General features: G+C 48.1%; 50 protein-coding genes and 1 pseudogene (1 of these 51 running past the window's edge). 40 read left to right on the plus strand and 11 right to left on the minus strand.

The genetic code is table 11. From position 1 onward, the window contains the following. A pseudogene (locus tag PCH05_RS24335) lies at window positions 1-1,728 on the plus strand (hypothetical protein); the annotation flags it as partial. 110 nt (window positions 1,729-1,838) lie between these two features. On the opposite strand, the gene PCH05_RS24340 reads toward PCH05_RS24335, so the two are convergent. Further along, window positions 1,839-2,861 (minus strand): LacI family DNA-binding transcriptional regulator, encoded by a 1,023-nt coding sequence (locus PCH05_RS24340; RefSeq protein ID WP_127606823.1) that lies wholly within the window; start codon window positions 2,859-2,861, stop codon window positions 1,839-1,841. Window positions 2,862-3,232: 371 nt separating this feature from the next. On the opposite strand from PCH05_RS24340, the gene PCH05_RS24345 reads away from it, so the two are divergent. From PCH05_RS24345 to helD, 11 genes are all read left to right on the plus strand, one after another. After that, window positions 3,233-4,582: a DUF4832 domain-containing protein gene (locus PCH05_RS24345; RefSeq protein ID WP_127606825.1), complete on the plus strand. Its 1,350-nt coding sequence runs from the start codon at window positions 3,233-3,235 to the stop codon at window positions 4,580-4,582. Next, window positions 4,575-5,882: an acyltransferase domain-containing protein gene (locus PCH05_RS24350; protein WP_127606827.1), complete on the plus strand. Its 1,308-nt coding sequence runs from the start codon at window positions 4,575-4,577 to the stop codon at window positions 5,880-5,882. Before PCH05_RS24345 ends, PCH05_RS24350 begins: the two co-directional genes overlap by 8 nt. Beyond that, window positions 5,879-6,967 carry a DUF4832 domain-containing protein gene (locus tag PCH05_RS24355; protein WP_127606829.1) on the plus strand — a complete coding sequence of 363 codons (1,089 nt, stop codon included), beginning with the start codon at window positions 5,879-5,881 and terminating at the stop codon, window positions 6,965-6,967. The genes PCH05_RS24350 and PCH05_RS24355 overlap by 4 nt, the downstream gene beginning before the upstream one ends. Window positions 6,968-7,043: 76 nt before the next feature. After that, a complete protein-coding gene (locus PCH05_RS24360) occupies window positions 7,044-8,309 on the plus strand; it encodes a Gfo/Idh/MocA family protein (protein ID WP_246049931.1) in 1,266 nt (421 codons plus the stop codon). A gap of 92 nt (window positions 8,310-8,401) precedes the next feature. Next, complete coding sequence (locus tag PCH05_RS24365) at window positions 8,402-9,268, plus strand: ABC transporter permease (RefSeq protein WP_246049937.1); 867 nt, start codon at window positions 8,402-8,404, stop codon at window positions 9,266-9,268. After that, the gene (locus PCH05_RS24370; RefSeq protein WP_127606835.1) at window positions 9,268-10,164 is read left to right on the plus strand and encodes a carbohydrate ABC transporter permease; all 897 of its coding nucleotides are present in this window, start codon (window positions 9,268-9,270) and stop codon (window positions 10,162-10,164) included. The genes PCH05_RS24365 and PCH05_RS24370 overlap by 1 nt, the downstream gene beginning before the upstream one ends. Window positions 10,165-10,233: 69 nt before the next feature. Further along, on the plus strand, window positions 10,234-11,700 hold the full coding sequence (locus PCH05_RS24375; RefSeq protein WP_127606837.1) for an ABC transporter substrate-binding protein: 1,467 nt from the start codon (window positions 10,234-10,236) through the stop codon (window positions 11,698-11,700). Between the two features lie 188 nt (window positions 11,701-11,888). After that, window positions 11,889-12,497, plus strand: coding sequence for a DUF1349 domain-containing protein (locus tag PCH05_RS24380; protein ID WP_127606839.1), 609 nt, complete (start codon window positions 11,889-11,891; stop codon window positions 12,495-12,497). Between the two features lie 147 nt (window positions 12,498-12,644). Beyond that, complete coding sequence (locus PCH05_RS24385; protein ID WP_127606841.1) at window positions 12,645-13,823, plus strand: stalk domain-containing protein; 1,179 nt, start codon at window positions 12,645-12,647, stop codon at window positions 13,821-13,823. Between the two features lie 119 nt (window positions 13,824-13,942). Then, a complete protein-coding gene (locus PCH05_RS24390; protein ID WP_127606843.1) occupies window positions 13,943-14,422 on the plus strand; it encodes a DinB family protein in 480 nt (159 codons plus the stop codon). A gap of 466 nt (window positions 14,423-14,888) precedes the next feature. Further along, the gene (gene helD / locus PCH05_RS24395; protein WP_127606845.1) at window positions 14,889-17,306 is read left to right on the plus strand and encodes an RNA polymerase recycling motor HelD; all 2,418 of its coding nucleotides are present in this window, start codon (window positions 14,889-14,891) and stop codon (window positions 17,304-17,306) included. Window positions 17,307-17,479: 173 nt separating this feature from the next. Here the strand turns inward: helD and PCH05_RS24400 are convergent, their stop codons facing one another. Further along, a complete protein-coding gene (locus PCH05_RS24400; RefSeq protein ID WP_127606847.1) occupies window positions 17,480-18,655 on the minus strand; it encodes a serine hydrolase domain-containing protein in 1,176 nt (391 codons plus the stop codon). 202 nt (window positions 18,656-18,857) lie between these two features. On the opposite strand from PCH05_RS24400, the gene PCH05_RS24405 reads away from it, so the two are divergent. Then, window positions 18,858-19,697, plus strand: coding sequence for a GNAT family N-acetyltransferase (locus tag PCH05_RS24405; protein WP_127606849.1), 840 nt, complete (start codon window positions 18,858-18,860; stop codon window positions 19,695-19,697). 246 nt (window positions 19,698-19,943) lie between these two features. Further along, window positions 19,944-20,081 carry a hypothetical protein gene (locus tag PCH05_RS27430; RefSeq protein WP_164766784.1) on the plus strand — a complete coding sequence of 46 codons (138 nt, stop codon included), beginning with the start codon at window positions 19,944-19,946 and terminating at the stop codon, window positions 20,079-20,081. A 420-nt stretch (window positions 20,082-20,501) separates the two neighbouring features. Here the strand turns inward: PCH05_RS27430 and PCH05_RS24410 are convergent, their stop codons facing one another. Further along, window positions 20,502-21,683, minus strand: coding sequence for a YhgE/Pip domain-containing protein (locus tag PCH05_RS24410; protein ID WP_127606851.1), 1,182 nt, complete (start codon window positions 21,681-21,683; stop codon window positions 20,502-20,504). Window positions 21,684-21,855: 172 nt separating this feature from the next. Between PCH05_RS24410 and PCH05_RS24415 the strand changes: the two genes are divergently transcribed. Next, window positions 21,856-22,485, plus strand: a complete 630-nt coding sequence (locus tag PCH05_RS24415) for a TetR/AcrR family transcriptional regulator (RefSeq protein WP_127606853.1) — start codon at window positions 21,856-21,858, stop codon at window positions 22,483-22,485. Window positions 22,486-22,522: 37 nt separating this feature from the next. Continuing rightward, complete coding sequence (locus PCH05_RS24420) at window positions 22,523-23,104, plus strand: TetR/AcrR family transcriptional regulator (protein WP_127606855.1); 582 nt, start codon at window positions 22,523-22,525, stop codon at window positions 23,102-23,104. Between the two features lie 36 nt (window positions 23,105-23,140). On the opposite strand, the gene PCH05_RS24425 is transcribed toward PCH05_RS24420, so the two are convergent. After that, on the minus strand, window positions 23,141-23,863 hold the full coding sequence (locus PCH05_RS24425) for a helix-turn-helix domain-containing protein (protein ID WP_164766785.1): 723 nt from the start codon (window positions 23,861-23,863) through the stop codon (window positions 23,141-23,143). Window positions 23,864-23,995: 132 nt separating this feature from the next. On the opposite strand from PCH05_RS24425, the gene PCH05_RS24430 reads away from it, so the two are divergent. Beyond that, window positions 23,996-25,114 carry an NAD(P)-dependent alcohol dehydrogenase gene (locus PCH05_RS24430; RefSeq protein ID WP_127606859.1) on the plus strand — a complete coding sequence of 373 codons (1,119 nt, stop codon included), beginning with the start codon at window positions 23,996-23,998 and terminating at the stop codon, window positions 25,112-25,114. A gap of 173 nt (window positions 25,115-25,287) precedes the next feature. Here PCH05_RS24430 and PCH05_RS24435 read toward each other — a convergent pair whose 3' ends face one another. Next, window positions 25,288-26,229 carry an NADP-dependent oxidoreductase gene (locus PCH05_RS24435; RefSeq protein WP_127606861.1) on the minus strand — a complete coding sequence of 314 codons (942 nt, stop codon included), beginning with the start codon at window positions 26,227-26,229 and terminating at the stop codon, window positions 25,288-25,290. Window positions 26,230-26,359: 130 nt separating this feature from the next. Continuing rightward, a complete protein-coding gene (locus tag PCH05_RS24440; RefSeq protein ID WP_127606863.1) occupies window positions 26,360-26,974 on the minus strand; it encodes a TetR/AcrR family transcriptional regulator in 615 nt (204 codons plus the stop codon). 226 nt (window positions 26,975-27,200) lie between these two features. Here PCH05_RS24440 and PCH05_RS24445 point away from each other — a divergent pair, with 226 nt between their 5' ends. The 7 genes from PCH05_RS24445 (at window position 27,201) to PCH05_RS24475 (ending at window position 33,946) form a co-directional block, all read left to right on the plus strand. Beyond that, window positions 27,201-28,097 (plus strand): ABC transporter ATP-binding protein, encoded by an 897-nt coding sequence (locus PCH05_RS24445; RefSeq protein ID WP_281278800.1) that lies wholly within the window; start codon window positions 27,201-27,203, stop codon window positions 28,095-28,097. Then, window positions 28,078-28,959, plus strand: a complete 882-nt coding sequence (locus PCH05_RS24450; RefSeq protein ID WP_127606865.1) for an ABC transporter ATP-binding protein — start codon at window positions 28,078-28,080, stop codon at window positions 28,957-28,959. The genes PCH05_RS24445 and PCH05_RS24450 overlap by 20 nt, the downstream gene beginning before the upstream one ends. Window positions 28,960-28,971: 12 nt before the next feature. After that, entirely contained in the window at window positions 28,972-29,280 is a 309-nt protein-coding gene (locus PCH05_RS24455) for a hypothetical protein (RefSeq protein WP_174806301.1), read from the plus strand. Between the two features lie 11 nt (window positions 29,281-29,291). Next, window positions 29,292-29,693, plus strand: coding sequence for a carbohydrate ABC transporter permease (locus PCH05_RS24460; RefSeq protein WP_246049933.1), 402 nt, complete (start codon window positions 29,292-29,294; stop codon window positions 29,691-29,693). A gap of 3 nt (window positions 29,694-29,696) precedes the next feature. Beyond that, window positions 29,697-32,138, plus strand: coding sequence for a family 43 glycosylhydrolase (locus PCH05_RS24465; protein WP_127606867.1), 2,442 nt, complete (start codon window positions 29,697-29,699; stop codon window positions 32,136-32,138). Between the two features lie 67 nt (window positions 32,139-32,205). Then, window positions 32,206-33,174: a glycoside hydrolase family 43 protein gene (locus tag PCH05_RS24470; RefSeq protein ID WP_127606869.1), complete on the plus strand. Its 969-nt coding sequence runs from the start codon at window positions 32,206-32,208 to the stop codon at window positions 33,172-33,174. Window positions 33,175-33,325: 151 nt separating this feature from the next. Continuing rightward, window positions 33,326-33,946: a DUF8580 domain-containing lipoprotein gene (locus tag PCH05_RS24475; protein ID WP_127606871.1), complete on the plus strand. Its 621-nt coding sequence runs from the start codon at window positions 33,326-33,328 to the stop codon at window positions 33,944-33,946. Window positions 33,947-34,218: 272 nt separating this feature from the next. Here PCH05_RS24475 and PCH05_RS24480 read toward each other — a convergent pair whose 3' ends face one another. Next, window positions 34,219-35,112, minus strand: coding sequence for an AraC family transcriptional regulator (locus PCH05_RS24480; protein ID WP_127606873.1), 894 nt, complete (start codon window positions 35,110-35,112; stop codon window positions 34,219-34,221). Between the two features lie 262 nt (window positions 35,113-35,374). Here PCH05_RS24480 and PCH05_RS24485 point away from each other — a divergent pair, with 262 nt between their 5' ends. The 15 genes from PCH05_RS24485 (at window position 35,375) to PCH05_RS24550 (ending at window position 52,560) form a co-directional block, all read left to right on the plus strand. After that, window positions 35,375-36,124: a sugar phosphate isomerase/epimerase family protein gene (locus PCH05_RS24485; RefSeq protein WP_246049938.1), complete on the plus strand. Its 750-nt coding sequence runs from the start codon at window positions 35,375-35,377 to the stop codon at window positions 36,122-36,124. A 29-nt stretch (window positions 36,125-36,153) separates the two neighbouring features. Further along, on the plus strand, window positions 36,154-36,900 hold the full coding sequence (locus tag PCH05_RS24490; RefSeq protein ID WP_127606875.1) for a Gfo/Idh/MocA family protein: 747 nt from the start codon (window positions 36,154-36,156) through the stop codon (window positions 36,898-36,900). A 517-nt stretch (window positions 36,901-37,417) separates the two neighbouring features. Continuing rightward, window positions 37,418-37,855: a hypothetical protein gene (locus PCH05_RS24495; protein WP_127606878.1), complete on the plus strand. Its 438-nt coding sequence runs from the start codon at window positions 37,418-37,420 to the stop codon at window positions 37,853-37,855. 255 nt (window positions 37,856-38,110) lie between these two features. Beyond that, a complete protein-coding gene (locus tag PCH05_RS27435) occupies window positions 38,111-38,854 on the plus strand; it encodes a hypothetical protein (RefSeq protein WP_164766786.1) in 744 nt (247 codons plus the stop codon). A gap of 4 nt (window positions 38,855-38,858) precedes the next feature. Continuing rightward, window positions 38,859-41,243 carry a TraM recognition domain-containing protein gene (locus tag PCH05_RS24500; RefSeq protein WP_164766787.1) on the plus strand — a complete coding sequence of 795 codons (2,385 nt, stop codon included), beginning with the start codon at window positions 38,859-38,861 and terminating at the stop codon, window positions 41,241-41,243. After that, window positions 41,236-42,492: a conjugal transfer protein gene (locus PCH05_RS24505; protein WP_164766788.1), complete on the plus strand. Its 1,257-nt coding sequence runs from the start codon at window positions 41,236-41,238 to the stop codon at window positions 42,490-42,492. The genes PCH05_RS24500 and PCH05_RS24505 overlap by 8 nt, the downstream gene beginning before the upstream one ends. Before the next feature lie 12 nt (window positions 42,493-42,504). Beyond that, entirely contained in the window at window positions 42,505-42,726 is a 222-nt protein-coding gene (locus PCH05_RS24510; RefSeq protein WP_094050836.1) for a hypothetical protein, read from the plus strand. A gap of 13 nt (window positions 42,727-42,739) precedes the next feature. Continuing rightward, complete coding sequence (locus tag PCH05_RS24515; RefSeq protein ID WP_127606884.1) at window positions 42,740-43,204, plus strand: hypothetical protein; 465 nt, start codon at window positions 42,740-42,742, stop codon at window positions 43,202-43,204. A gap of 17 nt (window positions 43,205-43,221) precedes the next feature. After that, window positions 43,222-45,822 carry an ATP-binding protein gene (locus PCH05_RS24520; protein WP_127606886.1) on the plus strand — a complete coding sequence of 867 codons (2,601 nt, stop codon included), beginning with the start codon at window positions 43,222-43,224 and terminating at the stop codon, window positions 45,820-45,822. 5 nt (window positions 45,823-45,827) lie between these two features. Beyond that, on the plus strand, window positions 45,828-46,313 hold the full coding sequence (locus tag PCH05_RS24525; RefSeq protein ID WP_094050839.1) for a hypothetical protein: 486 nt from the start codon (window positions 45,828-45,830) through the stop codon (window positions 46,311-46,313). Then, on the plus strand, window positions 46,313-48,748 hold the full coding sequence (locus PCH05_RS24530) for a CD3337/EF1877 family mobilome membrane protein (protein WP_127606888.1): 2,436 nt from the start codon (window positions 46,313-46,315) through the stop codon (window positions 48,746-48,748). The genes PCH05_RS24525 and PCH05_RS24530 overlap by 1 nt, the downstream gene beginning before the upstream one ends. After that, on the plus strand, window positions 48,748-49,356 hold the full coding sequence (locus tag PCH05_RS24535; RefSeq protein ID WP_127606890.1) for a YqhG/Tai3 family protein: 609 nt from the start codon (window positions 48,748-48,750) through the stop codon (window positions 49,354-49,356). Before PCH05_RS24530 ends, PCH05_RS24535 begins: the two co-directional genes overlap by 1 nt. Further along, window positions 49,353-50,405, plus strand: a complete 1,053-nt coding sequence (locus PCH05_RS28055; RefSeq protein ID WP_127606892.1) for a peptidoglycan DD-metalloendopeptidase family protein — start codon at window positions 49,353-49,355, stop codon at window positions 50,403-50,405. Before PCH05_RS24535 ends, PCH05_RS28055 begins: the two co-directional genes overlap by 4 nt. 214 nt (window positions 50,406-50,619) lie before the next feature. Continuing rightward, window positions 50,620-51,186, plus strand: a complete 567-nt coding sequence (locus tag PCH05_RS24545; protein ID WP_371860583.1) for a cupin domain-containing protein — start codon at window positions 50,620-50,622, stop codon at window positions 51,184-51,186. 759 nt (window positions 51,187-51,945) lie between these two features. Beyond that, window positions 51,946-52,560 (plus strand): recombinase family protein, encoded by a 615-nt coding sequence (locus PCH05_RS24550; protein ID WP_127606894.1) that lies wholly within the window; start codon window positions 51,946-51,948, stop codon window positions 52,558-52,560. A 149-nt stretch (window positions 52,561-52,709) separates the two neighbouring features. Here PCH05_RS24550 and PCH05_RS24555 read toward each other — a convergent pair whose 3' ends face one another. From PCH05_RS24555 to PCH05_RS24565, 4 genes are read right to left on the minus strand one after another with little or no spacing between them, the layout of a single operon-like run. Beyond that, window positions 52,710-53,846, minus strand: a complete 1,137-nt coding sequence (locus PCH05_RS24555) for a Ger(x)C family spore germination protein (protein WP_127606896.1) — start codon at window positions 53,844-53,846, stop codon at window positions 52,710-52,712. Continuing rightward, a complete protein-coding gene (locus tag PCH05_RS24560; RefSeq protein WP_246049935.1) occupies window positions 53,843-55,030 on the minus strand; it encodes a spore germination protein in 1,188 nt (395 codons plus the stop codon). The genes PCH05_RS24555 and PCH05_RS24560 overlap by 4 nt, the downstream gene beginning before the upstream one ends. Beyond that, window positions 54,973-55,362, minus strand: coding sequence for a spore germination protein (locus tag PCH05_RS27440; protein WP_164766789.1), 390 nt, complete (start codon window positions 55,360-55,362; stop codon window positions 54,973-54,975). Before PCH05_RS27440 ends, PCH05_RS24560 begins: the two co-directional genes overlap by 58 nt. A 2-nt stretch (window positions 55,363-55,364) precedes the next feature. Continuing rightward, complete coding sequence (locus PCH05_RS24565; protein WP_076153199.1) at window positions 55,365-56,438, minus strand: endospore germination permease; 1,074 nt, start codon at window positions 56,436-56,438, stop codon at window positions 55,365-55,367. A gap of 104 nt (window positions 56,439-56,542) precedes the next feature. Between PCH05_RS24565 and PCH05_RS24570 the strand changes: the two genes are divergently transcribed. Next, a protein-coding gene (locus PCH05_RS24570) for a DUF4158 domain-containing protein (RefSeq protein ID WP_164766790.1) crosses the window boundary here: on the plus strand, window positions 56,543-57,671 show its 5' portion. The gene runs 350 nt beyond the window's last position; only the first 1,129 of its 1,479 coding nucleotides appear in the window; its start codon is at window positions 56,543-56,545; the stop codon falls past the right edge of the window.

The following is a 57,671-nucleotide window of genomic DNA, read 5'->3' on the forward strand; positions in this document are numbered from 1 at the left end:
TATTTGACCGAGGTTCCTTCCTATATGAAAACAGGGAGTATGACGCTGCAATTCGTGCAGGAAGACACGGCTGCGAAAGTGAATCTGCCGGTCCGCTCGTTCTCGCTTCCCGCAATAACATCCTATGACGCTGCGGTAGGCGACTACGCCATCAAGAAAATATCCATTGCCGGCAATGCCGTCGAAACGCAGCTGAGGAGAGCTTCGGTCTACTCGGAGAATGATTCGGCGAAATGGAAGCTGACGCTCCGCATGAAAAATCTCGGCAATAAACCCGTAACCATACCGGCTTACGTGCTTGCTGTTCAAGCTGCCGAAGGCTACAGCATACCGATAGACGGAAAGGCATTTTCGAATCTGACGCTTAAGCCGCTCGAAGAGAGACTCATAGAACTCAGCGCGGACGTGCCGCTGAAGCTGAATCAAGGCACGCTGCTGCTGCAGTTATCCGAGCCTGCCGATGAGGGCAAGATCATTTTCCCGACGGCATTATACAACATACCGTACGTCCTGGAGAGTAATAAACTCGTAGGAGCGGAGTATCCACTCGAAAACAACCATGGAACGTTCGGAGTAAAGCTCGATTCCCTCCAGCGTCTGCCATGGGCGGATGGCGATCAGCTGACGGCCAAGATCAGCATTCGCAACACATCGCTTCGTTCCGTACAACTACCTGCGTTCCAAGCGTTGGTCAAAGCTGGATCGTCGGATCTTAGCGGTACGGCCCAGATCGTGGCACCGAATGGACCAACAACGCTCGCTCCGAATGCTGCGGCTGAGGTATATGTGCTTGCTAACGTTCCATATTCGGAAGCCGTTAACCAACTACGGATCATTCTGCAGGAGAAGTCAGCAGACGATGTCACGACATTTCTCACATTGAATACCAATGCGCTCAACAGCGCGATTCCAACCGTTGATGCAGGCAGCGCTTTCCAAATCGGATTCCGAGGTAAAAATGCAGCGGTCCGAGAACGGCGCACAACCGTCTATGGAGAAAGCGGATCAAGCCTTGTCTATAGCGAGCTGGAAGTGATGAACGAAGAACCGCGGCAGTCCAAACAAGCCCAGCTTGTCGCTTATTACAAAACCTCCGACGATCAATATTATGAAGCGGAGGTAAGCCAATCTCCCAATACAACGGGCCCGGGCAGCAAGAGCTTGGTAACGGTCTGGAGCAAGCTTCCACAGAATGTGAATACTTCGAATCTGAAGCTTTATATCGGTGAAGGCGTAGCTGAAGGCAAGCTCATCGATGTAGGGGGCACTCCTACTGGATATATTTGCCCAGTCGGATTATCCCTTAACATGACGCCTGTCAAACCGTCCAACCTGAAGAATGTGGATTTGTTCCCTTACAACCTTTCGGTCGTTAATGTTGTAAGTACCCTGAGTGAGGGAAAAGATACTTTGGATATGGTCATCTATTACAACTTGTCCAAGAATGAGGATTACGAAGCAGGGCCATATGGACACAAGCTTATATTGGAAGTTATCGACCCTTACGGCGATTCCACGGAAAAGACGCTGGCCATGGGGACGGATTGGACGATCGGCCGTAACAAATCATACGCCGTAAGCATCAATCGTACGCTTCGTAACATGTACGGAGGAACCATTCGATTGAATCTGTACGATGAGTTCGAGGGCCGGAGAATTTTGCTGGGCAGCCAAGCTTCAAACGTAACCATCGTCAAAGCATCCAGTGATGCGGACGAAAGACGTTAGGGATATCAATCAACATATCGTCAACATAAAGAGCAGCGAAATGCCAACACCGAAGATTAACGGTGGCATTCCGCTGCTTGTTCATTTTATTAAACACAAAATGAAATAAGTTAAGTCGAACTGCGAACAACCAAGCGGGTAGGCAAGATAACTTTTTTAGGAAGCAGACGGTTTCCGTTCATTCTGTCGAGCAAGTGATCGACGGCGACCATGCCGATTTCTTTGGTTGGCACTTCGATCGTCGAGAGAGGTGGGTTGGAATATTTGGATACCTCAATATTGGACAGACCGATCACAGCGACTTCATTAGGAACAGAGATGCCGTTGTTATACAAGCCGTTAAGGGCAGCCATGGCCATTAAATCGCTTCCGACGAAAAAAGCGGTGGGGTAATGGTTCGTTTGGCATAAACGATTGATTTGCTCGATGCAAACCGTTTCATCCCACATGCAGTCGATAACCCAATCGGGATTGACGGACAACCCGGCAGCATGCATGGTGGCAGAGTAACCCCGATAGCGGCGGCTGTCTTTCAGGTTCCCCTTTAAGCCACGTCCCCCGATATATCCAATCTGGGTATGACCTTTTTCGATGAGATGGCCGACGGCCATCGAAGCAACATGGTAATGATCATAACCTACGTTATCAATATCCTCGCGTTCCGTATCAATACCCACGATATACTGCACTTGCTCGCGAATGTACTCATAGGTTTCGTTGTTCAAGGATTCCATGAGGATCAGGCCGGTAATCGGTTCACTGAACGTGTTGAATAGAATTTTGCTATCATTCAGCTCGATACCCGTCCGAATAAAAGCAATGCTATATCCTGCGCCGAGCAAGCGCTCTTCCACGCCGGAAAGAATCGACATGAAATATGGATCGTTATATTTTTCTTTGGTCACGCTCAAAACGCACCCGATTTTTATATGCGCTTTGTTGTCGAATTGCTCTTTGAGCGAGACTTTTCGCTTAGGGCTTGAACTGATTTTATAGTTAAGCTGCGTTATGGCTTGCCAGACTTTTTCCCGGGTTTCGTCCGTGATTTTATATTTCGTATCATTGTTTATCACTCTGGATACGGTGGCGGTGGATACATCGGCCAATTTAGCAACATCCCGAATCGTACTCATGAATAAACACATTCTCCTTTTTTGTTGATGGCATTATGAAACGGATTCTAATAAATCATCAATTAGAGTTTAAAGGAATGTTACGTCGTAAACAATGATCGGCCCGATATTTTAATTTCTCGATTTTGTTACGTATTGTTGTTACGTTGTTTCGGCATCTATCTGTTTAGAATTAAAGACAATAATAACACGAATTTAACGTCATTTGTAACTTAAAAATTTATAATTTTTTAAAAATGCATATTGCCAAAATCCATACGAATGTTATAACATAAAATCACTAAACAAATAGAAAGAATACGTAATTTATAACGTAACAACAACGTAACAAATTGAGGCTCTGATCGTACAAAGCAGGGAGCTGATCAAACGTGACCAAAGCAGTGACAATTTATCCAAAAGCAATAGACGACATCATAAGCAATCCAGGCATTGGCTTTACGGCCGCACCAGAATTAATGGGGAACCCGGAACGCATTTGTGATAACCGAGGGGAAGAGGTTACACCCTATAGGTTTACAGAAGACAGTAGAACCTGGAACCATCCCGACGGTAAAGTTTATTTTTGCGGCGTGCGCTGGCGTGATATGGAGGCGGTTCAAGGGGAATACAACTGGGATGTGCTGGAGGAGAAGCTGGAGTATGCCAAATCGATAGGCTGCACGGCCGTCGTCCGTTGTTCCCCCTACGCGCTAAGCGCAGAGGATGATATACCGGCATGGTTCCGGGCGGAATATCCGGAGGAGCCAGACTTCCCGTTCTGGAGAGTAGATCCGGAAAAAACGCCGTATGTGTTGTACTGGTCCGAATTTATCAAAGCATTTGCCGCAAGGTTTGACGGGCATCCGGTCATCAGTTCCGTCGATTTGACGATTGTAGGAGCCTGGGGAGAAGGCGGGGGAACCGAGTTTTTAAAGCCGGAGGCCATTCAGCAAATTACGGATGCCTACTTGGATGGGTTTAAAATAACACCCCTTCAAGCACTGCTGCATGATTCGGTCTCCATCAAGATGATCACGGACCGCAAAACCAAAGTAGGCTTTCGTGTCGATTGCCTGGGGGATATGGGAGGCTTTCACGGCGAAGCGTGGTCCCATATGACGGATTTCTATCCCCAGAATATCCAGAATTTCAGAATGGGTGATGCCTGGGAGAAGGCACCTGTTCTATTTGAAGCATGCTGGCACATGAATGACTGGTTTCTTCAGGGCTGGGATATCGATTACATCATTCAAGAAACGCTGAAGTGGCATATCACTTCCTTTAACAACAAAGGAACGGTCGTACCGGAACCGTGGAAGGAGAGCGTCAAGGCGTGGCTGAACAAGATGGGTTACCGCTTTGAGTTAAGGAAATTCACGTATGACTCCGGGGTGAAGGCGGGCGGAAAGCTGGAAATTCGTGCTTTATGGGCTAATGTGGGAGTGGCCCCGATCTATAATCATTATCCGCTTGTGGTCAGGCTCACCGGCCACGATCAAACGTATACACTGCATAGCAAAGAAGATATTAGGGAATGGCTGCCGGACGAGGATATCGCCTGGGAAGAAAGCTTCGTTCTGCCTGAGAGTATGACCGCAGGAGAGTATCGTTTGGACATTGGCATTGAAACTGGAGTGAAAGAAATCGGAAATATCCGGTTAGCGATCGAGGGATTCGCGCAAGGCTATTACCCGATGGGCAAGATCTACATAGAACGGGAGGACGAAGGGAATGGATAGGCGATTGAATTATGACGAATGCACGGCCTTCTGCGACTTTGATTACCTGCCTGAAGGATTGGAAGCCAAATACAACCGTTATCATGGAAATGATGCGCCCCATATCATTCCGCGCGATTTCCTGTCTGACATTTTTGATCAATATAACCTCCCCGAGCACACCCGGCAGCGACTCATTCGCGGGATTGAGAATGTAGAATCCAATGCGGTATTATTTCACTTCACCAAATTTTTAGTGGGGGAGCTGATCTTGGCGCGCCAACGCTGCGATGAAGCCCACTATACCAATATGACGCCGGGGTGTATGAACGAAGATGGAGAGTTATACTCTTTCCTCCTGCTGCTGGCCTGCGTAATCCCTTCCATGGAAATGCTGAAAAAACGTTCTATACCCCAAGCGTATTACGAGCAGATTCCTCACCAGCCCCTGAAACTCCAATTGGACAAATTGGTGCTGCACGGTGATGCCAAGGTCCAGGATTTCCCGTGGGTGATGAATTTTTATACTTGTTCCATCTTTTTGCTAGACCGGTTTTATTTTATTCCATACCGATTCGGGGATCCCTTCACCATGTTCCGTCATGTGAACACAAAGCAGGTTGTGGCTCTCCGGCATGCGGGAGAGGAGTTTCGCAGCGACGGACAACGAAACGGAACCAATGATGTGTATGATCCGCCAGGATGCTTCGTTTCCGAATGGATCGAGGATGAAGACGGAATCGTAGCGAACCGGATCAATCCCATGGGATTCGTCGAAAGGAACATGACGCCGATGTTGAAGAAGGAATGGAAAGCGGCTCTTCGGGAAGGGGATTTGCTTCTGGCGCTTCACATTCCATCCGGGCCGGGATATACACCGGAGCGGCTGAAGAATTCCATGTCGCTGGCCATTGAATTTTATGGAACATATTTTCCGGAGATGCCCGTCAAAGGCTTCTGGAGTGCAAGCTGGCTATACGATACCCGATTATCACTCATACTCGATAACGAGCGAAGCAACATCGTGCACGTTCAACGCCAATTTTATAATTATCCGACCCTGGACGGAGACGGCATGCTGCGACATGAAGTCTTTGGAGATCGGCATGCAGATCCTGCCGCTGATTCAGGCCAGTTCACAACCTCGCTGCAAAAAGCAGCTGCGGCTTATATGCAGACGGGAGCCCGGTTCAACACACTAAGCATGATCGTATTGAAGGAAGAAATCGAACGGATCGGCAGCATGCCATATATAACAGACGCAGATATTGGGCAATTCCGCAGGATTGTTGACAGCCATTTGAGGGAGGTGTACGGATGAGCCGATATTCACTCGAAAACTATGAGAAGTATAAAACCGTCAAAATCCGGCCGGAACCCTTATCGAAAAAAGGGCATATCTCCTACCACGGCCAGTTCGAATACGCTGCCTTGTCCTGGAGAGAACTTGAGCCGGTCCGTGGAGATTACAAGCTTGAAGGAATCATAGAAATGCTCAGTACGATCCCCAATCCGATTCTGATCCTGACCCCCGATATGCCTTCATGGGTTCAAGGATGTGCCGATGTTTGTTTTGCGGCTTTGATCCGAAAAGTCGGGAGTTATATCGGCTCGGGCATACATCTTGCAGCCGTCGTGTTATCGACGCTTGCGGACAGCACAGAAGAATGGAACGCATATATCGATTCGTTCGAAGCCCAAACGCTGCTTGCCGATCCCCTGAATGATAAACAAATTCAGCATTTAAGAAAACGAGGGCGAGGATTTGGTCTGCTGGTCAAATGCGGCGAAGAGAACTGGATCGAATGCTGCGAGGCGTTCGCGAGAAATCATCTGCAAAAAACATGGAAGCATGATCCCGTTGTCCTCCATGCGACCGATGACATTTGCGGGCCTGCTACTAGACGGGAAGCGTATCGCTGGCATGCTTGCCTTTCCAATGTCGATATCGGGCTTGGAGGCAGTCTTACACTACGGAGGCTGACTTATCCGGAAACGGTATCCAGCCGTGGGAGCTTGCCGCTGCGATTTTGGTTCGTGAACACGGGCAGCTCGAGGATTTACCGGGAATTCCGGTTGTGGGTGCGGTTAAAGCAGGGGAACGTTGCCTTTGAACTCCCGCTGATTGCGGCAACGCATTCATGGTTAACCGGGGACCTGGTTCACAATGAAATTATACCGCTGCAGGACATGCCGCCGGGGACCTACACGCTCCATTTCGGACTCTTTTTCGAAGACCGTTCTTATATCCCGCTGAATATACGGAATCCGGAGCAAGACGGATATTACGAAGCGGGTACGGTACAAGTCGAAATAATGAACGAAGATCCGCTGATGAATATTTGGAACACGTACGACCCGGAAGGATATTATCCATTGGAAGATCCGAAGCTTCCAGAAGCATAAAAAGGCAAGAGGGAAAATTTAAAGAGCCATTTCCCGGCTGCCTGTTCAATAACAAAATACGAGTTGACTGGAGGTAATGGAGTTGAAATTAGCATTAATCGGTGCAGGACAGAGAGGCTTGATCTATTCCAGGCATGCATATCAGAGCGAGGAGATTGTCGCGGTGGTTGAACCGGATGCCGGCAGAAGAAAGGCGGCGGCGGATGAATTTCAAATTCCTGTCGAAAAGCAATTTGAAAATGTAGACGAATTTTTTCAACTCGGGAAAATTTGCGATGCCGTTATCATTTCCTCCATGGATCGAGACCATTACGCACAAACGATGGAAGCGCTTCATATCGGTTATGATATTTTGCTCGAAAAGCCTATTTCGCCAAGTCCGGAAGAATGTCTCAGAATCCAGCAGAAAGCCAATGAAAAAGGCCGTAAGGTGATCGTATGCCATGTTCTCAGATACACGAATTTCTTCGCGGAGATCAAGAGAATCATCGATAGCAGGGAGCTCGGCAAAATCATCACCATTCAGCATAACGAGAACATCGGCAATTTCCACATGGCCCATTCCTTTGTCAGAGGCAACTGGAGAAGAGGTGACCTGGCGAGCCCAATCATCATGCAGAAGTCCTGCCATGACATGGATATTCTGGCTTGGCTGGTGGACAGTGGCGCCAAACGCATCTCCTCATACGGCAGCCTTGCTTATTTTAAAGAGGAGAATGCTCCGGCAGGCAGCGCTGAGCGATGCCTGGACTGCAAGGTGGCTGCGGACTGCCGGTTCGATGCAAAAAAAGCCTATCTGCCCGTTAGAGGGCAATGGCCGGCTACGGTCATTTCGGCGGACCAATCGGAAGAGGGGCTGCTGCAAGAGCTTCAAACAAGTCCGTATGGACGGTGTGTTTATCGCATGGACAACAACGTGTGCGATCATCAAGTGACTCTTATCGAGTTTAAGAACGGGGTCACGGCAACGTTTAATTTAAGCGGGTTTACGAACAACATGCACCGCACGCTTAAAATCATGTGTGAGCATGGAGAAATTCGCGGGGATGATTTATCGAATATCATTGAGGTTACCAAGTTTGCCTCCAACATGGCTGAATCGAGCCAGCAAACGGTCATTCGCCCTGCAGCCGTGGACGGGGGACATCACGGCGGCGATACCGGTCTGATGAACGACTTTCTGGGGAACCTGGAGCGTGCGGATTTCAACAGCAGATCCTCCATTGACATGTCCGTCGAAAGTCACCTGATGGCTTATGCGGCAGAAGAAGCAAGGGTGACCGGCACGATCATCGATCTGGATCAATTAAGGGAACAAGTTCAGCAAGGCGTTACGGCATAATCGTTAAAACCCAATGCAAAGGTAGTGATGGAATGAATTCAGCTGGTAAGGGGTTTCTATATGAAATAAGGAAAAACAAAATCTTGTATCTCATGTGCGTGCCTGCCCTGATCGTTCTGATCATGTTCTCCTATATCCCTTTTGCTGGCATATGGATGGCATTTACCGATTTCAATGTGGTTGATGGCGTCTTTGGCAGTAAATTCGTGGGTCTGGACAATTTCAAGTATTTTTTCTCGGCGAACAGCATGGGCTGGAAGGTTACTTATAACACGCTTTATATTAATTTCTTCGGCCTCATACTAGGCATCATCGTTCCGGTCAGCATCGCCATTATGATTAATGAAATCCGGAGTAAAACCTACAAAAAAATTGCCCAAAGCATGATGTTTTTCCCTTATTTCATATCCTGGGTCGTCGTTGGCGCGATCCTATACGGAATCTTCTCCACGGACGTGGGCGTCGCCAATCAAATTCTGAAGTTTTTTGGAGCAGAACCGGTCAGCTGGTACTCGGAGCCGAAGTACTGGAAATGGATCATCATCCTGGCAAACGTCTGGAAATGGAGTGGATATAGTTCCATTATCTATATCGCGGCGATGGCGAACTTTGATGCCAGCTTATACGAAGCGGCCAAAGTCGACGGAGCCAACAAATTGCAGCGCATTCTACATTTAACCGTCCCCATGCTGAAACCGACCATTATTGTCTTAAGCTTGCTGAATATCGGACGGATCTTTTATGGCGATTTCGGTATGATTTACGGGATTGTCGGCAATAACCCGGTCCTGATTGACGAGGTAACGGTCATCGATACCTATGTGTATCAATCCATGCGTACGCTGGGCTTTTCCTACGCTACGGCAATCGGATTATTCCAGTCCTTGATGGGATTAATTCTGATTACGGCTGCGAATAAGTCCGCCAAGAAAATAAACGATGGAGAGGGTTTATTTTAATGGTAGAAAAAAATAGATTGCTCGGCGATAAATTGGTGGTGGGCATCGCCTATGCTTTGATTGGCCTATTTGCGCTCATATGTCTATATCCTCTGATTTTAACCTTGAGCGTATCCTTTTCGTCGGAACAGGCGATTGCAAGAAAAGGGTATGCGATCCTTCCCATGAGCCCCAGTTTTGATACGTATAAATATATTTTCGTGAACAGCGGCATGAAAATATTGAAATCCTACGGCGTGACCATTTTCGTAACCGTTGTGGGTACGGCAGGCGCTCTGTTGATTACAAGCATGATTGCATTTTCTCTATCCATAAAAAAGCTGAAATACCGGAACGTGCTTGCCTTTATCAGCAATTTCACGATTATTTTCTCGGCTGGCTTGATTCCGTGGTATATGGTCAGTGTCAATTACTACGGACTGAAAAATAGCATTCTGGCCTTAATCCTTCCTTCCATATTCAGCGTGTGGAACATGTTTCTGCTGCGAACGTATTTTGGAAGCATTTCTCCTTCTTTGTATGAAGCAGCCGAGATGGATGGAGCCAATTATTTCACAATTTATGTTAAGGTAGCGCTTCCATTAAGCAAGACCGCACTGCTTACAGTTGGTTTGATGTATGCGCTGCAATATTGGAATGATTGGTGGCATGCCCTGATTTTCATCAATGACCGTGATCTGTTTCCACTGCAGTACTACCTCTACAACATTCTGTCTAACGTCAATGCCATTAGTTCCGGGCGTATTCCATCCGGTGCTTCAGGCAACATCACATTGCCAGCTGAAACGGTGAAGATGGCCGTAACGATGATCACGATTGGACCGATCATTTTCCTGTTCCCTTACATACAAAAATATTTCGTGCAGGGGATTATGACCGGCGCAGTCAAGGAATAGACACCTGCACGGTTACTGGCCGATACAGGCTTTTAACATAGATAACCATTTTGTTAGGGAGGGTCTTTCATGAAAGCAAGGAAAATGCTGATCTTTTTGGTTGTGTTGATCGCGTCCGTTTCCGTGATGGCAGGATGCAGCGGCAAGAAAAAAGAAGAGGGGACAGCTAAAAAACTCGAAACCGTCAGAATCTTGTACCCTGGGGAACGAAGCGATCGGATGAACGATTTTCTTGAACATGAATTTGCCGAGAAAATGGCGGCCGATCTTGGCCTGAAGGTGGAAGTCGTATTTGTGCCTTGGGCCCAGTATTGGGAGCAAAAAGACATTATGCTGGCAGCGAATGAACCGATTGATCTCTATTGGGACGGACTCCCGGACCTGTCGACGATCGTGAACAAGAAGCAAGCCAGGGTATTGGACGATTTAATCGAGAAATATGGTCAGGATATGCTGAAGGTCCTGCCGGCAGAGCAGCTCCAAGGCGCAACAATCGACGGGAAAATTTATGGCATTCCGTCCTCTTACGCACCTTCCTCGGCCATGTATCAGCTGGTCGCCGTTCGACAGGATCTGCTCGAAGCTGTGGGAATGACCGACATCAAGACAGCCGAGGATCTACAAGAATTCGCGACAAAGGCCAAAGCCAAGTTTCCTGAATTGAAAGGTCCTGCAGATATCGTATTCAAACCGTTAACCCGATATTTTGCCGACGAGCAATACAATTGGATCGCCGTCGAGGATTTGGTCGTATTCGGAGAAGAAAGCAAAAAAGCATACAGCTATTATGAAACGGATGCATTCCAGAAAGTGGCGAAATTTAACCGCGAGATGAATAAAGCCGGGTTGTATTCGGAGGATCTGACCATTAAATATAATGAAAGAGACTCGCGTATGCAGACAGGTTTGTATCTATGGGTCGAAGGATCAGTGGGCAAGGAAATGGAAATTATTAATGCGATCAAAGCCAATGCGCCGGATGCCAGAGTGAAAACATACCTGTTGGCACAGGATAAGCCGCGTTATATTACGGCTGCGGGCGGCGAGGTCCTGGGCATTCCGGTAAACGCCCCGAATCCAGAAGGAGCGATGAAGTTCATTAACTGGATTTATAAATCCAAAGAAAATTATCTGTTTGCTCTCTATGGCGTCGAAGGCAAGGATTACAAGATTGAGGATGGAAGAATCCATAAGCTGACCCCGAGCGAATTCTTCTATGAATGGATGTTTAGAAACCAAAACTATCAAATGTTCGGGCCGGAAGTATCGCAGGAGTCCATCGATCAGTATAAAAGCTGGGATGACCAGGCAATCCGATCCGCTTCGCTCGGCTTCCGTTTTAATAACGAGAAGGTTAAAAATATCGAGACTGCCCTGAAAGAAATCGCGGGCAAGGACTTAGCCGCGATACGTTCCGGTTTTATTGACTTCGAAACAGGATATCCCAAGGCCATTCAGAAGCTGAAGAAGGCAGGGATCGATGAATATGTAGCCGAAGTGCAGCGTCAGTTAGATGAGTTTTTAGCGAAAAAATAAGGGAAGGACCAAGGCGTCTACAAATGCCTTGGTCCTTTTTTAACATGCTTGTCCGATGGATACTCCGTGAGCATTAATACTACCAATCAAGTAAATTCCGTTATGAGAATTGTGATTGTGCTTGCTCGTATAATCATGTCAAAATAGTAATGTTGAAGATCAGTTTAAATTAAAAGGAGGTCATCGTCATGAACGGCAGAAAACGGATGGAGTGGAAAGCGGGAGCATGGCTTAATCCCCCGCAATCTTCCCGGGAAGAAGGCGAAATGCTTAAAGTTGTGCCCGAGAAGGGCAGGGATTTCTGGAAAAAGACTTTATACGGTTTTGAGTTTGAAGACGGGCCGGCATTGCTGGCACATTGGGAGCCCGGCACCGCGGTCGAGGTGTCTTTTGAGCTCGCTTCCTTTACCGAGTTATACGACCAGGCAGGCCTGCTGTTATACCACGGCCCGGGGCAGTGGATTAAGGCTGGCATTGAAATCAACGACGGCATTCCCCAGCTCGCCGCAGTCGTCACGGACGGTTATTCCGACTGGTCGCTGGCAGCCGTGCCGGAATGGGCAGGGGAAGAAGTCACCCTGCGCGCTTCGATCATGAAAGATGCCGTGATTTTGCGGGCCCGGAGCGGGCATCATCCATGGCGGACGATTCGGGTCGCTCGATTTCCATACCCGTCGGATAATCAAGCGGGTCCTTATACATGCTCGCCAACGCGCGACGGTTTTGAGGTGACGTTTACCCGCTGGGAATGCACGGAACCGGACCGGGAACTCCATTCGGATCCTCCGATGGAGTAATGCGATTTCACTGCTTGTCATCTGTACTCTTCTAAGTCAGGAAGTCATCTGATCTTGTGAATATTGCCTTACATGTAACAAATTGCGATTCCATCCCGTTTACATAATAGAAGGATAGGAAGATCAGCTCGGAAGGGATGGAAAACGATGAAAAAATGGTTGGGTCTGATGATTTCGGCTGCCGCGGCGCTAAGCCTCGGGACAGGTGCTTTTGCGGCTCCCGCTTCCGGGAGCGATGCGAATGACGATGTCGCGAAAATGTATCGCGTGAATCATGAAATGAAGTTCGATCTCCAAGGCAAGGGCGCGTCGCTCGACGGGAAAGCTATTCCGGCAGACAAGCCCATTCTGAAAGGAGGCCGGGTCTATGTTCCGCTGCGCACCCTCCGGCAGTCCGGTGCTGCGGACAGCGTTACCTGGAACGCAGCCAAACGGGAGGTGAACGTTACGGTTCATCCTGAATTGATGCCGCAGCTGTATCAACTTACGTTTCGAATCGGATCAGAGGATGTATATCTTCCGGATGGAAGCCCGATCGGAACAAGGATTCCGGCACCGTTCCTCGCTTCGGGAAAAGCTTATGTACCGGCTTTTGCGTTGTCTTGGCTCAGAATAGCCGTTTCGACCGCAAAGGACCAAGTCATCTGGAAGTGGAGCGATAAGGTGATCGAAGTCGCCAAACCGGAGTGGGTGACCGATCAGGACAGCACCACGTTCACCATGCTGTATCAAAAAGACATGAATACGCCCCAGTACATGGTATCGCTGGGAAGCGGAGGTTGGCTTGGAGAAACAGGCCAGGTCATCGAAAAAGATATATCCATGGACGGGCGGCACTATAACCGGATCCGGTTTACGGCAAATCTTCGACCAGGGCCGAATCCGTTAATGCTCACGGCGATTTCGGCCGGCAGCAAGATCGTGACGGTGAAAAGGAACGTCGCCGATGCAAGCAAAGTACCGGTCACCATACTCGTAGACGGAAAACAGAATATCGCGTTCTCGCAACCGAGATATGGCTATGTCGAGGCAAGCCCGGGACAAAACATCGATATATCGGGAGATATCCTGCAGTACAATGACCTATACGACAAGCTGACGGTTCAGGTGGAGCGTTTCCAGCCGTCCAGTAGGGATGGTTCTCCGGACTATGAGCAAGTGAAAAGCTTCGAACTTCCGATTCGGAACCAATCCTTTGCAGGATCGTTTTTCTTAAAAGACCCGGGAAGTTATTTGATCAGCGTCCTCAGTCCGGCTTATATTCCTTTCATTGAAGATGGTCCGACTTGGACGCAATGGGCCGAATTCATGGTGGAAGTGGAATAGGTCACGTTTTTAGTCCGAGAAGAAAACCCTGTTTTGTTCATAACAAAATGGTGGCTTGGCATTCGTATGATAGAATTCCAGATTTGGATGAACATAGTTGGATCCGGAAGGGTGAAGGCATGCAGAAATTGTTCGAATATAATTGGCAGGTTCGCAAGGATTGGTTCGATTGGTGCGAAACAGTAGACCCGGAAGAGCTGATGAAAAAACGCACCGGGGGATTGGGATATATCCTGCCCACGCTGTATCACATCGTGGCCGTCGAGTATGGCTGGATTTGCGGAGGCTTGCAGGGACAGGAGATCAATATTCCCTCGTTCGATCAAGTGGCCTGTTTGCATGATGTTAAAGCTTTTTCCGAACGCTGCCACGAGGAGATTGCTCAGTTTGTCTATGATTGGAATGATGCCCTTGAAGATAAGATGATGATCGACATCACGGATGACGGAGAACGAGCGGCCCATGCATACGGCGAAGTCATGCGGCATGTCATCGCCCACGAAATTCATCATGTCGGACAATTGTCCATATGGTCACGTGAAATCGGCAAGAAGCCGGTGAATGCCAACTTGATCGGTCGTGGATTATTCCATATTTGACGACACGTTATCCTCTTGCGGACTCCCGTACCACAAACAGTACATTCCCCGAGTCCGCAATGTAGACCTATCATCGTTTTTGTGAGCCGCATTATGCATGTGCATCATCTAATTTGAAGTCATCCTGTATCGAATAAAACAAACAAGCAATGCTCGCGACGAGCATTGCTTGTTTGTTTTATTTTCCAAACCCATTAAGGATCATGATAGGGATTTTATAGAGAGCCGAGAACTCAGTCTGAGCGAAGATCCGTATTGGTTGAGAATAACAAAAAAACGTACCGATCGGCCTAAAGTCACAAAAAACATTGAACGACTAAAAGCGCTATGATATAATCATTAGCGCCATTGAAAATCATATTAACTGGTTATTATAATAACTTTTCCTAATATTATTATACGCCAGTGACCACTGATTTGTCAATGCCCATTTTACCGGACTGTAAAGGAGCGTGTTCAAACCCCTATGGACGCAAAGGAATGGCAGACAGAACAAGAACGGCTGAATATGGTAAGGGAAAAGCTGACAGCGAGGAAAGACGAATTAGAACCGTTGGTTACCGGGCTAAGCGATCAGGCTGCAGAAATTCGCAGGCGGTTCTGGGAAGAAGTTACGGTGAATACGAGCTCGGACGAAGAATTCGAAGAAACCTTCTATACGATCAAGCAACAGGCAGCGGTGTTATCCGAACGGGAACGGCGCCATCGGCTTCTGACGCAACAATGGAGGAGCCTGAATCGTCTGTTGCCCTCTCCTTATTTTGGAAGAGTCGATTTTCTGGAGCACGGCCAGAGCTCGAGTGAGCAGATTTATATCGGCGTATCTTCATTTGTCGATGAAGATGGGTTGACCTTCCTGGTGTATGATTGGCGTACTCCCATCGCAAGTCTTTACTACGACCATTCACCGGGCGCAGCTTCTTACGACACGCCGGGCGGGCAAATTACGGGTGAAATGGAGCTGAAACGGCAGTATCAGATCCAGAACGGGCACATCCGTAATCTGTTCGATGCGAATGTAACGATCGGTGACGAGCTTCTTCAGCAAATGCTGTCCAAAGGCGCGGACTCGCAAATGAAAAGCATCGTAGCGACGATCCAGAAGGAGCAGAACGAGATCATCCGTAACGAACGCAGCCGGATGCTTATCGTTCAAGGGGCGGCCGGGAGCGGGAAGACCTCCGCGGCTTTGCAGCGCGTGGCGTACTTGCTGTACAAAAATCGCGATACGCTTAAAGCCGACCAGATCGTTCTCTTTTCGCCGAATCCGATCTTTAACAGTTATGTATCCTCCGTCCTTCCCGAGCTCGGGGAGGAAAACATGCAGCAGACGACGCTGCAGGAATATCTCGAATATTGGCTTGGATCGACCTTGCGTCTTGAGGATCCTTTCGATCAAATTGAATATGTGCTGACCGCACAATCTGCTCCGGATTACGAGGCTCGACTGCAAGGAGTGAAGTACAAGGCTTCCGAGGCTTTCCTGGAGGCTCTGCAGAACTATGCGAAGTGGCTGGGGCGTGAAGGCATGTTGTTCACCGGCATTCGGTATCGGGACCGCGAATTGATCCCCGCGCAGCAAATAAGCTCGAAGTTTTACAGCTACGACACCTCCTTGAGCTTGGCCAATCGCGTCGAGTTGCTGCAGAAATGGCTTTTGAAGGAACTGTCGATACTGGAACGCAAGGAACGCGAAGCGTCCTGGGTCAAGGAGGAGATCCATTACCTCGACAACGATCAATATGCCGAAGTGTATGGCGCACTGCATAAAGATCGGGAAGTGTTTGACATTGCCGAACGTTACGCCCTTGTCCACGAGAAAATACGCAATAAACGCCGGGAAGATGAAGGGGACTTCGACTATGCCGAGCGGGAGGAGGATTTACTCAGCCAAAAGATCGTAAAGGCAAGCTTTAAACCTTTAAGAAGAAGCGTCAAGAAATTCTCGTTTATTCATGTTCAAGGCCTATACGCTGAGCTGTTTAGCGATGAAGCTGCTTACCGGGAGAAGACGAAAGAGGACGACATCCCGGCTTTATGGGCTGAAATCTGCAAGCAAACCAAAGAAAAGCTGTCCCGGCAACAATTATTCTATGAGGATGCGACTCCATATTTGTATTTAAAAGAACTGATCGAGGGCGTTCGGACGAACACCGAGATTCGGCATGTATTCGTTGATGAAGGACAGGATTATTCGCCGTTTCAATACGAGTATCTCAAAAAACTTTTCCCGCGTGCCCGCATGACGGTACTCGGCGATTTCGGCCAGGCGATCTTCATGCAGTCTACAAAGCTGCAGGGGCAAGATTCACCACTGCTTCGGTTATATGGCGAATCCGAAACAAGCTTAATCCGTCTTGTGCGCAGTTATCGTTCAATGCGGGAGATCGTGGAGTTCACGAAAGAGCTGCTCACGGATGAGTCGGAAATTATGCCTTTTGAAAGGAGAGGACCGAAGCCTCTGCTTACCAGAATCGAGGGTAGAGAAAACCGTGACCTGCAATTGCTGAACGACATCGAGCGGTTAAAAGCCGATGGCTTTGACTCTATTGCCGTCATTACGAAGACTGCGGCCGAAAGCCGTACAGCCTTTGAATCCTTACGGGAGCAAGGCAGCGGAGTATTGCATCTCATTACGAAAGAGACGATCAATTTTCAAAAAGGGGTCATGGTTGTTCCTGTCTATCTCGCCAAGGGGATCGAGTTCGATGCGGTTCTGATATATGATGCTTCGCCTCAAGCCTACGGCAGGGAAAATGAGCGCAAGCTTCTGTATACGGCATGTACGAGAGCCATGCATCGGCTGCAGCTGTATACGACAGGCGAATGGACACCGTTCGTGCAGGCGCTTCCTGTGCATTTGTACGAGAATGCAACGGATTGATGGATCGGTCGTACGCAAACCGAGATCGGAGTGAAATCGTCTTGCCGTGCCAAGATATTCCCTAAAAGAGCGAAACGACTCTAACAGCTAAAAGAAATTGCCGCCTAGAAACGATAACAAAAAGGAAGCCGCAGCTGGAGGTGTACCCCTGTGAGGCTTCCTTTTTTTATACCTTACAAGCTGCTGAATACGATATTGCGAAGCTTTCGCGTAATCGACATCGTACCGGCATCTTTTTTCTGGATCATAAACAGGATCGTCAGACCGTCCTGAGGACTGTTGCAGAAATAAGCTCCAAGCCAGCCGTCCCAGCCATATTCACCGCGGCTGCCGATAAATCCGGCTTGACCGGGATCGGTCATGATGCGCATTTGGTTGCCATAGCTATGACCGCATAGCGAATGCCATGTATCGAAGCCTTTTTGCTGCCAATCGGTTAAAGCGGCAGAAGTCAAATATTGAACCGTTCTAGGCTTGAGTAGTTGCATGCCGTTCAGGCAGCCTCGATTCATGAGCATTGTCGTAAATTTAGCCGCATCGTCAATCGTGGACACCAGCCCCGCGCCCCCAGACTCGAATGCCGGATCACGGTCCATCTGATGCACGATGCCAAGATGGCTTTCCGCGTACAGCTTCAATCCGCCTTCGCCGTCGTCTTGATACGTTTTCGCAAGCCGGTCTCGTTTGGCTTCAGGCAGCCAGAAGCCGGTATCGTTCATTCCGAGCGGCTCGAATATTTCTTTTTGCAAAAATTGCCCGTATCGCATGCCGCTCACCGTTTCCACTAGCGCACCAAGAACGTCTGCCGACGTCCCATATTGCCAACCCGATCCCGGCTCGAACGAGAGCGGCCCTTGGCCCAGGCGGTTCGCAAATTCCAATGTGCTCATTGGATGTTCACCATATAATCTGCTGCCCAATTCTTGGAATAATGCCTCCGTGTTCATTCCGGCCAAATCGGTTCCGCCATATACCAATCCCGAGGTCATATTGAGCAGATCGTGAATGTTGACTTCCCTGCCGGCAGGAACCAATTCGCCATTTTTCTCGATCCGTTGGTGTTTGAAGCCCGGAATATAACGGCTTACAGAATCAAACAAATCGATTTTCCCGCGTTCCAGCAGCAACATGACGGAAGTGGCGGTAATCGGCTTTGTCATTGAATATAACCGGAAAATCGTATCCCTGGCTATAGGGCGCCCCGATTCCATGTCGGCCATTCCATCTTCATGGTAAAAGATTTCGCTGCCGTCCTTGATTACCATGAAATTCGCACCGGCGATTTCTTTGTTATCGATACTTGCTTTCAGCGTTGTTTGCAATAGGTTGGTTATGTATGACTCCAGCATGTTCGTAGGACTCCTTCACGAATAAGTTCTGTTTATCGATAGTGGATGTTAACCATTCACTATTGAAAATAGTAAGCGTTTTGGAATCGGATGTATAGCGGCGTAGAGCCGAAATCCAGGTCATTTTATAAAAAAATCAACAGAAACGCCGTCGATTACTATTTGATGTAGAATTAATGATATATTGTTAGTAATCTCTTATATGACGACAAAATGGTGGTGTTTTCATTTGGGTAATATAGAAGTCAGACAGTTTGCAAAAGATGATATGCAGAAGTTAGGTGATTTGTATCGTGCCGTTACTTCAAAAGGCAACTCCGTTTTTTGGTGGGTTGGAGAAGAAGAGAATTGGCCGAACGTATTCGTTGCGATTGAGAATGAACGAATCATAGCCAAGGGCCAAGTTCGTGTGATTTCCACGATACCGCCGGGCTGTCCACAAGAGCGTGCACACTCTATTTATTTCAATCTGAAGACGCTTCCACAAAGAGAAGATGATTATCCACTCCATGATCTTTTATACGAATGTCTGTTACGCAGGGCTTACGAATTAAAAGAAACACTGCCTAAATCGAATCGAACCGTAATTGGAATCGGGAATCAATCGACGGAAGTGAGAAACAATAACTATTTCATATCGAAGGGATTTGTCTATTCGAAGAGCTTGTATACTATGCGGAGAGACTTATTCGAGTACATAGAAGAGAGCGTTCTTTCAGCCCCTTATCGAAGCTCGCAAGAGACAATGATTTCAAAGGAAGGTATCGATGAGTACTTGGCAATGGACATGGAAATTTGGCCGGATGCCCCGATCGGCTATGAACAGTTCATCGATAGGCAGAAGAATTCCTCGTGGACCATGTTTGTTGTAAGAGAAGGCGTATCCCTCGTGGGGAACATCATGGCTTGGGTGGATGAAAATGGGGATGGGATGATTGAAGATCTATTTGTGAGACATCCTTGGCGGAAGCAGGGGATTGCAAGGTTTTTGCTTTCACAGGCACTGGCTTATCTCAAGGATCATGGATGCTCGTTCGCATAACTGCAGGTCGAGACGGCCAACATTTTCGCGTTATCCCTGTATTACGCTGTTGGCTTTAAGGAAGTATCGGAAGAAGTGCGTTTCCATCGAGAACTCTAAAATTGAAGGGGCGATATACTGTAAAAAGGACTTACGATTTTACATTTATTATTCCACAATCATACAGCATTCAATCCGCTAACCGGATGAAATAATCAGGTATGAAAACCAGGTCATGCGCTCATGTTATACATGGAGGTGAACGTCATGACAGGAAGAAACAACAAGCCGAAGAACGACGGACCTGCCTCTTCTCCCGGACGGTTGGATCAATTCGGCGAGAAGATGACAGAAGCTGAAGTGAATAAGCCGATGAACCCAGGTAAAAACAGCAGGAAGAGCTGAGTGAAGAGCAATTCAAAAAACGGTCTTCTTTAAAAAGAGGTCGTTTTTTATGCTAAATCCCTGGGAACCTAGAAGAAATCGCCGCCATAAACCGTTCTTTCAGTAAAAAACAGCCTGTCGATTCTTCATCGACAGGCTGTTTCAATGGAACCATCAATTCGAAGGTACTCATACGCATTCCGGATCCCGAATCTTGATTCCTAAGCCTCATTGATCACGAATTTTCTAATAGCGGCTTCAGAAGATTCCTCCTTGCTCCGAGACGTGCGTTTAATAAAGAAAGGCAGCTCTGGGTTGAATTCCAGAAGCTGCCTTCATTAATTTAGGGATATGGCTGCTGTCGAAAATACACGCAACAATGATATGTGTACCTAGCTCATGAGCCGACCACCCACGCCCCTAAGATCCGGTCGTACGCTTCTAACTCATGTTCTGCTGTAATTCCGGGGTGCTTGCCTTTTTATGCTGCGGCATGAAAGCTGTACCTAAGATGATCACCATGCCCGCGAGTCCAATCCACACGAGAACGGAAAGCGGCCCATTCCAGGTCAAACCTTGACCGAAGAAGAAAATCTCCCGCAATCCTTCGACCATGTATCTCATAGGGAGCCAAGAGAAAACCCAGTTTTGGTAAAAAGGAGACATCATTTCTGGCGCTAAAGCGAGCAGCGGACCGCCGAAGAAGAGCAGTAACGCAAAGATCGCTATGCCGCCAAATCCCAACAGGGAAATCACGGCAGAAATCAGCAGGAAGAAGCTGAATGACGAAATGGTCAGGAACAAAGCGGTATCCGTAAAATTCGGGATATGCAGCCCGACCATCCCGTCGGCGATCCAGGTAAAGCCGAATCCCACCACGACGGCGATGACCGCTCCGGTTAGAATCTGCCCTATTTTAACGGAAAGACGGCCCTTTCTCGTGCGGGATTGAACTTTTTTGACCGCTGTGAAAATGATAGCGGAACTTGCCAGGCTGGCCATCCACAGAGGCTGGAACAAGGACACAGGCGCGTTGCCGTTGGCACTATGGGTGCCGATCTCGTGCACGTTCATGACTTTCTTGGCAATCGGGTTCGCCAAAAGCGAAGCTTGATCGACCGACAATGTGGCTCCTTGAGCTTTGAAGCCTTCGAGGAGCTGCGTGCGGACCGTGTTATTGATATTATCGACGACACCGTTCAGAATTTGTCCCGCCGCTGTTGACGCCGCCATATTCATGCCCTGGTTGATCAGAATTTGAATCTCCGGTGAAGCAGGGGCGGAAGTTCTAAGGGAGGCCTGTTTTGAACTGAAATCCTGCGGAATGACCAAGGCTGCGTAGTACTCCTGCTGGTCGAGTCCTGTTTGAACTTCTTCCAGGCTTTTCACCATCACCCACTTGACCGCCGGATCTTCGCCATTCGCTGTTGCGGATGTATTTTGCATCATGTCAACGATATTTTGTCCCATGTTCATTTCCGGCTGGTTTGGGATTTGAACCCCCTGATCCTCGTTCACGACCGCAATCGGCAAATTTTTGGGCTGGGGCTGCACCGATGGAAACAAAGTCAATGAAAAGATGAAGATGATAACCAAAGCAAGGATGGGCGATAGAACGACCATCTTATTTTTAAAAAGATCCAACAAGTTTCACTCCCTTTTAATGACCATTATGTTGATTAGCAATCACAATGTTGATTATAATTATTGTACGGAGAAAAACAATAATCACATTTTTATAAAATGAATATTACTCAACACGATCTGAAAAAATGTTGATAAGGAGCGTAACGAAGTGGAACATGAAATGAAAAAGGACCGCCGCAAAATCCGAACGAAGAAACTGATTCGTCAGGCTTTGCTCGAGTTAACGGAGGAAAAGGGTTTAAGCCGGATCAGCGTCATGGACCTGGCGGAACGGGCTGAGATTAACCGCGGTACATTTTATCTGCATTATCATGATGTTGCCGACCTCGTAGACCAGCTGAAGCAGGAAATTTTCGAAGGAATAAAGCTTATTGCAGTCGAGCTGAATCCGATGGAAGTGAGATTATATGCGGAGCGCGGGGAGGCCTATCCGACACTGCTTAAGATCCTGGAGTACTTATTGTCGCATGCGGATTATCTGCGTGTCATGCTCAGCCCAAACGGTGACCTGCAGCTGCCCGTTGAACTGAAAGAACTGATGGCGGAGCGGATGCTTCAGCAGTTCCAATCGCATATGGATATTCCAGGTGAATCAACTGCCGTCATTCCATGGAGTTACTTTTTGGCTTTTACCGCCTCGGCCAATATCGGGCTATTAACGCACTGGATGTCCCGCGGGAACGATTTGACGACCCGGGAGCTTGCCACGATGATGACTCAAATTTTGAGCCGGGGTCCTTTGGAAACGCTGATGCGGGGAGTAGGGAATACGCCATGATGCAGATTAGCGTCATTTGCTGAAAGGGTCGAGGAATATGGCAGAGAAAATACATGATCAAATGGTGGAAAGGACGCGCCGATTGATTCAAGACACCATGCTGCTTTTAATCGAGGACACGGGTTTCAGCCATGTCACGGTTAGAAATTTGACGCAGAAGGCCCAGATTAATCGGGGGACATTCTATCTCCATTATCTGGACAAGTATGATTTGATCGAACAAATGGAAGATGAATTGCTGAATGGATTACGTCAATCAATGCACACGATAAAATACCCCGATATGCTGCAATGTTATGAAGAAAATGCGCCATATTTTCCATTGGTTGAGGTTTTTCGATATTTGAAACAGAACGGGCGGTTATTAAAAGGGTTGTTGGGTCCGAAAGGCGATCCAGCTTTTTCGCAGAAAATGAGATTGTTTTTAAAAGACGGCATTTTCGCGGATTTCATTGATAGCTTAGAGGATGAAACGATATCCAAATCATATTTTTCCGCGTTTGCCACATCGGCATATCTCGGCATCATTGAGGACTGGCTGAATCATGGTATGCAGCAATCACCGGAAGAAATGGCGGTCATCTATGCCAAAATCAAATTTTTCGGAATGAAACCCTGAAGCGGTTCATGGATTCATATCGTTTCGAGAAAGCTGCTATTGCAATATTTTCATGCGGAACAGCTTCGCCACCGCTTCCGTCCGATTTTGGCTGTTCGTTTTTTGCATCACATTTTTCAAGAAATATTTCACTGTCGATTCAACAATATGAAGGATGTGACTGATTTCTTTTGTTGTATAGCCGTTGGAAATATACTGCATGATAATGAGTTCCTTATCTGTAAACTGGGCAGTCTTCCCTAGGTCCATTGTATGGAGCATATGTATACAGCTATCACTAAAACTGCGCATTTCGATGAGCACGTCGTCGGTCACTTGGAACTGGACATTGACACCGGTCATAAAGCCAACCACGACGCCATTCATCGAAAATGGAACGAGCAGCATATTATGAATGGGCTCGGAAAGTACAAACTGATTACCGATGGAGGTCTGGAATTTGCTGCCGGTAAAAAATTGAACCTCATTGTCTTCAACAGCCGCATGAACATACGAGTTTATGGCCATCATTTCGTGTATATAAGCAATCGACTGAACATTCGGATGCTCATAGGACAAAATACCGCTAAACGTACCGTTAAAGCTAGAGTATTGAAACAACTGCATAATTCGGCATGGAAAGGTTTCGAAAAATATTTTCATCATTTCCAAAAAACGCTCATTAACAGAATATGCATGCGGAATCGAAAACAGCTGCTCTTGCCAAATTTTGATCACAGAACCACCTCCTATACCGATTATAACGTTTGTACTATACATAAGTATAGGTAAATACATGATGACTATCCTTTTGGATAGTCTTTTTTTGTACTTAAAGATAAGTATTCATGCGGAAAAGCGAGCGTTATCATGAATATGTTGCCAAACAATATCTCAGCAGGAGGCGTTTCTATGAAAATAAAAGCAGCCGTATTAAACGGGCTTCATCAACCGTATGAAATAGAAGAACTCGAATTAAGCGAGATCCGCGATGATGAAGTTTTGGTGAGAATCGTCGCATCTGGTATGTGCCATTCCGACGATGTGGTTCGTCAAGGATACACCGAATATCAAATGCCAATCGTTCTCGGGCATGAGGGATCCGGGATTATCGACAAGGTAGGGAAGAATGTCGTCGGCTACGAGCCTGGAGATCATGTCGTTATCTCCTTTGCTTATTGCGGACATTGCGATAGCTGTTTAACCGGCTTGCCAGCCTCATGCGATGACTGGAACCATCTGAATTTCCATGGGAAACGGAAAGATGATACGCCATATCTAACGAAAAGTGATGGTACGCCTGTTACTCGTTTCTTCGGACAATCTTCATTTTCGACGTTTGCGGTTGTAAGTCCGTCGAGCTTAACCAAAGTTGATAAATCGGTCGATTTACGTTTGGTCGGACCTTTTGGCTGCGGCTTCTTGACAGGCAGCGGTACCGTATTCAACGGTTTACGACCAGAGCCCGGATCTACGATAGCTATTTTCGGTACAGGAGCTGTGGGTCTGGCGGCGATGATGGCAGCGAAAATTTCAGGGTGCACCAAAGTGATCGCAGTCGATATTCACGATCATCGCTTGGAACTCGCGAAAGAGCTCGGCGCAACGCACACCATCAATAGCAAAAACGCCGACGTGAAAGAAGCCATCCTGGAGTTAACCCATGGCAAAGGCGTCAACTACAGCGTGGATACGACCGGCGTGAATGCAGTCGTCCGTAATTCAATCGACGTATTGGCCGTAGGCGGCTCCGTAGCACCCGTTGCAGCGGCACGCGAAATGGAAATAAACACGACAAATGACTTTACGATGCAAAATCGCAATCTAGTTGGTGCGCGTATGGGTAAGGCTGTTCCGCAATTATCCATCCGCCAAATGGTTGATTTCTACAAAGCAGGCAACTTCGGATTCGACAAGCTCGCGAAATTTTATACATTTGATAAAATCAATGAGGCAGCTGAGGAATCGCTTTCGGGTAAAGTGATCAAACCGATCTTAATTATGGATGAGACCTACGCACCGGAGGCATAGAATCAAGAAAAGAAGGCATTATTAAAATAACCCCTTAACTAGAGACGAATAGTTCGTCTAGTTAGGGGGTTTCTTTATAAGTAACTACTACCCAAAGGGTGGCGTTACTTACACGGGTATATCCTGGAACAAGGAATTACACTTTTCTTGCTAGCCGATTTATTCTGCTCTATTCACAGGTTATCACTGACATGAAGTACAATTTTGCCGCGTGTTTGTCCTGCCTTATCATGCACGGACGCAATGCTGCTCAGCGGCAAACGTTCCGTAATGAATGGTTTGACAACTCCTTGATCGACGAGGGCCGCGATGTGGGACAACTGTTCCGCATTCCGCTGCACAGCCATCCGCACCACATGGACCCCTAAGTCGTTAGCTGCGCTTTCATCTGCCGGATGTAGTGCCGTTACGAGCGTGCCACCTTCTTTGAGCACTTGCAGCAATTTCGTCACTTCATCGGACGGAATAGGGGAAAGGTTGAAAATCAAGTCAACCTTTTCTGTGATGACATCGGCTGCAGACGCTTTTTTATAATCCACGATTTCATCGATTCCCATGGCTTGAAGTGCAGGGAAGCTTGGTTCGGAAGCCGTTCCGATCACGTAAGCGCCTTTCCATTTCGCAAGTTGAACCGCGAAGGAGCCTACGCCGCCTGCTGCCGCCGTAATCAATACCCGTTGACCCGATTGAAGATGTCCATGGTCGAACAGGCCTTGCCATGCCGTCAATGCGCCGCCCGGAATCGCGGCAGCATCCTGCAGATCGATATTTGCAGGCGCATGGGCGACATCGGCAGCCTTACAGACGACATACTCTGCGGCAGCTCCGTTTTTAGTCATATCGAGAAAAGCAAATACTTGATCCCCTCGTGAAAATCCCTTCACGGATTCACCCATCTTATCGATGACGCCAGATACGTCCACGTTCGGAATGAAAGGCAATGCCAGTGGCAGAACATCCTTCATCACGCCCATTCTCAACATGGCATCGGCCGGATTGAACGCCGTCGCCGAAACTTTGATCAATATTTCGTCCGCAAGCACTTCCGGAACGGGAGCCTCCTCATACCGAAGAACATCTGAATTTCCATATTGATGATATCGTACTGCTTTCATATATGACGCACCTCTTCTTTGAATAATTTGGTGAATGAACAACGTGTTGATCGTTGATCTGACTCTATCTTAGGCGACAGTCTCACCATATTCAATCAACATTGTTGCGCCAGGTGTTGAGCGAATGCCATTATTCTTTTTTCAAGCCGGCCGCCGTGAACGGGCCCTTCACAGTGATCGTCGCAAGAATACGGGCCATTTCTTCCGGAGTCTCCGTTCCGTCGCCATCCAGCCAGTGCTGGAGGACGCCGATATGGGCTGAGGCGATATAAGCAATTAAATATTCACTTGGGACAAGCAGATTCTCTTGCTTGATCAGAGGAAATTCATTTCGGACAAACAGCGTTTTCCACATGAATTCCTTCAAATTCGTATGAAAGGTGAGGTCTCCCTTCGAGATGGCTTTCATAAACCTTCTTTTTTGATTCAAATATTCAAAAAAACAAGTGAGAATCGTATAAGGTATGTTTTGGGGAATGGTTGAGTTATTTTCCAGCTTCGTATTGGCAAAGTTCTGCCTCACAATGTCTGCCAAATCGCTCATAATTTCTTCTTGGCAACGGGTCATGAGATCATATTTATCCTGGTAATGCGAATAAAAGCTTCCCCGGTTAATTCTGGCTCTTGTCGTAATGTCCTTCACGGTAATGGCTTCGAAACCTTTTTCCTCGATTAAATCGATCAATGCTTCCCGAATGAACTCCTTCGTTCGAATAATTCGCAAATCCTTGTCTGATTCTCGCATCGTTTGGCCATCTCCTTTATGAATAAATGTACACAATGACAGAAGGTGTTGGATATCCATCACAACGGATGATTCTGATTGTTGTTGACCGTTTCTTTTGTCATTATAATGAATGGCGTAGAGATAAACAACACGTTGTTTATATAGTGAAGCAGAGAGGGTGAATTCTATAATGCCTGTCATCGAGATTGAGCATTTGACGAAGGATTATGGTCATTAACGCGGGATATTTGACGTTTCCTTTCGCATTGAAAAAGGGGAAGTGTATGGATTTTTAGGTCCGAACGGGGCCGGCAAAACAACGACCATTCGCCATATCATGGGCTTTTCCCGTCCGCAGCGGGGCAAAACCATCGTGAACGGAATGAACAGCTGGGAACGCGCGGCAGACATTCAAAAGGAACTGGGGTATTTACCGGGAAAAATTGCTTTGCCGGAATCCCTGACCGGAACGCAATTCATCCAAATGATGGCAGAACTGCGCGGGATCACCGACATGTCGCATACCCAGGAATTGATTAAAAAATTCGAGCTGGAACCAAGCGGAAGCTTGAAGCGGATGTCGCTCGGCATGAAGCGCAAGCTCGCCATCGTCACCGCATTCATGCATGATCCCGCCGTGCTGGTGTTGGATGAACCAACAAGCGGATTGGATCCGATCATGCAGAACTTATTTATTGAATTCATTAAGGAGCAGAAGGCAAAAGGTAAAACCATTTTGATCTCAAGCCATATTTTCTCCGAAATCGACGCGACCTGCGACAAAATATCCATCATCAAGGATGGCAAGCTGATCTCTTCGTTCGTAGCGGATGATTTGCGCCATAGCGAACTCAAAACGTATGAGATCGAATTCAAAACAGAGGAAGCATTCCAGCGTTTTGACAAGGAAATCCAAGCTCAGGACCGGATTGAAGTGGTATCGTTGACACCACACAAGCATCAAACGGTACTTCGGTTTCGCGATGCAGATATCAATCGCTTCATCTCCTTCATTGCCGATTATGACGTGAAGTTCTTTTCGGAGATTAAATTTACGTTAGAGGATTATTTCATGAAGTTTTATGACCGTAACGAAACGCAAGCGGGAGGGGGCGAACCGAATGCCATTCATCGATATTAAACATTTGACCAAAGACTTTGGAGAAGAGCAGGGCGTATTCGATCTGAACCTATCCATTGAAAGAGGCGAGGTATTCGGATTCGTAGGAACGAATGGAGCCGGCAAAACGACGACCATCCGCCATATGATGGGTTTTTTGAAGCCCCAAAGCGGTAGCGTTGTAATTAACGGAAAAGATTGCTGGAACGATTCCGCGGAGATCAAAAAGTGGATCGGCTATATTCCAGGAGAAATTGCGTTCCCCGATGCTCCGACAGGGACGGCCTTTCTGAAAAGGCAAGCGGAGCTCCTGGGATTACAGGATATGTCGTACGCGGAGAGCCTCATCCAAAAGCTGCAGCTTGATCCGACAGCCAACTTGAAAAGAATGTCCAAAGGGATGAAGCAGAAAACGGCGATCGTCGCTGCTTTGATGGCCGATCCCGACATTTTGATCCTGGATGAACCTACCACTGGTTTGGACCCGCTCATGCGTGCCGAGTTCGTAGACATTTTGATGGAAGAGAAAAAGAAAGGGAAAACGATCTTCATGTCGAGCCACATGTTCGAGGAAGTGGAGCATACATGCGACAAGGTAGCCTTGATCAAGGGAGGAAAGCTGGTCGCGATCAAGCCGACTGCCGAGATCAAGCATAACGAAAACAAGGTGTATAAAATCGAGTTCATTTCCCCTGAGGATTATCGGCGCTTTTTGTCCGAACGGTTTGATCTGGAGGAAACGCGTGAGAGCCGAAATCAAGTGCTGGTGCGGATTCACGACCGGGATATCAATGGATTATTCGGGACATTGAAAGGATATCCGATCAAATTCATTTCAGAAATAAAGTTTACTCTGGCAGACTATTTCAAGGGATTACTATAAGGAGGAAGCATCATGCTAAGCAAACCGATTTTCAGACAAACACTGAAAGCAAATTTTAAATTGTGGTTGATCTTTACGGTCATTATGATGGTGTTCCACGTTGTCCTCATTGCCGTATTCGATCCTAGTACCTTATCGAGCATGTCGGGCATGGTGAAGGACACACCGCTGGCGAACCTGCTTGGAGAGGCAACTTTCCTTGGCATGCTGGCCAAAACCTTTTACGGCATTCAGGGCGTACTCCTGCCCGTGGTGTTCATCATCATGACCGCGAACAGCTTGATCGCATCCCAGGTGGATCGGGGTTCAATGGCGCGTTAATTATACCGGGCATGTTCGGAAATATTGCAACGATCTTCTTCTTCCGTCAATTTATGCAGGGTTCCATTCCGAATGATCTTATTGATGCGGCAAAAATAGACGGTTGCGGGTATTTTCGTACGTTTTCGACCGTCGCTCTTCCCATCATTAAGCCCGCGATCGCAGCCCAGGCTGCGCTTGGTTTCATGGGGATATGGAACGACTTTCTGGGACCGCTTATTTATCTGCATACGCCAGAACGGCAAACCATTCAGGTGTTGATCGCAAGCATGCAATCCAATTATATCTCCACCTCCAATTATCCGTCACTCATGGCTGCTTCGATTATTGCACTTGTACCGGTCGTTATCGTCTTTTTCTTTGCCCAACGTTACTTCATTGAATCTCTTGCCATCACGGGCATCAAAGGCTAACCTATGAAGCAAAATCGCAAAACATGGAGACACGCAGGGATTGCGCTGGTAGCGGCCGGCGTTGTGGTGGCAGCAACAGTCTTTGCTTTAAGAGATAAGAACGGAAACGAGCAGACATCCGGAGGAGAGATTGCAATGAAACAAACCTACCAAAATCCGATGAAACTGGATCAGGTATGGGAGGACTATGGGATAGGCGATCCCTTTGTACTGAGATTCAACGGGAAGTATTATCTGTACTGCAGTACGAAGGATAGGCGGGTTGGAATTAAGTCGTGGAGCTCGGAGGATCTTATCCACTGGCAATATGAGGGGCTGGTAACGGAAGATCCACTGACGGAAGGAGCCTATGCACCGGAGGTCGTTTACTGGAACGGATCCTTTTATATGTACACTTCTCCCGCCGGCAATGGGCATTATGTCCTGAGAAGCGATAATCCGACGGGGCCGTTTAAAGTGCAAACCGACAATTTGGGATTAAGCATCGACGGATCCGTGTTTATTGATGACGATGCGAAATGGTATTTTACGAACGCTGCATCCGGCGGTATCATGGCAAGCCTCATGGAGGATCCTTACACCATCGGTCCTGGAGACAAGCTGAATACGTCATTAGGACATTGGACTGAGGGGTCCATGATTCTTAAGCGTCAGGGCCGTTATTTTATAACCTATACAGGCAACCATGTCTTCAGTCGCGGATACCGCGTCAATTATGCGGTTGCTCACGACTCGCCAAACGGAATCTATACGATACCGGAAAATAACCCGATCCTCATATCGACGAAAGAGGACTTTAACGGCTTAGGGCACAGTTCAACCGTGATGGGACCGGATATGGACTCCTATTATATCGTGTATCACAATCTGATCGGCAGATCGGCTGAAGGCCCGCCGGTTCGGATGATGAATATAGATCGGCTGCTTTTTAATGGAGATAAGATGTCCGTTGCCGGCCCGACGTATGGAATGCCAGTACAAGCGCCCGAACGTCCTGCTTTTTATGACTATGTAGCGGGGGTGCCACGTGAAGACCATTGGGAACATCAAGAAACGCAGCAAAATAAAGAGACATGGATATCCAAAGCTAGCACTGGAAGCAAATTTACAACTGAGTTTAATGCGGTAATCTCCGACCGGGAGGATCAGACGACTTCGGGTCCTCGCACGTTTGAGGCGCTGTTTTCTTATCATGGTACAGATCAATTCCGCGGTATTCGGGTGGATATGGAAACAAAAACGTTATCTTTATTTGAAGCGGACCAAGGAAAAGAACGGGTCGTCCACACCGGGGATTTGCCAAAAGGAATGGATCTGACCAAGCATCATACCCTGCGGGTAGAATCGGATCAAGCGGGGACATGGGTTTATTGGGATGGACTGCTTCTGCTGAGCGACGAGCAAATGAAAGGGGAAGCCGGTGCAATCGGTTACCGCTGGTCAACGGCTCTGAAACCGACTTTGAGCTACACGGCCTTTTCGAACGAAGCGAGAGGCAGCAGTGACCATAAGGTTCTTCACCCGCTTCCGGGAACGATGGAGGCCATTCACGGTATTCCGGGCGAGGATGAGGGGCAGGCATTTTCCATGAATGATGAGAATACACCGGATGGAAGCTACTCGGTAACCCTCACAAAGAATGACTCGGAACTGTCCTTTCCTGTTTATGTCAAGGAAGAAGGCACTTACCTGATCTCGGCTATGGTGGCAAAAGATAGCGCGGGAGGCAAGATGTCGGTTCATGCAGGAGGAAAGGGCACAGAGATCAAGTTAAAGGCAGAAGATTTCTCGAATGAGTCGGAGTGGTCGAAGATTCCGTTGGCATCATTCCATCTCGGCGAAGGGCCCCAATGGATATCCTTGTCAAAAGAAAAGGGAGAAGTGTCCATCCGGTACATCGAAGTGAGCAAAACAGTCCCTGCACCATCCCGGCAAACCGTCGAATTCACGGCTCAATTCGGAAATTGGGATTTGAGTGGGGAACAAATAACGCTTCTTTCACAAGATCGGGAAGGCAAGCTGTTCGGCGGAGATCCGGGCTGGAGCGATTATGAAGTGAATTTTCAAATGACTCATACGGAAGAGGCGCCGTCGAAAGCAGCTCTCCTGCTTAGAACATCCAATGAATCCGATTTCAAAGATCAGGTAGCGGATTCGTTTATGGGTTATGAACTCTCCTTCAATAACGGGTTTGTGAGACTGAACAGGATCGATTACGAGGTAAACGAAGAGGTGGCATCGGAGCTCCTGGAGCTTGAAAATAACAAGGCCCTAAACATCCGGGTACAGCTTGAAGGCGCTGTCATCAGCGTATTTATCGGTGACTCGAAAAAACCGTTGTTAACCTGGACCGATCCCAATGCTTTCCTGACAGGACGTGTTGGATTGCGCACGGCATCGAAAGGCTGGTTGTTCTCGCCGATTACGGTCTCACCCATCAAATAGACGAAAAGTGATCAGAAGATCTGCTCGAGATCATCCGTGAATAAACATACCAAAAAGGAGGAGTAACATGTCGCAGCAAACTTTCCATAATCCGATGTTTGCCAGGGGGGCTGATCCTTGGGTTATACAGCATACGGATGGGTTCTATTATATGTCCGTTACATTGCGTGACCGCATTGATCTTTGGCGGAGCCGGACATTGACGGGCTTGGCTAATGCAAAGCCGACAACCATATGGATGCCGGAGCCGGATGACCCGTATTCGTATCGTTTATGGGCGCCGGAGCTGCACTTTATTGATGGATGCTGGTACATCTATTATACTGCCGACGATGGCGCCGGCGATGATACACGAAAAGTATGCGTCCTTCAACTAGCGGGTGATGACCCCATGCAGGATCCGTGGATCTTTAAGGGGGCCGTCAATACGGAATTTTCCGGCCTCGACGGAACGGTGTTGCAGCATCATGGTGAATGGTATTTCTTCTATGCCGGATATGGACGTTTCCCGGATTATGGTTCAGCGATTTATGCCGCACGTATGGTCAATCCATGGACCTTGACCGGACCGAATATTCTGATTACGGCCCCCACAGAACCTTGGGAGAAGCAGGGCGGGATGGCAATTAATGAGGGGCCTGTGTTCTTGCGGCGCAACGGGCGGATATTTCTTATATTTTCCGCCAGCGCCACTTGGTCCGATGATTACTGTCTTGGGATGGCGACGATTCAGGATTCGGAAGATTTATTGGATGCCACGGCATGGACGAAGCATGACGGTCCCGTATTCGCCAAAAATCCCGGACAGGGCGTATACGCACCTGGGCATAATAGCTTCACCGTTTCGACGGACGGCTCGGAAGATTGGATAGCCTATCACGCCTATTCCTATTCCGAGTCCGAACAGGACCGTTCATCCGGAACACCGCGAAGCATGCGGATTCAGAGGTTTGGATGGAAGGAGGATGGAACGCCGGATTTTGGAGTTCCCCTTTCTACTGAAGTTCCTATTCCTTTGCCTGCTGGAGAGGAGTAGGGCCATTGTGTGCCCGGGCAAGCCAAAAGCTTGTCCGGGTTTTCTTGTTTTTTAGGTTCCATCTCTTTATGGGTAATCATTATCATGAGTGGTGGATGCCGGTTTGCTGATCATATAGTATATAGACCCTTGTTCGAAAGGAGCGATCCTATTGAAAAGTAGATATTATAATTGGATAAAAGCACCAATTGTTGTTATGGTTATTATTCTTACCGCTTGTACAAGCGAAACCGATCCTTCCGCTACCCCAGAAGCTGAAACGGTTTCGCATCCTTCATCCGAGCAGAAGCCATCCGTAGAAACAACTCGCCCAGAAACCAAGAGCTTTGAAATGATGACGGCTGAGGGAAATCAGTCATTGCAGGCGGTTCTACAGCAGGGTAAAGGATTTTCTTTGTATGTATTTGAGAAATTTGTATTGGATGCAGATGCGAGCCGCTTATCGTTAAGCAGCAATCCGGATTACTATGTAGACATTGAACCGTTGCCTTCCGATTATGATTTGGCAAAGCTTAAAGCTGCGGGCAAGGAAGAATTGAGTCGAGTAGGTGAGGTGTCTGATTATAGCGGCGAATTGGTTGAACATCCTCTGGGTTCCGCGAAACTCTATCTCCAAGTTTCCGGAGAAAAAGGAATCAGCGATTATCTGGTGTGGACATCAGAAGCAGGAGATGCATTTCTGTTCCGCCTCCATAATCCGAAAGGGGATGAGGCTTCCGCTTTCGCCGGACCGGTTCTTGTTTCCCTATCTACCGTACAACGCAATACGTAGCTTAAAAGCCATTGCAACTGCACCGATGGATCCTGTTTGTTGTATGGTGGGGATGGAAGCAGGCTGGAGGTCGACCAGTAAGTTCTGGTGTCCTCCTAATATAACCGGGTAGGATACCCAAATCAAAAATCTCATAAATCCATCGTATTATTGCTCCTTTCAATATGAAACCATATATTTAGAGTGTAAATATTGAAAGTTAAAGGAGGAGAGTAAGATGGAAATACGCCAGCTGAATACGTTCCGCACGGTTGCGTCCACTTTAAATTATTTCAGTCATGTCTTTTCCTCGTTTGGGAGGGCGTCATCCCCATATACTTTTTATAGATCCTCGTAAAATAATTCGGATTCTCACAGCCCACAAGGGCCGCGATCTCGGTAATCGAATCATTGCTTTCCATGAGGAGACGTTTGGCCTCTTTCATCCGGGACATATTGACATAATCGACAAAGGTTCGGCCGGTCAGGCGTTTGAACATCTTGCAGAAGTAATAGGGATTCAGGCTTACCTCCTTGGCTGCCTGTTCAACGGTCACTTTATCCGCACAGTTGGATTCCATTCGCCGGATCAATTGCTTAAAGCGCTCCCGGTTGGGAAAATAAGCTGTTCCACCTTGTTCCGCAAACTGCCGCGGCATAAAGCTGCGCGACATCAACGTGAGGAAAAGGTGAAGCTTGGATTTGACCACGAGCTGGTAAGCTGGGGCTTTTACGGATAATTCCTGAATAATCTCATCCAAAAGAACGTAATAAGGTTTGCAGGTATCGTCCTGGTCCGCCGGCTTGACGGGAAGATGAAATCTGCCCTCCAAATAAGGAGCGACATACTGCGTGTGAACCGAATCCGACAACCATTCGTTAAACAGCGAAGCATTGAGCACAATACAATCATAATTTACATCCCCGTCAACGAGTGAATAACCGACATGGAGACTGCCGGCAGGAATGAGGATGATATCGCCTTGCTGAACGACATAGGGTCGGCTGTCGATGTGGAAAACAGCACTGCCGGTTTGCATCACGAGAAATTCAAAATGCTCATGCCAGTGCAAATACAGGATACAATCCCCTGCTTTTGCGGAAGCACAACGATTCTGAAAAAGCTGAAACGGATATTCTGCAAGCTCAAGAACCGTGTCCTCCCACAGCTCCTTTGGATAGGTCATAACATACTCCCCCTACAAAATCGGACTATTATTACACAAGATTGAGTAGAGAAAACGGGAAACATGCCCGTTATAATGGTGGTGTTACGAATACTATAAGCCAATATAGGAGTGATAAACAAGATTGGAGCATACATTGCGCATTGGGACGCTGGTGGGTGGACATGATGCTGTAAAGATCATTCCACAGATCGTAAAGCATGGTTTTGAATCCTTTAATCTCACGTTCTGGTAATCCTCAGGCGAGACAGACTTGGGTGAAATGGCCCGAAAAGTGCGTGAGCTTGCAGACAAGCATGATGTTGTGATATCCGCAATCAGTGTGTTCGGCAACCCGCTGACAGGTGAGGGGGATAATGCTGATACCCTTGCCACTTGGGAGCGCCTTATCGATCATGCCCGCCTGTTCGGGACGAATCTTGTATCCGGTTTCACAGGAAGACTGCCAGGCCGCCCGATCGACGAGTCGATCCCCAAATTTAAAGAGGTTTTCGGTGAATTAACGAAGCGCGCGGCGGATAAGGGAGTCCGGATCGCTTTTGAAAATTGTGATATGGGCGGTACTTGGGAGACGGGGGATTGGAATATTGCGAATAGCCCGGCAGCCTGGGAGCTGATGTTTAATGCCGTTCCTGAGGATAACATCGGTCTCGAATGGGAGCCATGTCACCAAATGGTCAGCTTAATCGACCCGATCCCGCAGCTTCGCAAATGGGTGTCCAAGGTGTTTCATGTACATGGCAAGGATGCCACGATTGCCTGGGACATGATAAAAGAACATGGGATTCACGGAAACCAGCCTTATGTGTGGCACCGGACACCCGGCTTTGGCGACACCAATTGGACGGATATTATCACTATCCTAAGGCAGCATGGGTATCAGGGAACGATTGATATCGAAGGCTGGCATGATCCGGTTTACAGAGGTGAGCTTGAAATGACGGGACAGGTACATGCGCTAAATTATTTAAAACGCTGCCGGGGCGGTGATTTTGTCCCGAATCCGGTTTGAATGACAGGGCTGGAGAGGGGGCTGAAGTAATGGCAGTACAACACCGGATCATTGTAGCTGGCTGTGGAGGCATGGCCAATACATGGATTGATTATGCCATGGGCAGGGAAGATGCAGAAATCGTTGGACTGGTTGACCTTAAGGAAGAGTTTGCCGCAGCCATGGCGGAACGAAAAGGCCTATCCTGTCCGATATTCACGGATATTCAGCAGGCTGTCACGGCTACCCAAGCGAACCTGGTTTTTGATGTGACGATACCGTCGAGCCATCACAAGGTCAGCACAACTGCGCTTGAACTGGGGTGCCATGTTTTTTCCGAAAAACCTCTGGCAGAATCGATGCTGGACTGCAAAGATATTGTTCATCAAGCAGAGCAAAACCGGAAGACACATGCCGTGATGCAGAATCGTCGTTATGATCCGCGCATTCGCGCATACCGCCATCTGATCGCGGAGGGGACGATTGGACGACCAGGATTCATTAGTGCGGACTTTTTTATTGGTGCCCACTTGTTAAGAGCGCCTACAAGGGGGATGCTCCGGCCGGGCCTACCGGGGAGTGGATCACCTACCTTTCCGGCGTACCATTTTCCTATGAAGTATGGGAGACGGCCAAGCCAAGAGGCGAACGAAAAACGAGTCATTATAGCGAGTGGGCCGAAGATGTGGAGCGTGTTTTGCAGCAGCTTCCGGATCGGTCTATTACGGATGCGCAGCGCAAGCTTGCGTCTTATTTCGGCATGTCGCTATCTACTTATCAGGCAGTTGTCGCCCTGATGGTGGAGTCCGGCAGAATTACCGTGGAGGTACATGGTAAAGGGCGCGGAGCGGCAACTACGTTAAGACTGGTTTCAAGTCCCGAACCGGCTCCAGAAGTGCCAGTTATAACACCGGTTAAAAATGTACCCGATTCCAACACACTTACCCTAGTTGGGGTGGCGGGTGGGATTCTGCCGCGCTCTCCGGGGGATCGTATTCGTGGAGGGCTTTCTTTCTTGGTTTCGTCTTGGGGTCCGCCTGGTTGATTGATTCTCTTTCTTTTGGGTCGCGATATTGTATGGTTCTAGGGTTGGGGGACGTAGCCCCAGCGGAGGCGCGGGAGGCCGCTTTTTTTCTGGGACTGCTGTTTTCTGTCAGTTATTTCCTCCTAACCTGACTAGGAGATATTATCCATTTTCCCCCTAATTTATTCCATCCTGTGTACGGTAGTGATATACTCCGCGTATATCCTCTCTGTTAACTCTCCTAGACCATGAGTGTCTAACTAAGGCGTTAACTAGCATGTACATGGTGTATGGTTTTAGTTGTTATTCTTCTGCTGGGAAAACCCTTGCTGTTGCTGCGTGCAGGCGTTCTGGTACCGCTCGAAGGCATTTCCCGACCCCACCCTCACAACGTCCGAGGCTGGGGTCGGGAAAACGAGCGGTACCAGAACGCAGATACTTTGGGTGAGGGGAGAGACTTTTTAAATGCAGGAGAGGATACAGGATATGTGAGGAAGGAGGGATTCGGGGGAGAAAGGGATTTAAGTTCAAAGTCGAAAGATAAGATCAAAATCAAGATCAAAAGCAAAATCTTTGTGGGTAATTCAGAGAAGCAAAGTCAAAACCTTGAAAGTTGTTCGAGGAAGAATAACCCTGTGGGCAATTTCATGGATGCCAATCATTGTGAGCTGTTTAGGGAAGATGGTTGGTATGCTGTCGCATACCGTGATCAAAGTTTGAATGCCTAATCAATGATGCTGTGGGGAGCTGATCGGGGAAGTTTGTAGGCTGATTCAGGATGTATTCTGAAGGGAGATCAAATGAAGAATAGCGGCTTTCCGCTGACGATTTTTGTTGCATAGTTAGTTGCAAGTCTAGTTGTACCTTGAGCAGCGGGTTCCCAGGAGGCACACGGACGGATGTGAGCGGGCTTCGGAGCTTTGATATTGATAGCGGGGAGCGTGGTGTGACGCTAGAAACGGTAGCATGGAGGGAGTCGTTTCATGTTAACGAAATACTCGGATTTCAAGGAGAAAGACCTTGAGATTTTACGTTTTGTGTTGAAGCAGGGAATTGTTACGTCTCAACAAATTTTGCGGTACACCGGTGAAACTTCGCTACACAACGTATACAGGCGACTTCGGAAATTGGAAGCGGCGGGACTTGTGTGGAAGAAGAAATTAACGCTGCGTCTGAATGTGTACTTTCCGAAACGTGAGGCGAGGGATTACTTGGACTATCCGGTTACGGTTGCGAACGATACGTCATTGTACACGGCCGAACACGACCTCATCATCAATGATCTTATCCTGCATCTGAAGGCGTCGGTGAAGGCTGAAGGTTTTGATTACAAGACCGAGCGGGAATACCGTTTTGAGCTGCTGGAAGATACCGAGGGCAAGCAGGAAATGCTTCAAAAATGGAACAAAATTCGGGATACATTGCCTGATGTAGTGCTGCTGCTTCCGGGGTTTATGATTGCAGTCGAGGCCGAATTGCATACCAAATCGAACGGCCGTTTGCAAAAAAAGATGCATCGCTATGCAGCCGAGCTGGTTGCAGGAAAGTATACCGATGTGTGGTATTTTGTCCCGAACCAAACGATAGGGAATGCCCTCAAACGAGCGATTGAGCATGTGGCGCAGGAATGGCGATCTGTCGGACGCCCGGCGCAAACTCAATCCGGAAAAAACGTGTTTCAGCAGATTCAAGTACGGTCGCTACCTGCGGAGGTTGTGGGAGAGTGAACCAATGGCTCGTCGGAGCGAGGAGGAATTATTGCTTCCCCAACAACGGGAGAGCGAAGGTGCAACAACGGTTGGCTATATCGTCATAGCGGCACTGGCATTCGTCCTGCTTATTGTGGGGCTTCCAGCCGTGCTTATGGCGGCGGTACTTTATGGCCTGTTTGTGTTCGTAATAAAGAAACCTTGGATATTGTACGCGATCATGCCGGTGAGCTGCATCGGTCTATTTGTGCTACACGGCGCAGGGGAGTGGGCGTCGATCCTGGGCTTTTTGTCGATTCTGAACATACCCATTCTCACGGAAGCGGCCGAACAGTATTTGTATTTACATGGGAACGAACCTTTCCGGATAACCAGTTTTAGCTATGCGTCCGCCTTCATTTTCGGCAATCTTTTGGCAGGGGCAGCGCACCCGTTTATTGACTATTACCGAAGCAAAATTGTGAAAACGAAATACGATGCGCTGCGGAAAAAACGCTCTTCGGGAAGCTATCGGTATTTCCGGGCCAAGCGGTTTAAATTGGTGCAGAAGGCGCAGCTCAAATTCCGGAAATCGAACTCGAAAGAAAATTTTATCGGCTACGACGAGTTTCAAGAGCGCGTTGCGCTAGAGCCTCATGAGCCGAATCAGCATGTGTTTGCGGTAGCGACGACCGGAGGCGGGAAGACCGTCATTATCGGGACGATGGTTGAAAATGCTATACGCCAGGACAAGCCGGTTGTATTTATGGACGGCAAGGGCGAACGGGCATCGATGTTGGAGTTTAAGGAACTTTGCGAACGGTACGGCAAGCGCGTCCATATGTTTACGGATGTGGACGAGATTAGTTTTAACTTTTTGCGACATGGTTCCGCGACGCAGCTCCGGGACAAAATTATGAATTTGTTTGAATGGTCCGAGCCGTACTACAAGCTCAATTGCTCCCGATTTTTGCAGCTTGTTCTCAAAATGATGAAAGAATTTGATTTGACGATCGATCTAAAAAATTTGTATGACCTCACCTATCCATCTAAGGTTGCGGCTGTGTTGAACCGGCAATTAGAATTGGCCAAAACGGAAGTTTTCGTAACTGACGAAGGCAATGAAAAAGCCGTCCCCCATCACGACGAACCCAATATCACATACGAAGATGAACATGAAGTAACAACAGCAGAAGTGACGGCGATTGAAGACGTACCAAATGCGAAGCCGATTTTGGAAGAGCATGAACAAGAGCCGAAAACAGCTTTGTCATTAGAGGAAATCGATGCTTTGCTACAAGGGCAGACCGTTGGGGAACCAAATGTAGCGCCAACGAACGTGCGGGAATCGGCTGCCTCATTATTTGAGGGTTTAGAACCGGCGCCTGTATCAGTCGCTCTCGATATGGAGCCGGAAGCGGAATATGTGCGTGAAGGAGATCCATTGGCGGAAGAATCGTTGCAGGAGGAGCCTGTTTCCGAATCGGAGGAAGAAGGGGAGCCGCCGCGCGATACCGTTCATGTGCAACCGGCCAAAGCAAGCGCTTTATTTACCGGTATGGAAGAAGAAACAGAACAGGAAGAACCTGCGGCCGCGCGTCGATTGGTTTGGGACGAGGCGCGGCGGGCCAGAGTGGAATATTACCGTGAGCGTTTTTTTGGCATAGACGACGAAGAGGAAAGCACGGGTATTCCGTTCGGGACGCTCACCAGTTTGCGCAATCAGCTCGCAGAACTGATGGAAAGTGATCTTGGGCCATTGTTCGAGGAAACCGGCGAAGGAATTGACTTGAAAGAAATTACGGATCGGGACGAGGTTGCTATTTTCTCGCTATCCGGGAACAAGTACCGGGACTATATCAAGACACTCGGGCGGCTTGTTATATCCGAAGTGAACACGCTTGTCGATTACCGGCAGAAGGAAGGCAAAAAGTCGATCATGTCCGTCTATGACGAATTTTCGGCCTATGTCTCCCATGAGGTTGTAGACGTGATCAACAAGAGCCGGTCGGCTGGGTTTGAATGTCTTATATCGGTGCAGGGCTTATCTGACATCGACGCCGTTGATCCGGTGTTGACGCGGCAGATCATCAACAACTGTAATACGTATTTCGTCGGTCGCGTCAACGAAAGTGAGGATGCGTCCACGCTTGCCGCCACGTTCGGCACCTATGAGGACGGTGACATTACAAAGCAAGTCCAGAAAACAGCCGTCAAGCTTCGGATGGAATCGGAAATGGGGACGGTTCGTAGTGTGCAGCGGTTCCGGGCGCATCCGGACGAAATCAAGACGCTAGCGACCGGCGAGGTATTTTTAGCACGGAAGACCATTGAGAAAAACGGGGAGCCGTATGTAGCCCGCGTTTACGTGCGAAATGCGCTGGATACAACCGGCATTCCTGCGAGAAAGGAGCAGCAGTATGCCTAAAAGTTTAGCCAAACTGAAAGCGGCGTCTGATGCGCCGCAGCGGGAAAAAGGAGCGATCCTTCGACAATTCAAAAGTTGGATGCGTAAGGAGAAGCCCGAGAAGCGGCGGGCTTACCGGCCGCGCGGCTATATGACGCGGAAAATTGGAGCTGCCGCATTTTGGCTCGCCTTTGCCTTTATGTTCCTGGTTGTGTTTTTCTCGGCCATTCAACCGAACGATCCGGCAGACGCCCAAACGCGAAATGAAGGAGCCGAGCTGACGCTAAACCCGGCCACGACAACGACGGCCGTCCAATATGCCGAAAATTTTGCCAAGGAGTATTTTACGTGGAAGCCTGGCGACGAGGCGACTCAAGACCGGAAAAAGCGTCTGACTCCGTTTCTGGCGAAAGGGCTTGATCCGCAAGCTGGACTACAAACTTCCGGCCTGAAAACAACTTCGACCTTCCTGAAGGCCGAAATCAAGCACATTAAAGAAATGGGGCCGAACCGGGCGTATGTGACCTTGGAAGTGTTCTATAAGCTTGGTCTGCCGAAAGAAGTTGAGCAGCCCCCGGCGTCGCCACCGTCCGGAACGGATGCTGCAAATGGGGGTACGGCCCAAGACGGACAAACTCCCCCACCGGAAAACACGGCGCAGCCTCCAACGAAGACGATTCAATACGAGCCAAAAGAAGTCAGCAAATTTTTTGTCGTGCCGGTTGGTTACGACAAAAATTACGGCATCTACGACTTGCCGAAATTCACGTACATTGATCGGCAAACGACGATGGAGGCAGATGATCGGGCCAAGGGGTTGCGAGCCGCGGATGAACCGTATGAAATCAAAGAAAACATCCGCAATTTCCTGACTACGTTTTTTAGCTCCTTTGCCGCCGATCCGAAGGACAAGCTAGGCTATTTGTTGTCTGATCCGGAGCATCAAAACGGGTTAAATGGAGCCTTACATTTTGTCAGTGTTACGTCGACCGAGATTTATCAATCGGGCGAGAGTCAGACAAAACCGGCCGACGCTGCTCCGAAGGAAACGGAAGCGAACGGATCGCAGCAAGCCGGAACAGCGGCCTCCCCTGTGTCCGGTGAAGTGACTGGCGCGGCAACGGCAACGCCGGTTACGCGAACGTATATCGTGCTGTGCAGCGTAACCTACGAAGACCCGGTTTCCAAAGATCGTTTTATGACCAACTACCGGCTGACCGTAACCGAAAAGGAAGGCCGATATATCGTAACCAAAATGGACGAAAAATAGGAGGGATCGGCTATGGACTTCAAGGGACTACTGGATTGGGCTTCCGAGCAAGGCGGGTATCTTATTCTGTTTGGCGGCATTATTTTCATTGTTGTCCTGGCGTTCCGGCGACATTTCATCGGGGCGGTTGGTACACTTGTCATTTTGATCATTGGGTATGCCGTCGTCAAAAATCCGACGATACTTGGCAACATTTCCGAGTTCTTCACCGAGAAGATCGGCCTGAAAAAGTGAAGGAGGGCCAGCGATGGAACAACAGCGAAAAGAACTGTGGGCTTTAAACGATTTTTTGAAGTTTGAACGCAGGCTGTATCAGTTTGCGGGCTTGAAGTTTGGCCGAGAGATTAAAATTAAGGCCGTTTTATACTGGTTGTCGTTTTCTGCAATTGAGTTCGTGTGGTATTGGATTCCGGTTCTGAATTTCCCCTTGCGGCTGCTTCCGGAATCGATCCTGTTTGCTTTGCCGTTTGCAGCAACGTATCTGCTTATGGATGTAGGGACGGAGAATCGGCCTCCGATCAAATTTCTAAAAAGCGCTGCTGCTTACCACTGGCGTAAAGGAAAACGCGTGACCTACTACAAAGGCAAGGAGCTGGAGCAATCCAAGTCATATGGGTTCGGCGGCCAATTGGCCGCCAAGGACTTTCCCGTCGCCAAGAAAAAGCCCAATCCGAGCTATCAATTTCGAGGCTACTTTACAGTAGACGATTGAAAGGCGGGTGAATGTGCATGAAGGTATTTACGGACTTTCCGGTGCGTCATATTGAAGGCAATTTGGCGTTTGGCAGGGACGGCAGCGTATGGGCCTATTATCAAGTGGAAGGGTTCGGCTACGATTTTCGAGACACGATGCAGAAGATCCATCCGTACAATCGGCAGCTCTCTTTCTACGTTGAAAATGTACACGACCTGCATTTCCTGATGATACCGTCACTGACAGACGTTTCCGGGATCATTGACGAGACGATAGAGGAGATCGGCCGCAAGGACTATGCGCTAAAAGAAAACAGGATTCGTTATTTTCAAAGTCTGAAACGAACGCTCGCCGCGCAGCGTTCGTCCCGAGAAACCAACGAATATCATTCCTATATTGGGGTGCAGCTCGATCCGAGGAAAAACGAAATGCGCAAAATCGGCAATTTGGGTTTGGCAGCGGTGACAACGCTAAAAGACTTGGTTGCCGGATTTACTTCTCCCGTTTACCGAGCTGTGGGCCTGGAACCGAATGACATCCTCAAACGGGATATTGAGCAATGGAGGCGGCAGGCCGATGGCTTAAGGGAAACGCTCGGCCAATCGATGTCGTCGCTCGTACGGGCGCTGACGAAGGAAGAAACGGTTTTTTTAATCGAACAGAACTTTAGCGTCACACATAACGATACCCGGCTGCGAAAAGGATATGAAACCGGTATGGACGTAAACGGGATCGAGGATAGCGGCCGGGTTCATGAGGCACGGCGCGGTAATTCCAAAGCGTTCTACGAACTGCAAAATGCGGAAATCGAGGAGTACGACCAAAAGACGCTCAAGCTTTATAAGATGGTTGGGGAAGAGATCGAAGAAAATTATGTGCAATACCTGGTTGCCGATAAAATCAGCCCGCGCAGCTTGCATCCGGGATCAGAATGGATGCTTCATTTGCAAAACAGGCTGCGCTTCCCGGTATCGGTGTCGATTAAAGCAAGCTTCATGCGTAACGATCAGATTATTAAGCAACTCTCTGATGTGCGCTTGGCCTATGAAGATCAGCGAATAGAAGCGGCCAAGGGCGGCAGTGAAGTTGACCTGAAGGTATCCAAGTCGGAGAGCGGCGCAATTCAGATGGAGGCGCGGTTCCAAGAAACAGGCTATCCGGCGTATGTCTGCTCGTTTGTTTTCAAAGTGACGGCCAAAGACCCCGACGAGCTGCGTGTCCGGGTAGACGAATTGAAACGCGAGATGAACCAATTCGGCATGCACTTGCTGTCGCCATATGGGGAAATGATTTCGTATTTTATGGAGTTCATTCCAACTTCGCCGCGCTACAATGCTGACTATTTGCAATATGTTGAGCCGACGAAGCTCGCGGGAATGATGTTCGCGGCCACGACGAATATAGGAGACAACCGCGGATTCTATCTCGGCCAAACGCTTAAACTCAACCGGCCGGTATTCATCAAGCCGGACTTGGCCGCAAAAGCATTTGAAGGCGTCCAAAACGTTGTCGATTCATTAGCTGTCATGATTGCCGGAATGACCGGTAAAGGCAAATCGTTCTTGATCAACCTGTTCGCATACTTGTCCGTCTTGAGCGGATCGCTTGCGCTGATTGTAGACCCGAAGGGCGACCGGAAACGTTGGGCCGAGGGGTTGCCGTTTATTCCTCCGGAATTTATATCGGTGTGGACACTAGGAGCCGACGAGCGCGATGCGGGTTGCCTTGATCCGTTCCGGACAAGCGTTTCGACTTCCGAGGCCAAAGATATTGCAATGGACATTCTCTCGTTCCTGTGCGACAAGCACCTGGGGGATGTTGGCTTTACGCAGCTCTCCGAAGCCATCGAGCATGAGGGAGAGCAAGACGACCCGTGCTTGGGCGGACTGCGGGATTATTTGAAAGCACGTTTGCCTCAAGAGACGACGGAGCGCCGCCGCGAATCCTGCATGGAGCTGATCGAAACGCTGGAGACGTTGGGGCGTCTGCAAATCTCGCGTCTGCTGTTTGGCGAAAAGGGGCAGCGCTATCGCGTCCTGGAAGTGAGCAAGCCGCTGCAAGTGCTGATGGTGCAAAACTTGCAGCTCCCGAAAAACGATAAGGACCGGGGCAAAATTCGGCCGATTGAAAAGATTTCCGAAGCGATCCTGATTTCGATTGCGGCCTTTACGAAGCAGTACATGTTCAATCAGGACCGGCACATTCATAAAATAGTGGTGCAGGATGAGGCGAAAACGGTAGAGCGATCCGCAGAAGGCAAGGCCCAACTCGACTTTATTACGCGTATGGGGCGGCATTACAACACAACTTTAATGAAAGGGACGCAAAACGCCAGTGACTATGACGAGGACGTGGCCAATATGGGGATGAAGTTCTCGTTTGCGCTCAAGAAATATGATGAATCGCTGGAAATGTTGCGTTACTTCAATCTGCCGGACACTCCGGCCAATGCGGAGTACCTGAACAGTTTAGATCGGGGAACGGCGCTGTTCCAAGACATTTACGGCCGGACGGCGGCGATTCGCATTCATCCGGTTTATAAGGAAATCGAGGAAGCGTTCGACAGCTCCACGGCGACCGAAGAGGAACGGACCTACGAACGCCAAAGGCAGGAACGCATCCGGACGGGAGTGTGAGACAAATGCGAAAAGGACTATTCATAGGAATGCTGATCGGGGCGCTGCTGCTGTTGGCCGCATGCGGATCATCCAGCGGCGGCAAGCCATCGGCTGATGTAAAAGCAGCGGATGACCTAGCGTTGCAATATGTTCAAGCGTCAGTCGATGGAGATGACGAGCTTTTCCGGAAAATTCTTTCTCCAGAAGAACCGCACTATCGCATTTTAGAGAAAGACGAGCTTACGTTTCCAGGAAGATTTAAAGAGATTGGAGAACGTTACAGTATTTATCGGTTTGAAAAGGAACCAGGCGAAAAAGGAGTGTTACATTATGAAGTGATTTATTATTTGCCAAACCATAATGGAAACGCTAAAGACTTCCTGGAAATGAAGAAAGAAAAAGGCGAGTGGAAAATACGTGAATTAAAAGCCGAGGAAGCAGAACAAAAAGTCGAGAACCCGAAGGATGGTGTTTACATTCACAAATATGTAAAAGAAGGTGAGGGCTGATGAAACGGCTGCGGCCCTTCCTGGTATTGATGGTACTGTTCCTCTTATTGCCGGTAACGGCGGCGGGTGCAGCAACCGGAAACACGGGTACGGGCATATCTGATAATTTGTTTGATACCAAACATGAGGTGACTAGCGACGGTTCCAAGGCATATTACCAAATCGATGTAACAAGCAAGCAACCGGGTGAAGACGACGACGGTGGAGGTTTCAAAAACCCATTCAAGACCATCGGGAGTTGGATTTCCGGCGACGCCATTAAGGATACCGTGCTGGCTCAATTCTATGAGGGCATGAATTTCGTTGTTAACATTTTGTTCAAGGTCAATGTGTACATGACGAACATGATGCTCACGGTCCTGAACTACGCCTACCATTTCGATGTGATCAACCGGATCATCGAACAGATCGAAGGTGTCGTTCAAAAAATTACAGGCATCTCCAATTTTCATTTTGAGCAATACGGGCTTTACGGTGATTTTCTTATAGCCATAGGTGTAAGTGTAGGCTTGATGTTTGTCTATAAATATTTCTTTCAACATGCGCAGCTTGAGGCGACCGGCAGTGTTGCAAAAAGCGTGATCATTCTGGTGGCGGCTCTGTTCTTTTTCACGAACTATGGCACGGTTCTGAAAGGCGCGAACAATATTACAACCGAACTGACGGGTCATGTCATCGGTGCGTCTTCCGGTTTGTTTGAAGGGAAGGAAGGTGATTCGACCAGCGGCCTTGGTGAAAATATGTGGAATCTGTTCGTTCACCGGCCTTATCTCTATATGCAGTACGGCAATGATGACGAAAGCACAGTCGGAAAAGATCGGGTCAATGCGCTGCTCAAGCTTCCGCCAGGCGAGGACCGGCAAGAGTATGTTGAGAGAACTGAAGTAAATAAGCGCTCCAATATGATGATGACCTATTCAATGGTTCCGGATCGGCTCGTGTTTACCGTTCTGTATACGATTGTCAACGGCATTACGTCGATACCGATTTTCGCTTTAGCATTGCTGCTCATTCTATTCCAGTTTTGGTTTTTGACGATTGCGGTTGCTGCGCCGTTCTATATGGTGATTGCTGCATTTCCGGGCGGGGGAGGCGTATTCCGCCGATATACCGAGGAACTGGCGTTGCCGCTGCTGTTGAAAATCGCGGTGTCCGTCATTGCTTTAGTCGTCTTCACCATGTCGGCCATCGTATATGAAGTCAGCAATTCTGACAGCATCGGCTATTTCGCGACGGCCTTTGTGGAATTTATTGTGCTGTTGCTTATTTTTGTACTGCGCAAGCGATTTATGCGTATTCTCATGGAAGGAAACAGTTTAATCCGCAGCGTGGCCCATGAGGTATCGAACTTTGACCATCATGTGAGTAATACCGCCCGCGAAATGAAACGTAAAGCGACTAAGGCGGCTGCGCAAGCGGCGGGTGCAGCGGTTGCCGGTCCGGAAGGGGCGGCGGTCGCCGGTGCTGCCGCAGATGGAGCGATGGGCGACGATAACAAAAGCGAATCGCTTGAAAACGTATCGATGCACGATGATGAAGGTAAAGAAAAGGACGAAACGGTATACGCCGATGCGGAAATTGTTTCACCCGGATCGCAAGTCGTGCCGCATAGCAAGCAGGCGGATCGCGACCCCGATATTATCGATATGCCGCTCACTCGTTTATCTGACGCAGGGTCGTGGCATCCTGGCGGTCAGTCAGCGGCAGCAGAGGCGGCAGCGGCAAGCGAAATGCCGGGTACCGGAGAAGCTTTGCCGATGTTGATGGCTTCTGCAGGGGCGAGAGGCAGCAGAAATCCTTCTCGCTATCGTCTATCTAAGGGCGGTATGGGCAGGGCGGCAATGACTGCGCGGCGCGGACAAGCCGTATCCGGTAGGAATTATGCTCATACCCGGACTGCTTCCAACACGCCGATAGCGCCGGATGGGATCACTACACCCGATTTGACAGCAAGTGAGGCGGTTCATCGAGAGCAGGGCCGTGCCGCCCTGCCTAATACAAGTCTTTCTTCAGCCATGATGGACAAGCCAAGGGAGCAAATGGCGACGCCGCCGCAACCCATGAATGCATCGGCACCAGTTCATGAGACAATGCAGCAACCGGCGCAGCAGGAGGGGAGAACCGTACCTTCGGCCGTTCCTGAATATGTCCAAGCTATTCCACATGGAACGAGAACAGCAGCGCCAGAGGTCGTTTCATTAGACTCCCGACGTCAGGGAGGGGAGCGTAGAAGGCAGACCAAGTCCGAGGCCCGTTCCGATTCGTTCCGGACGGCGCGAGGATCAGCCATATTGGAATCATTGGAGATGCCATTCGTTTCGCATGAAGCAGCTCCGATGACTTCACAGGATAACCTTATCCCCCGAACCGGGGCGACGGAACTGCCGTCGAAGAATGCCTCCTTAGAGGAGGACGAAGGGGAGCGTGAGAGCTAATGGCGCGTTCCCCACAGCTTCCTGATCGGGCTAAAACATGGTTCAGTATTATCATTGGTCTGCTGCTGATCGCGCTTTTTATCGGATCATTGTTTTCCGGAAGACGTGCCGCGCAGCCGAAAGAAACCAAACCGGCTGCGGTCCATAAACAACAAGGAGACGTATACCAGTACGAGGCTCAGCCGGAGCCAGAGGAAACGACAAGCAAAACACCACCTATTACCGAGGAAGCGGTAAGTAGCGCACAGGCCGTTCTTCCGGATTTTCTGAAAGCGTATGTGCCGTTCGATAGCAAACAGCCGGACGCTTACGTGGATCGCTCCAAACCCTATATTACCGATTCCTTTTATAAGCAGCTTTCATCGTTTCAGCGGCGGGGAACGCTTTCTCGCGCGAAGACCGATTATGTCACAGCCGAATGGACACCGGCCGAGCTGAAAGCAGACGAGCAATGGTACAACGTGGATGTAACAGTGACCCATACCGATATAAACGGTAAGAATGAAGATGGCTTGCTGCTTTATGTGGTGTTGCTCAAACGGGTTGATGGGAAATGGAAGGTTGATGATGTCGGTATTCGTCCGGGATCGGGGGCGATTCCGGAATGAAAAAATGGGGATGGCTGATCGCAGCAATTCCGATCCTGCTCGTTGTCGCCTTATGCGGGATGTTTCTTTTTCCGCTGTTGTTCATGGGCGGGGGAAGTATCGGATACGGCTTTTTAGGAGGGTCAATCTCGCCGGTTGGGGAACGTGAAATACCGGCCGAATATATTCCAATCTATAAAGAGGCGGAAGCCAGGTACGGCGTTCCTTGGAATTTGTTGGCCGCGCATCATCGCGTCGAGACGGTATTTTCTACGCTTCAGCCAATGATTTCGAGCGTCGGAGCAGAGGGACATATGCAGTTTATGCCGTGTACGTGGGTAGGTTGGTCGCATCCATCTTGCTACGGTGCCGGGCGGGGGAGTTTTACCGAAGAAGAAAAAACGAGCTTGGCCATGATCGCCCGGTACGCCGGGTATGGTGTGGATGCAGACCGTGACGGCCGGGCGAGTATGTGGAGCCTGCAAGACTCCATCTTTTCCGCCGCGAACTATTTAGCCAAAAACGGCGCGTCGACCGGCAACCTGGAACGTGCCATTTTTGCCTACAATCACAGTCAGGATTATGTAGCGGAAGTGATGATGTATGCAAGACTCTACGTGACCGAAGGATTTATTCCGATTGAAGTGATTGAACCATCCGAAAGCGGCTTTGCACGGCCGGTTTCCGGTGAAGTCACATCCGGTTTCGGTATCCGGATCGATCCAGTGACCGGCAAGCCGGGCGCATCTCATGAGGGCATCGATTTTGCTTGTCAGGCCGGGCAACGCATTCCGGCTTCCAAAGCCGGTAAGGTTGTGTTTGCCGGTTGGCAGGATGCAAACGATAAAAGTAAAGGCTACGGCTTATTTGTTTGGGTAGACCATGGCGGCGGCTTTAAGACTACGTATGCGCATATGTCACAGACGACTGTTCAGGTCGGGGATATCGTTCAGGCAGGGGATGTGGTCGGCGTGTGCGGTTCCACGGGCAAAAGCACCGGCCTGCATTTGCACTTTGAAATCTTTGTAAATGGGCGGCGCGTCGATCCGTCTCCATTTATCGGTTTGTAATGTTCGGGGTTTTTAGTAGAATGGATCTCCTGTAGCCAACTTGAAGCAAGTGGGTCTCGCTGTAAAAACGAACGATCGCAGACTGCTCTGCCGGCGAAAAAAACCGTCAGATTACGAATAATGGAAACAAAACAGCTCCGCCCATTTTACACTCCTCTAAGTAGGCAATTGCATAGGATGAAGGAGAGTAATGAAACAGGAAAGGAGAATGCATTTGTACCGCCAATCAAGCTATCATCATCAATGGCTTAATCCGATGTATTACAACTGGCATTTCAACAATTGGAGTAACCAAGGTAGCCCTTGTTTTATCGATTATGCCTATAATTGCTATGAAAGAAATCACTTTTACGGAAACATTGCATTAAAGGACTATGGGCCAAATCCATTTGCAATTAATATTGAAGAGGCTGCAAAGCAAAACAGTAACTACCGTACCGCATTATGGACAGGAGAACATTTACAGGTTACTTTGATGAGTATCAATGTTGGGGAAGATATCGGCTTAGAAATTCATCCGGCACTCGATCAATTCCTACGCATCGAAGAAGGTCAAGGACTTTTTCAAATGGGTAGGAGTAAAGACAGATTAGATTTTCAAGAAAAGGTCTTTGAAAATTTTGCAATCATGGTCCCTGCTGGAACATGGCACAATCTAACCAATACGGGTAATAAGCCAATTAAACTTTACTCTATTTATGCACCACCTCAACATCCGTATGGCACAGTTCAACAAACAAAACCAATTGCCATAGCTACCGAAGAAAGCCATCATTACTAGATGGGCGACCGCCAACATAATGCGGATTTTGTACGCTAAGGATCGAAAGCCCTGAAAACCATGTATTTTCTGTACGCTAAGCCTATACCAGCGTTCGTGTCACCAAGGGGCAAACGTATGGAAACAGATGGTAACCACTTTGCGGGCTGTGACAGCTACGCTGGTTTTCTTAACGTAGTAAATTCGCGTTTTGCTGGCGGCACCATAGCTAATTAATATGACCGCTAATTGGCATTATCGGACATGAGAGTGCTGGAAAACGGCTGTTCATGTCCACTAACGTAGTCGGTATATCAGAAAATCTATGTCCACTAAGCTCTTAACGTACAATTTTCGCATTTGGTTGGCGGTACCCTAGATGGTTGAAGTGGAAATCGTTTATTTGTAGCACCTTATTTAAAAACGGATACAAAGTTGAATGGCAGGAAAAGCAGGTTCCAATTGTGACCTGCTTTTTGTGATTCCCTAACAAAATACGTTGATTACATGTAGGCAATATGTAACCCCCCATGTTTCGGGGGGCGCTAGCTCGTTTAGATACTCAGACAATATTAGCAGGTCTTTGGGTAGGAGACATTAGTGGAACTGTAATTGTTCCCTGTTTAGTAGTTATCGAAAATGAAGTACGTCTCGAAAAGCATGCTTTTTGATACGCGGGAAAAATGCCTGTATTTACGTCTCAAAATATCCTAAAATAACTTTAGAGACGTTTCACATTCGACATGGATATTTTGAGACGAATATGGGGGAGAAAGTCATATGAAGCTGGGATATGGCCGTGTGTCGGCTAAGGATCAAAATCCGGAACGGCAGCTCGTCAAGTTTCGGGAGCTGGGCATTGAAGATCGGTTTATTTTTGTCGATAAGCAGAGCGGCAAGGACTTCGACCGCCCACGCTATCAGGCTATGCGTCTGATGATCCGGGAAGGCGACTTGGTGTATATTGATGCGCTGGACCGGCTTGGCCGGGATTACGATGGCATAATTACCGAGTGGAAGTACATCACGAGGGAAGTCGGCGCTGACATCGTATGCCTGGATAACGAAACGTTGTTCGACTCCCGGAAGTTTAAAACGATGGGCGATTTCGGCAAAGTGATGGAAGACCAATTTTTAAGCCTGCTGGCATACGTGGCCGAGCAGGAGCGCAAGAAGAACCGGCAGCGGCAGGCGGAAGGGATCGAGGTTGCCCGGGCGGACGGCGTTATATTCGGTCGGCCCAAGCAGGAGATCGACGAAAAGTTTGTGGAAGCGTACCAGGAATGGAAAGCTGGCCAGCTTTCCGCGATGGAGGCTATGCGTCGGATCGGTATGAAAAAGCCTACGTTTTACCGGCGAGTGAAGGAATACGAGGAAATCAATGAGCGATTCTAGCTGTTGCCACGGCGTCTATTTCGTTTCGCCCGGTGCCAGTTATAATTAATCGAAAACAATGATCGCAGCTCCTTCACCGGCGCTGCTTTTTTCTTTTTGGGGTAGTACCAGCGAAGCTGACACCACCCGCAAAGTAAATCACTCAAACATCAAGGTGAAAGTTTATACCTGCCAGAGTACACGATTTGTACATTAACATTGATATTTCGTAAGGAATCTTTGTTTAGCACAGTCCCGGATGCAATCCGTGTCCATTCATAAGGATTCTTGCGAAAAAGAGATTCCCCCAGATTATAAATATCTATTTTCTTTTCGAACGCGTTTTGAAAGGTATGCCTAATTTGATGCTCAATTTCTTTTTGAGCCATCTGCGTAAGTTCTTGCTCCGTAATTTCTGCATGTAGCTCGTTTACTCCAGCCTTCACCTTAATGGAAATATCGAAATATGCTTTGTCATATTTAACCCATGGTTTGACATCATATTCGGGTTTTTCAGCAACGAGAACTGCAACAAGCTTGTTATCAGTAAACAAGTTAATGGGCATCCGAACTGTATGTTTATTCAGCCATGGCATTCCTTTTATTTCTTCGAGGCTCATGCGTGCGTAGTAGTTGTCCTTATCGTATATTTGTATGCCTGAAAATCTAAGCAACTCGTGCGGTTTTTCATTTTCTTTCCACTGATCCTTTCGAACAGAAATTTCTGGTATGTAGCTTATCTTCGCCTTTTCGTTTGAATCCATTACAAAATTTTGAATACGGATCGGAGCGAGGATAGAACGCTGCCGATAATTCTGTTCGGGGTTATGCAGAATCGATGCTTTTGGCGATAATTTGAAAAATGAAGTCGCAAGCAAGATCTCGTCGAGAGGGTCGCGCGTACTGAACACCCACGCTAAATACCTGATCTCACGATATCGGTTAATCAGTTCTAACACTTCACCGACTTTTCGTTCCTTCAATAACCTTTCGCTAAACAAGATTGCAGAGATTTGTCCCCAGTTTAACCTTTGTTGCGAAGTGCTGTATAAATCATTCGCTGCTTCTGTAAACGAGATACCTTTTCCTCTACCGATCCAGACCGGGGGCTGTTCCGCTTTCTGCTGTCCTTCCAATTTTGCCACTGTCGAGAAATCGAGCATTTGCGCATAAATGATGTACTGACCATCCACATAGTCAATTCCAACAGCCGTTGCATAATTCATGTTTTGCAATTCATATTTGCTCCAGCATCCGGTGAGAATGCAGGGGAGCAAGAGAAGAGCGGCACATTTGTATACGTTCATTGCTGACCCTCCCCTTGGCGTGTGGGATCTTGAGTGTTTAGCATGTCAGGGCGGGTTTTCCGCCATTTCCAAGGTAATCGAAACAAGGCATTGGCGAAATCTTTATATGGAGGCGAAACCGGAGCCAGGTAAGGCAAACCGCATGAATGTAAAGAGGCTAAGTGAGTTATTAAGATAAACAACGCAAGTAAGAAACCATAGATCCCCAAAATCGATGACATAGCGAACAGAAAAAAGCGCAAAATGCTTATTGTCCCAGATAGTGACTGGCTGGATAAAGTTGAACCGAATACTTGCGTAATTGCACCTATGACGACGATGCTGGGGGACAAAAATCCTGCACGAATGGCTGCATCCCCTAAAATGAGCCCTCCTACTACCGTAACTGTAGACCCAACCGCGGAGGGCAATCGAACACCGGCTTCCCGCAATATTTCCAAAAAGATGAGCGCGAGAAACATTTCCCCTGCCACGCCAAGAGGAATACCTAGCCGGTTGACGCCAAGTGTTGCAAGAAGGTAATAGGGTAGTTGATCTTGATGATACGCAAGAATTGCGATCCAAAAACCGGGTAGCATAAGTGATACGGATAATCCAAGCAAACGAAGCGATTGTCCAAACGTAGCAGACAAAGCAGTATAGTGGATGTCTTCTGGCGTTTTCAGGAGCAGGAACAAATTGGCCGGAGCGATCAAAGCAGCTGGTGTACCATCCACTATCAGCGCTACACGTCCATTCAGCATGCAGTTAACGGCAAAGTCTGGTCTTCCCGTATAGCCCATCAAAGGAAACAAAGCTTTGGTCGGTTCCATTAGCTCTTCCAGTTGAGTGGCGCTGAATGCTCCGTCAATGTGAAGGCGATCCAATTTCGCCTTAATATCTTGGACAATTTTCGGATCAACAATGTCTTGCATATAGAAAATTGCAATGGTTGTTTTTGTTCGGACACCTACGGTTTTCGTTTCGTATACCATGCTGGTTGACTTGATTCGTTTTCGAATTAACGCAACATTGACACCGAGTTCCTCAACAAACCCGTCTTTCGGCCCACGAATGGAGACTTCGATATTGGATTCTTCGGGCTGGCGTGCCGGTTTTTTCGATATGTCGAGGGAGAACAATGAAGTTAGCGCCGAAATAAACAATAGCAGTTTTCCTTCGAAAATGTCCGTTTCTGCTCCCACTCCTCGAAGGAAATGCTCTCAAGCTGTAATTGACTCGACTCAAGAAGTTCCTGATTCTTATGAAAACCGTGATTTTCGTAAAACCGAGTCAAGTGAGGAAGCACTACATCCTGAATGAGTTGTTGATTGTCACATAATCCATCGCAATACAGCAAAACGATGCTTGATTGATCGTCGCCAGCTACTAATTTATAAACATGATGCTTGACATCACGACACATCTGGAACTGTTGAAGAAGTGCTTGTTCATTAAGAGGTTGCGTATCAGGAGTCCCTTTTTGTGTCGACGATTTCATGTGATTTATCCATTTATGTTTGAAAAGATTGATCATCTTCACGTGCTCCTTTTACTTCTTGTTGAAATAAATATTCGCGCGACATAAACGAGCATGGCCCCCAAGGTAAAGATACAAAACGAAGGGAAGTAAAATTGGCTGAGCAGATCTTGAAAAAGCATATCGCTGATTGGCAACAATGTAGCAGCCAGCATGAGTAAAGCGCCCAGAAACATAGGCAACCACCTATACTTTTGCATTTTCCACAATTCGCTTAAGAGATACAGCGAAAGAGAAACTCGAATGTACATACCGGATAGCCATTGGTATATTGAGAAAAAATCAACATGCTCGACATATTCGCCTAGTCGAACCATCCTCCATTGTGCGTATGCGGGATATCGTTGATGTGCTGCCTCATCAGGCCCAAACATGGAAATCGAACCCATTAAAGGACCTATCGTAAGTCCGCATAGTAAGATGCACATAATCATTAAGTTTTTGAAACCCGGCTTCTTTGTTAACTTGTGCTGAAACAAGGTAAGCACCATCAATTCCAACAATCCCCCAGCCGCGTAGGGAACACCTTTCCAAATTGGAGGTGTTCCGTTTTCGAGATAAGGCAAAAGCAGGGTGTAGTCTTTAAACTGAAAGTTTGCAGCCATGACAAAGTCGCCTAGAATAACAACAAAAGGCAACAATATTCCACTTAAAATTGCAATGGTGCGAAGCCCTTGAAATGCCGCAAAAATGCATCCGATCAGCGTTGTTCCAGTAAGAACAAGCAGAGGTGTTTGAGGCATATACGTTGCAATCGTCCATGTTGTAGTATCCTTTAAAGAAATGAACCCCATAAGCCATACAAGCACACTGTATAGGACAATTAAGGCTGCTGAGAAAAATCTTCCGAAGTGTTTCGTTAACCAATCCCTAACATGCATGCCGTTCATGTTGTTTAGGATAATACTCAGAATGCCAACCCATATTGGCGAACAGATTAATACAAGAAGTACCACAAGCCAGGCATCTCGTCCCGATGCACCGAGCAGCAACGGGATGATGATAACATGGTTAAGCAATCCTACTGAAAGCAATATGATCATGTATGACTGTAACACCGAAATTTTTTGCATTAACTCACCGCATCCTCATAAAGTTCCGTCTTTAATTTTGTAAAATGAACTTCAAAGCATTTATTCCCATATTGTCTCATTAAGAATGCATTTGTATACTGGATTTGTCTCGGAGGGGATCATGTGAAGCGAAACTGGATGAGTTAATCGAGCATTTTACATTTCTTCCAAACGAAATGCAGCAAGTCGGGAACAAATCTGGGGAGACTCGTATGGGATTTGCGGTACTGTTTAAGTTTTTCCAATACGAGGCGAGGTTCCCCACGTATAAATTCGAAGTGCCCAAAGCGGTCATTCAATACATTGCGAAGCAGATCGAAACACCGGCAGAGCTCTATGCACAATATGATTGGGCTGGCCGATCCATTACCTATCACCGAACACAAATCAGAGAGTTTTTCGGCTTTCGTGAGGATACCATCCAAGATGCTGAAGAGGTAATCGATTGGCTATGCAAAAATGTGTTATTCCAGGATCACGACTTCGAACATTTGGTTGAGATTGTATACCGGCGATTTCGGGAGATAAAAGTTGTACCGCCTACGCCCGATCGCATCGAGCGACTTATTAGAGCGGCAATCCGTACATATGAAGAGCAATTTTTCCAAGCCACACTGGGCAAGATGCCCACGTCGTCTTTGTCTAAATTGGATTCACTTGTAGAGCGCATCGCATTTCTGGATGAAGAACAGGGCGGTTCAAGCAGCGACGAGGGACTTCTTTCTTTTCAAGAGCTGAAGTCCGATCCAGGCAAACCAGGTGTTGAAAGTGTGTTAAGAGAAGTAAGCAAGCTACGAACGATTCGAAATCTGGAACTTCCGGATGATCTGTTTCGTGATATCCCTCTTAAAGTATTGACCAAGTACCGACAGCGGACCGCAACAGAGGATCTCAGGGAACTTCGCCGGCATCCTGATCCGATCCGTTATACACTGTTGGCCGCCTTCTTCCGGCTAAGAAGCATGGAAATAACGGACAATTTGATCGAGCTGCTTATTCAGATCGTCCATCGGATAGGAGTAAGAGCAGAACGTAAAGTCGAAAAGGAAATTCTGAATGACTTACGCAAGGTAAGCAATAAGTATGGAATTTTATTCAACATGGCGCAGTCCGCAATCAATAATCCAGATGGAGTAATTCGTGATGTCATTTTCCCGGTTGTTAATGAACAAACATTACGGGATTTGATTAAAGAATTCAAACACACCGGACCGGCCTACCGAGAGAAAATTC

This window comes from Paenibacillus chibensis (assembly GCF_004001045.1).
Classification (GTDB): domain Bacteria; phylum Bacillota; class Bacilli; order Paenibacillales; family Paenibacillaceae; genus Paenibacillus_AQ; species Paenibacillus_AQ chibensis.

Coding starts and splice junctions, on each gene's coding strand:
- PCH05_RS24340 (WP_127606823.1), bottom strand. CDS start 2,861: ATGAGTACGATTCGGGATGTTGCTAAATTGGCCGATGTATCCACCGCC.
- PCH05_RS24350 (WP_127606827.1), top strand. CDS start 4,575: ATGGATAGGCGATTGAATTATGACGAATGCACGGCCTTCTGCGACTTT.
- PCH05_RS24355 (WP_127606829.1), top strand. CDS start 5,879: ATGAGCCGATATTCACTCGAAAACTATGAGAAGTATAAAACCGTCAAA.
- PCH05_RS24360 (WP_246049931.1), top strand. CDS start 7,044: ATGGAGTTGAAATTAGCATTAATCGGTGCAGGACAGAGAGGCTTGATC.
- PCH05_RS24365 (WP_246049937.1), top strand. CDS start 8,402: ATGTGCGTGCCTGCCCTGATCGTTCTGATCATGTTCTCCTATATCCCT.
- PCH05_RS24370 (WP_127606835.1), top strand. CDS start 9,268: ATGGTAGAAAAAAATAGATTGCTCGGCGATAAATTGGTGGTGGGCATC.
- PCH05_RS24375 (WP_127606837.1), top strand. CDS start 10,234: ATGAAAGCAAGGAAAATGCTGATCTTTTTGGTTGTGTTGATCGCGTCC.
- PCH05_RS24380 (WP_127606839.1), top strand. CDS start 11,889: ATGAACGGCAGAAAACGGATGGAGTGGAAAGCGGGAGCATGGCTTAAT.
- PCH05_RS24385 (WP_127606841.1), top strand. CDS start 12,645: ATGAAAAAATGGTTGGGTCTGATGATTTCGGCTGCCGCGGCGCTAAGC.
- PCH05_RS24390 (WP_127606843.1), top strand. CDS start 13,943: ATGCAGAAATTGTTCGAATATAATTGGCAGGTTCGCAAGGATTGGTTC.
- helD (WP_127606845.1), top strand. CDS start 14,889: ATGGACGCAAAGGAATGGCAGACAGAACAAGAACGGCTGAATATGGTA.
- PCH05_RS24400 (WP_127606847.1), bottom strand. CDS start 18,655: ATGCTGGAGTCATACATAACCAACCTATTGCAAACAACGCTGAAAGCA.
- PCH05_RS24405 (WP_127606849.1), top strand. CDS start 18,858: ATGACGACAAAATGGTGGTGTTTTCATTTGGGTAATATAGAAGTCAGA.
- PCH05_RS27430 (WP_164766784.1), top strand. CDS start 19,944: ATGACAGGAAGAAACAACAAGCCGAAGAACGACGGACCTGCCTCTTCT.
- PCH05_RS24410 (WP_127606851.1), bottom strand. CDS start 21,683: ATGGTCGTTCTATCGCCCATCCTTGCTTTGGTTATCATCTTCATCTTT.
- PCH05_RS24420 (WP_127606855.1), top strand. CDS start 22,523: ATGGCAGAGAAAATACATGATCAAATGGTGGAAAGGACGCGCCGATTG.
- PCH05_RS24425 (WP_164766785.1), bottom strand. CDS start 23,863: ATGTATAGTACAAACGTTATAATCGGTATAGGAGGTGGTTCTGTGATC.
- PCH05_RS24430 (WP_127606859.1), top strand. CDS start 23,996: ATGAAAATAAAAGCAGCCGTATTAAACGGGCTTCATCAACCGTATGAA.
- PCH05_RS24435 (WP_127606861.1), bottom strand. CDS start 26,229: ATGAAAGCAGTACGATATCATCAATATGGAAATTCAGATGTTCTTCGG.
- PCH05_RS24440 (WP_127606863.1), bottom strand. CDS start 26,974: ATGCGAGAATCAGACAAGGATTTGCGAATTATTCGAACGAAGGAGTTC.
- PCH05_RS24450 (WP_127606865.1), top strand. CDS start 28,078: ATGCCATTCATCGATATTAAACATTTGACCAAAGACTTTGGAGAAGAG.
- PCH05_RS24455 (WP_174806301.1), top strand. CDS start 28,972: ATGCTAAGCAAACCGATTTTCAGACAAACACTGAAAGCAAATTTTAAA.
- PCH05_RS24460 (WP_246049933.1), top strand. CDS start 29,292: ATGTTCGGAAATATTGCAACGATCTTCTTCTTCCGTCAATTTATGCAG.
- PCH05_RS24465 (WP_127606867.1), top strand. CDS start 29,697: ATGAAGCAAAATCGCAAAACATGGAGACACGCAGGGATTGCGCTGGTA.
- PCH05_RS24470 (WP_127606869.1), top strand. CDS start 32,206: ATGTCGCAGCAAACTTTCCATAATCCGATGTTTGCCAGGGGGGCTGAT.
- PCH05_RS24480 (WP_127606873.1), bottom strand. CDS start 35,112: ATGACCTATCCAAAGGAGCTGTGGGAGGACACGGTTCTTGAGCTTGCA.
- PCH05_RS24485 (WP_246049938.1), top strand. CDS start 35,375: ATGGCCCGAAAAGTGCGTGAGCTTGCAGACAAGCATGATGTTGTGATA.
- PCH05_RS24490 (WP_127606875.1), top strand. CDS start 36,154: ATGGCAGTACAACACCGGATCATTGTAGCTGGCTGTGGAGGCATGGCC.
- PCH05_RS24495 (WP_127606878.1), top strand. CDS start 37,418: ATGGTTTTAGTTGTTATTCTTCTGCTGGGAAAACCCTTGCTGTTGCTG.
- PCH05_RS27435 (WP_164766786.1), top strand. CDS start 38,111: ATGTTAACGAAATACTCGGATTTCAAGGAGAAAGACCTTGAGATTTTA.
- PCH05_RS24500 (WP_164766787.1), top strand. CDS start 38,859: ATGGCTCGTCGGAGCGAGGAGGAATTATTGCTTCCCCAACAACGGGAG.
- PCH05_RS24505 (WP_164766788.1), top strand. CDS start 41,236: ATGCCTAAAAGTTTAGCCAAACTGAAAGCGGCGTCTGATGCGCCGCAG.
- PCH05_RS24510 (WP_094050836.1), top strand. CDS start 42,505: ATGGACTTCAAGGGACTACTGGATTGGGCTTCCGAGCAAGGCGGGTAT.
- PCH05_RS24515 (WP_127606884.1), top strand. CDS start 42,740: ATGGAACAACAGCGAAAAGAACTGTGGGCTTTAAACGATTTTTTGAAG.
- PCH05_RS24520 (WP_127606886.1), top strand. CDS start 43,222: ATGAAGGTATTTACGGACTTTCCGGTGCGTCATATTGAAGGCAATTTG.
- PCH05_RS24525 (WP_094050839.1), top strand. CDS start 45,828: ATGCGAAAAGGACTATTCATAGGAATGCTGATCGGGGCGCTGCTGCTG.
- PCH05_RS24530 (WP_127606888.1), top strand. CDS start 46,313: ATGAAACGGCTGCGGCCCTTCCTGGTATTGATGGTACTGTTCCTCTTA.
- PCH05_RS24535 (WP_127606890.1), top strand. CDS start 48,748: ATGGCGCGTTCCCCACAGCTTCCTGATCGGGCTAAAACATGGTTCAGT.
- PCH05_RS28055 (WP_127606892.1), top strand. CDS start 49,353: ATGAAAAAATGGGGATGGCTGATCGCAGCAATTCCGATCCTGCTCGTT.
- PCH05_RS24550 (WP_127606894.1), top strand. CDS start 51,946: ATGAAGCTGGGATATGGCCGTGTGTCGGCTAAGGATCAAAATCCGGAA.
- PCH05_RS24555 (WP_127606896.1), bottom strand. CDS start 53,846: ATGAACGTATACAAATGTGCCGCTCTTCTCTTGCTCCCCTGCATTCTC.
- PCH05_RS27440 (WP_164766789.1), bottom strand. CDS start 55,362: ATGATCAATCTTTTCAAACATAAATGGATAAATCACATGAAATCGTCG.
- PCH05_RS24565 (WP_076153199.1), bottom strand. CDS start 56,438: ATGCAAAAAATTTCGGTGTTACAGTCATACATGATCATATTGCTTTCA.